Origin of the sequence: Pseudoalteromonas sp. NJ631, assembly GCF_000276645.1 — a bacterium.
In the GTDB taxonomy this organism is placed as follows: Bacteria; Pseudomonadota; Gammaproteobacteria; order Enterobacterales; family Alteromonadaceae; genus Pseudoalteromonas; species Pseudoalteromonas piscicida.
This window is the reverse complement of the sequence record NZ_AKXJ01000003.1, coordinates 1-57671: the sequence shown is the minus strand read 5'-3', so window position 1 is coordinate 57671 and position 57671 is coordinate 1. Positions and strand designations below refer to the sequence as shown.

Here is a 57671-nt window from a genome sequence, read left to right as displayed (position 1 = left end):
TTATGCCTGAATTATAGGTCGAGATTTATCTCGACTTATTGGGTTTATCTCGACAAATTGCTTTAAGCGTCACATAACAGGTGCTATTCGCCGTTACAAATCAAGCTACCTCCACGGTTCAACCCATTATTCTAAACTGACAGTTACTTCCTCACAAAACTGGCAGTTTTCGGTAAATTGCCTATGCTTTTGTAATTAAATTGGTTTATTGTAGATTTAAGCAACTAAATTTTACTAGGCAAGCGAGGCGATGAAGGTAACTGTAGAAAAGCAAACCATAGTGCTGTTATCGTTATTTACCATCGTGTTCTGGAGCTTGACTTTCTACGCGGTAAATCTTATTTCTCATTCAATTGTAGTTCAGGAGATCAGTGAAAGGACCGAGATAGTGAGGTCTAACGTATCGCTTGTTCGCGCAAAAATTGAAAATGCCATTTTTATGGATACCTATTTGGCTGAGAGCTTGGCTACTTTTGTTACAATCGATCCTGATTTTGCTATTGAGCATTGGTCGCATGTTGTATCAAAAGCGGTTGAAAAGTCGACGCTAATTCGTCATGTTGGTCTTGCTCCGAATAATATCATTAGTCATGTCTATCCTGTTGAAGAGAATCGAGCAGCTATCGGTTTCGATTTTCGTACTAACCCTGAACAATTTCGCACCGTTGAAATTGCCAGAACCTCTCAAAAGGTGTTTATCGCCGGTCCATTACAGCTAGTGCAAGGCGGTGAAGCCTTGATTGCGAGGTTTCCTGTGTTTTCAGATTATCCGAGGAATGAAAGCTACTGGGGCGCAATTAGTGTAGTTTTAGATTATCAAAAGCTGCTTGAATATAGTGGCATTAACGATTTGGACAGCGCCGTTTTAGCTATTCGAGGTCGAGATGGATTAGGTGAACAGGGGGATGTCTTTTATGGCTCTGCTACCTTGTTTGAAACACCAGATTTAGTCATCCCAATCAATTTACCATCTGGTGAATGGCAGCTTGTGGCTGATTATCAAATAGACGAGAGCACTTATGCAAAAGCAAGACAGCAAGCACAGATTTTGGTGACTGCTGTTGCCTCAATATTATTTCTCTCGTTATTAGTACTCTATCGAGCGTATCACTTAGCACATACTGCCTCGCTGCAAGACGACTTAACTAAGTTGCCCAACCGTCGCTATGCTATTAGGCAACTCAATACGTTACTTGGTCGTTCAGAGCAACCGTCATTTGTGCTGCTTAACCTCGATCTAAATAATTTTAAACAGGTAAACGATAAGTTTGGTCATGAAGTGGGAGATAAGCTGTTGCTTCATGTCTCGTCAATTTTGATGAACTCAGTGCGTGTGTACGATTTTATCGCACGCTTAGGGGGAGACGAGTTTGTTATTATTTTGCACAGAGTGTCAGAGGACGCTTTGGTTAACTCAATTATAAAAAATATTAAGGAGCAGGTTGAAAAAGAACCGCTGCAAGTTGATAGGCACACTATTCAAACGACGGTAAGCGTTGGCTATGCTTTCCCTACAGCAAACCAAGATAGTGTCTCAGAACTCATGGCTCGCGCCGACCACAACATGTATTACGATAAAAATCTGTCGCAACGACAGTGAAACAAAAGTGAGGTTTTGGAAACAAATCAGGAAACCCACTAGAACTATACTAAGCTTACAGAGTATCAATTAAGTGAGAATGTGCCGTGCAGCTAAAGCAGTCAGTTCTATTTTTCAAAATTGCCGCGTTGACTTCTGCGATTGTGATCATTTTCGTCAGCTGGTTCTTGTATTACGAAGTGAGTCGTAGTGCCCGTCTTACCGCACAACTTACTCAATTGCAAACCGCTCTACAACGAACCATGGATCAAGAAGAGCATATTCTTATTCGAGCACAAAAAGATGATGTTTCTGCCATCCCACAATTAAAGTACAGCTATCAGGATAGCTTTAGTAACTTACTTAATTCTATGGCCAATGAAGAGGCCTTGCTGCCGTTGCTATTACAACTCGATGAACTGTCAAAAGCCTACTTTGGTAAACTAGATGAACTTATCCGCTTACATGAGCAGCTCGGCTATGACGAAAATGCAGGCATTTATGGTGAGTTCAGACGTAGCGCTCATGCTTTACAGGATCGAATTTCTGGTAAGGCTATGCCTCAGTTGGAAATTGCCATATTGGAATTAAGGCGTCGAGAAAAAGACTTTTTGTTAAGAGCTGACTTAAGTTATTTGCAGCAGCATGAACAAATCGTCATGCATGCTGAGCAACTAATCAAAGACAATGCGCTCAGTGAAGAGATAAACAACTTGCTTAAACGTTATGACGCGGGTTTTGCAAGCTATGTTGCTATTTTGAGAAAGCTAGGTTTGCACGATGGTGAAGGTGTTCGTGCGGAGCTATTCACCGAGAAGCAAAAATTAAGAAGCCAGTTTGAAATAGTATCAATCCGTACCCAAGCTGTTACACAAGAACGTAAAGAAAGTATTATTCTATATGGTCTTATTCTAATTGTGCTGATGAATATTGCCGTGCTTATCTTACTTAATTATCAAAATAGCAAAGTCACACGGCATATACTGGCTATCAATAAAGTACTCGTAAAAGTAGCTAAGCTTGAAGACTTTAGCTTAAGGGTGAATATTGACGGTAACGATGAGATTGCACAAATAGCTCATCAACTTGATGACCTATTAGCATTTATTGAAACCTTGCTTGCGCGCCTGAGCGCAGCGCAGCAACGCTTGATCGAAGAAGCCAAAATGGCGAGCTTAGGAAATATGGTGAGTGGCTTTGCTCATGAGCTTAATACACCGCTTGGTGTTGCTATTACAAGCCAATCGCATTTAAAAGAGCAAGTCGCTACACTAAAGTCACAACTCGAACTTGGTAAGTTACAGCGGCAAACCTTGACCACACTAATTACTGAGGCAGAAGCTGCGCTATATTTATTAGAAAATAACCTCCACCGCACAGCTTCGCTGGTAGATGATTTTAAGCTCGTGGCGGTGAATCGAGAGTTTGAAGAAAAGAGTACGTTCAACCTTAAGCATTTAGTTAAAAATGTCTTTGATTGCTACCAATCAGAATTAAACCAAGAAGACTATGCCATTGAACTCGAAATCCCCGAAAACTTAACTTTAATCAGTTACCCATCGGTGTTTAGCCAAGTTGTTGGGTACAGTATTAACAACTGCATCAAGCACGCCAAGATTGACGGGCAAAAGCTCAATATTGTGGTATCTACCGTGTTAATTAATGATTATATCCATTTTTATTTTAAAGATGACGGCGCGGGAATAGATAAAGAATTATTGCCTGCTATCTTTGAGCCTTTCGTTACGTCAAAGCGTTTTTCGGGGGGGACAGGGCTTGGCTTGAGTATTGTGTATAACTTAGTAACGCAGAAGCTGAAGGGTGAAATCAAAATGCAAAGCCCAGCGCATGGTGGTGCCTGCTTGCACATTATTTTAACTGGAACAGAGTTTAATTTTACAGAAGAGTAAGTAATACCAATCAGTCTTAATACTTGCTCAATTTGAAGGAGCAAATCTGATGCTAACTGCGTTAAAAATTTATTATTTAGAACAACTAAATAGCAAAATATTTTCCTTGCCTACATGGATGTAGGTACCTTGGCGATAGCAGGATACGGTAGCGGTGTTATCGACAAGATTTTCTTGCCTCAAAATAGGCCGCTTAATTAAGATAATTGGTATAACCGGGGCGCGGAATAACAACTCGCTCTCTAGCGGCCATTATTTCTTATACCGATTTGCTTCTCTGAATACAGCTTATGTAAGTGAAGTAAAAAAGCCAGCATGACTGATCATGCTGGCTTTTATTTGGTTCATTGGCAGTAGGTATTAGCCTTTTTTGCTCGCTACCCACTCATCAACAAATGATTCAAGCACGTTTAGTGGAACTGGGCCATTTTTCAGTACGACGTCGTGGAACTCACGAATATCAAACTTATCGCCTAGTTCTTTCTTAGCGGCTTCACGAAGTTCTAAGATCTTCAACATCCCCACTTTATACGCTGTAGCTTGTGAAGGCATAACAATATGGCGCTCTACCATCTTCACTGCGTCTGACTTAGCATTAGGTGTATTATTTACGTAGTAATCAATACCTTCTTGACGTGTCCACTTCATTGCATGGATCCCCGTGTCTACTACTAAACGGCACGCACGCCATAATTCCATCGATAAGCGACCAAAATCTGAATAAGGGTCTTCGTATAAACCCATTTCTTTTGGTACAAGCTCAGAATATAAGCCCCAACCTTCGATGTATGCAGTGTAGCCACCAAACTTACGGAATTTAGGCATATCTTCTAGCTCTTGAGCAATCGCGATCTGCATGTGGTGACCCGGAATACCTTCGTGATAAGCCAAGGCTTCCATTTGGTAAGTTGGCATCGCTTCCATGTCGTAAAGGTTTGCATAGTAAACACCAGGACGTGAGCCGTCAGGCGCAGGTTGCTGGTAGAAAGCTTTACCAGCAGATTTTTCGCGGAATGCCTCGACGCGTTTTACTATCATGTCCGCTTTTGGCTTAACGATAAACAGCTCATCCAAGCGTGACTTCATATTATCGATCATCGCTTTGGCTTCGGCTAAATATTGTGCCTTACCAGCTTCTGTATTTGGAAGGTAAAACTGCTTGTCGGTTTTCATGAACTCCATAAAGGCTTTTAAATCGCCTTTGAAGCCCACTTTCTCTTTGATTGCTCGCATTTCGTCATGAATACGCGCCACTTCAGATAAACCGATTTCATGAATTTCTTCAGCGCTTAATGCTGTGGTTGTCGTACGTGCTAGGGCGTTATTATAAAACTTTTCGCCGTTAGGGAACTTCCATGCACCATCACGATTGTCTGCTTTTTTCTCAAGTTTATGTAGGTAGCCAATCAACTTGTTATAAGCAGGTTTTACTGCTGTTGTTAGCGCGTCTGTTGCTTCTTTTACCAGCGCTGATTTCTCATCTTCACTGATTTCAAGTGTTGCTACTTTGCGTTTGAAATCAGCCAGTAATGTTGAGTCGTCACCCGCAGCAAATGGTGCACCTTTGATGATATTTTCACTTGATTCAATGACGTGAGGGAAAACGAATTTCGGTGCAATAATGCCTTTGTCCGCACGCGCTTTTAAGTCAATGATGAGCTGTTCAAATACAGCCGGTACACCGTTTAAACGTGAGATATACGCTTTGGCATCTTTCACATCGGTAATTTGGTGCTGGTTGATTAAAAATGCAGGCACCATTGAGTGTGTACCATACATCTGATTTACCGGATATGAGTGGTAACGCCATTTAAAATCTGCAATGGTGTTTTCAAGACCTTGTTTGAATAAGTCGTAGCTCACTTGCGTATTGGCATCTAGCTTACTGCGGTCAATTGCATTAAGTGCAGCTAAGTCTTGTTTCGTCAGTTCAAGATCTTCAAGTTGGCGCGCTTCGCTGCCGTCATCCCACTTGTCGTAGTCTTGTTTGATACCCATATAAGTTTGGTAAACTGGGCTACGCATTACGCCACGGGTAAACGACGCTTCAAAAAGTGCGTTTGCCTTTTCTACTTCACTTTTTACGACTTGTTGTTCAGCTTTTGGAGCAGGTGCTGGAGAGTGTGTGGTTTGTTGACAGCCAGCAAAAAGCGCGACGCTTACCGCTGCTGCTAAAATGGTTAATTTACGCATTTTATACCCTTTTATTATATGTTGCCGAATGGCGGTTTTCATGCGGGTTGCAGTGAATATCACCCGCATAATTTCTATATCTTATTAAACAAATAACTCTAGCAGATCGTTGAGGTATCGGTGGCCTTTATTTGTAACTAGCCATGAATCGTTGGTTTCCTCAATCAAACCCTTATCTACGGCCTCAGCAATTTGCGTTGCAATAGCGCTAAGTTCAAGACCAGTGTAGTCAATAAACTGTTGTTTTGATGCGGCAGTTTTTAAACGGAACACATTCATAAAAAACTCAAATGGTCTGTCATCGCTTGCAACATGCCACTGCTCATACAAATAGGGTTTACTCAGATCCATATAGCCGCGAGGGTGCTTTACCTTTACGGTTCTTAAGATCTGTTGCTGCTCAGGCAAAGTGATTTTGCCATGCGCACCACAGCCGATCCCGAGATAATCGCCAAATTGCCAATAATTCAAGTTATGTCGACATTGAAATCCCGCTTTGGCATAGCCTGAGATCTCATATTGCTGGTAGCCGTGCTCTGCAAGTAGTGCCTGACCTTGTTCTTGGATGTCCCACAGTGTTTCATCCTCAGGTAAAACCGGAGGCTTAGAGGCAAACTGCGTATTTGGCTCAATGGTTAATTGATACCAAGAAAGGTGTGGCGGTGTCATTGCAATGGCTTTTTCTAAATCACTTAAGGCGTCGCTAACAGATTGATTGGGAAGACCATGCATCAAATCAAGATTAAAGCTGTTTAACCCTGCTTGATGGGCTTCTTGAGCGGCGTTTAGCGCTTCTTGCTCGCCATGAATACGACCAAGTTGAGTAAGCTTTTCCTGTTGCAAGCTTTGCACACCTATCGAAATACGATTGATGCCAGCCGCAACATAATGCTTAAAACGATCTGTCTCAACTGTGCCTGGATTTGCTTCTAAAGTGACTTCAATGTCATCCTCAAAACCAATTAGCGCCTCAATTTCACTGAGTAAATAGCGGTACGCTTCACCTGAAAGCAGGCTAGGGGTGCCACCGCCAATAAAGATACTACTGAGTTTACGGCCCTGAACATAGTGAAGATCGGCTTTGATATCGTGGAGCAAATGTTGAATATATTCCGTTTCAGGAATATCGCCCTTTTTACCATGGCTGTTGAAATCACAGTAAGGACACTTTTGCACGCACCAAGGTACGTGCACATAAAGACTTAATGGAGGTAGTTTCACGCGAGGCCTTGAAAGTGACTGACGAGTTGTTTAAGTGCCTGTCCTCTATGGCTGATTGCGTTTTTTTCTTCCTTGGTTAGCTCTGCTGATGTGCAGTCTAAACCTTGTACCTTAAAGATTGGGTCGTAACCGAACCCTTCTCGGCCTTGTTGCGTTGTGGTGATTTCACCTTCCCAACTGGCCTGACAAATAATCGGCGTTGGGTCGTCAGCGTGGCGCATATAAACTAAAACACACCAAAAACGGGCGCTGCGCTCAGTTTGTTCACCAAGCGCTGCGAGTAAGTGATCAATATTTTTTTGGTCGTCGGCGTTTGCGCCAGCATAACGCGCTGAATATACTCCAGGTGCGCCGTTTAATGCGTCTACCTCAAGGCCTGAGTCATCGGCAATGGCAGGCAAGCCAGAAATCTTAGCAGCATGACGAGCCTTGATAATGGCGTTTTCCACAAAGGTCGTGCCGGTTTCTGCAACCTCTGGCACGTTGAAATCACTTTGCGGTAATACCTCAATGTCATACTGATTTAGCATCACGCTAAGCTCTTTGACTTTACCTTGGTTGCCCGTGGCAAGTACCACTTTATTTGACATATTTTCTCTACTCTACATAAAACTTCTGTGAGAACGTGAGTTTGCGGCTTTGCTTACCTTCACTGATCTCAATGTCGAAACGAAAAATATCTTCATCGTCGTAATCTAATTGGGCAAGGTAGTATATCGCCTCACCTTCTACGACTTCTTTAAACTCTAACTGTACGGTTTTACCAAGTAAGTTTTTGGCGCTACCTGCAACGCGTGCCTTAACCGCTGGTTTTCCTGGCTTGTCGGCCAAGACCGAGATATTCACAATCGCTTTGTTACCACTGCGAATTAAGCCATACGCTTTTGCAATTGTGGGCTGAACAAAAGTAGACGGGAAGGCGATGTAATGCACTTCCCAAGGACCTAAGTCTTTAAATTGGCCGCCTTGTTCATCTTGAGCGAATGCGATTGGTGCAAGCAGCATCATTAACGCAATAATAAATGGTTTCATTGGGATGCTCCTATCTCAGTAAATCCATCATTAGGATCTGCAAAAATTGCATGCCGATAATTAAGACTAAAATAGATAAGTCCAGTCCACCTAGTGGTGGTATCACTTTCCGAATAGGTCTTAGCATCGGCTCTGTTAATTGCTCGAACACTGCGGCAACTGGATTGTAGCCTTGCGCTACCCAACTTAAGATGGCGCGAATAATAAGGATCCAGAACACCAAACTAAATGCTTCTTTAACTACGGTAATAGCGCCGCCAATCAAGGCGCCTAAGGCATCAAAGTAGCCACCGAATAACGCCATCAGCGTCGCCATTTTGGCAAAACCAATAATGAATGCCAGCACCAAAGAGGCAAGATCTAAACCGCCCACACCCGGAATGATTTTTCTCAGTGGGTTCACGGCAAAAGAGGTCGCTTTAACAACCGCTTGGCTTAGCGGGTTATAAAAGTCCGCTTTGACAAGCTGCAACCAGAATCGTAGTAATACGACCATTAAAAATAGATCAAATACGATCCCGACTAAAAATTGCATGGCATTCATTGGTCACCTTTAGATTTCTTTTTCCATTGCTTCAGCGCGCGCGATACATGCATCCATCGCGTCCGCTACGGTTTTTGGTAATTGCTGTGCTTTTAAATGCTCAACGGCTGCGTGGGTTGTGCCACCTTTAGAGGTGACGTTAGCGCGTAGCTGAGCGATGCTAATTTCTGGTTGTGATAATGCCATTTCAGCCGCGCCTAGCGCAGTTTGCTGCACAAGCTTTCTGGCTTCCTCAGTACTAAAACCTAGAGCTTTAGCTTTTTCTTCAATGGCTTCCATAAATAAGAAGAAATACGCTGGAGACGAACCTGTTACCGCAATAATGTCGTTGATTTTCGACTCTTCATCAAGCCACAGGGCAATACCCGTGGATGAAAATACTTGCTCAACATAGTTTTTTTCTTCATCGCTGATGTCGACGCCATACAAGCCAGATACACCGCGTCCAAGCAACGATGGCGTATTAGGCATACAGCGCACCATTTTTACCGGTTGGCCGAGCATTTCTCTCAGTCGTGCAACGGTAATTCCGGCGGCGACAGAGATAAACAGTTTATTGCTAATATCAATATCTGCATCTTGAAAGGTCTGACACAGCTCGGCCATCATCTGTGGTTTTACAGACAAGACAATGATGTCAGCCGCGGCGACTGCTTCTAGGTTATCTTGTGTTGTTCTTACCGATAATTGCTCTGCGACTTTGGCAAGTTTCTCTGCATTGCGGTTGGTGGCAATAATAGACTGCGCGTCAAAGCCACTTTTGATCATGCCACCGATAATGGCATAGCTCATATTTCCCGTTCCAATAAATGCAATTGTCTTGTTTGACATTGTGTTATTCACCTCACTGTCGTTTGCCAAAAATATCAGTACCAATGCGAACCATAGTGGAACCTGCTGCAATCGCAGTGTCTAAATCGCCACTCATTCCCATCGATAAGGTATCTAGCTGTTGATATTGGTCCTTTAGTCTATCAAAGCAAGCGCGCATTTGCTGGAAATATTGTAATTGCTTTTGTTTATCATCGGTTTGCTCAGTGATAGTCATTAAGCCACGAAGCTCTAATTGACTACAGTCATTAATAAACTGCGCGAGCGTATCCACCTCATCGGGATGACAACCTGATTTGTTATCATCACCGCTAATATTGACCTGCAACAGCACCTTGAGTGGCTTTAAGTTCGTTGGTCTTTGTTCATTTAGCCTGCGTGCGATTTTCTCTCTATCCACGCTTTGTACCCAATGGAAGTTTTCGGCGACTAATCTTGATTTATTGGACTGGATTGGACCAATAAAGTGCCATTCAAGCGCTTTGTTTTGTTTGAAGTAGGCAACTTTATCAACCGCTTCTTGTACGTAAGATTCACCGAATCGGGTTTGACCTGCCGCAATCGCAGCCTCAATATCGGCGATAGGTTTGGTTTTAGAAACCGCGAGTAATTGTACTGTTTCGCTGAATTGACAGTTTTGCTTGGCTTTTTCTATCCTGCCGTAGGCGTTATCTAAGCGTTCTGCTATTGTAACCATATAGTACTAGTGCTCATTGTGGAGTTATAAATGGATATTACAGAATTATTGGCTTTTAGTGTTCAACACAAAGCATCTGACTTACACCTTTCTTCAGGTGTTTCCCCTATGATCCGTGTTGACGGGGACGTACGTCGGGTGAATATCCCGCCGTTAGAAGCAAAAGACGTCAGCAGCCTCATCTACGATATTATGAATGATAATCAACGTCGTGACTATGAGCAAAACCTTGAGGTAGATTTCTCGTTCGAAGTGCCAAATCTGGCGCGTTTTCGTGTTAACGCCTTTAATTCAAATCGTGGTCCTGCAGCGGTGTTCCGTACCATTCCAAATCAAGTGCTGAGCTTAGATGATTTGGGGGCACCAGACATTTTTACCAAGATTTCCGACAACCCACGTGGCTTAGTATTGGTAACCGGCCCGACAGGTTCTGGTAAATCAACCACGCTAGCTGCGATGGTGGATTATATAAATAACAACAAACATCACCATATTCTAACCATCGAAGATCCGATTGAATTTGTTCATGACAACAAGCAAAGTCTTATCAACCAACGTGAAGTACATAGAGACACGCACAGCTTTAACGCGGCGCTGAGAAGCGCACTCCGTGAAGACCCAGACGTTATTTTGGTCGGTGAATTACGTGATCTTGAGACCATTCGTTTAGCGCTAACTGCCGCGGAAACAGGTCACCTAGTATTTGGTACTTTGCATACTACCTCTGCGCCTAAAACTATCGACCGTATTGTGGATGTGTTCCCTGGTGAAGAAAAAGATATGGTGCGCTCTATGCTGTCAGAGTCGCTACAAGCGGTGATTTCACAAACGCTGGTGAAAAAAGTTGGCGGCGGGCGAATTGCGGCACATGAAATCATGCTCGGGATCCCAGCTATTCGTAACCTTATTCGTGAAGACAAGATTGCACAGATGTATTCGGCAATTCAAACCGGTGCAATGCACGGCATGCAGACCATGGATCAATGCCTTACAAATCTATTAAACCGTGGTTTGATCACACAGCAGGATGCGCGTGCAAAAGCCCATGACAAAAATCAGTTTAATAGCGGCTATTAGGTAGTGGTGTAGCGATGAATATAGAACCGTTTTTGCAAACGATGGCTAATCAGCAAGCATCCGACTTATTCGTCTCGGCAGGGCTTGCGGTGAGCGCCAAAATTGATGGCGAACTGAGAGCGTTAAGTGAAGAAAGCTTAGATGCCGAGCAGTCACTGAATCTTGTTACCTCAATTATGAGCGACAAGCAAAAGCAAGAATTCTTTAATACTAAAGAGTGTAACTTTGCGATTGCTAACGATATTGGGCGTTTTCGTGTTTCAGCATTTTGGCAACGGGATTGTGCGGGCATGGTTATCCGCCGTATCGTTACTGCTATTCCAGATGTCAATGAGCTCGGTTTGCCGTCGGTCCTGACCGATGTGATTATGTCCAAACGTGGCTTGGTGTTATTTGTGGGTGGTACGGGCACGGGTAAGTCAACCTCGCTTGCGGCACTACTCGGCTATCGTAATCGTAATCAACGTGGCCATATTTTGACCATTGAAGATCCTATTGAGTTTGTGCATCAACACCAAAAAAGCATCATTACTCAGCGTGAAGTGGGCATTGATACTGACAGTTTCGAATCTGCCTTGAAAAGCTCATTACGCCAAGCGCCAGATGTTATTTTAATTGGTGAGATTCGCTCGCAAGAAACCATGGAATATGCACTGAGTTTTGCTGAAACGGGGCATTTATGCGTTGCAACTTTACATGCCAATAATGCCAATCAGGCCATCGACCGTATCATGCACTTAGTTCCTAAAGAAAAGCACGATAAACTGAAGTACGATTTGGCGCTGAACTTGCGCGCTATTGTGGCACAACAACTTGTGCCTTCTTCAAAAGGTGAAGGTCGAGAGGCGGCCATTGAAGTGTTACTTAACTCCCCACTCGTTGCCGAACTTATTAAAAAAGGCGATATTGGCTCAATTAAAGAGGCAATGGCAAAATCGAAAGACATGGGCATGCAAACCTTTGATCAAGCGTTGTTTGAGCTCTATAAACAACAGCGGATCAATTATGCCGATGCACTACATCATGCTGACTCGCCAAATGATCTGCGCCTCATGATCAAGCTTCAAAATAACGAACAAAAAGGTGCGGGCTTCCTACAAGGGGTTACGGTAGATGGGTTGGATTCGAAGAACTAAACGCAGCTATCTATTCTTCGCTTTTGTGCTGAGCTTTGCTGGTGTACTTAATGCCAGCGAAGCACTTAATGTCTTTATTAGAGATGATGTCCTCGCTGATTATCAACGTTTTGTTGGTGAACGCGACGTCACAAAAGTCACCGATTTTAGTGGCCAATATTTACGCCGTGATGTTGTCGATATGGTGATAGCACAGCAAGCTTTGCAAAAAGGTGGCTTCGACAAAGCATTTATTTTTACGCCTGGTTTTGTCAGTTTTCGTGAATCCAATTTGCTTGAAAAAGGGGAACAACTACTTCACTTTGATAGTTATTGGAAAGCAGATCTTGAAAATAAAGGTCGGCTGCTTTTTATCAGTGAGCCTGTTATTCAAAAAGGTCAGTATTTTGCTGGTATTTATCACGGGATAGATAATCAAAAAGTAAAGCAGCTAAAAGAGGAGCAAGGGCTCACCCAGCTAACTTCGGTATCCAACCCTAAGTGGCAGACCGATTGGCAAACCTTGGAGTCACTTCCGCTTAAACAGCTTTATGCTGAACCCGATTGGATGTCACAAGCGCGTATGGTGAGCAAAGGTTGGGTCGACTTTATGTTGATGCCGCTTATGCCTAAGCTAGATAATCGTTTTGTTTTGGAAGATGTTGAGCTCATTGCTAATGAGCATCTAGTTGTGCTGTTAAACGATAGCAGACATTTTGCGGTGTCTCGGCTTCACCCAGAAGGTGAGCGAGCGTTTGCTGCATTACAAAAAGGCCTAGCAATACTACGTGAGCAAGGCCGGATCACTAGCGCGTATCAGCAAGCAGGGTTAATACCTGATTTGAAGAAGTACCAAGTCGTAAACCCTACACAGGAGCTACGCTAGTCATTCATACAGCTATTCGCGGGGAGAACTACTTTGCAACTTCACCCACTTGACGATAGTTTCGATTGCATTGGGAGCAAAGTGGTTTTTTTTAATCGAGAAAATCGCATCAAGTGGCAGCTCTGGTTTCATTAAACTGTGTGCAGCATCGGTAATAGTGATTTGTTCTAGCTTGGCGTTTATTTGACTTGAGTTTGCAAAAGCGCGTGCAAACTCTAATTGGCTATGTTCTATGTCGACATGAAAATCGCTGTCGCCATAAATTGCTAGCATTGGTAAGTTTAGTCGAGTAAAACCTTCAAATACATCTGCCTCAATATTTTTTCTAACGAAATTATAGCGTGCTTCATCTTCAATAGGCTTTGGCATAAAAGGGTCTTGATGCAACGCCGCGGAAATATATTGGTCGTATCCTGCTTTGATAAGTTGCATCTCTTCAATGCTCAGCTGCTCGATACGTGCTATCGCCGCATCATCATCTGCACTGATCTTTTCTTCCTCTATCAATCGTACCCACATACTGTATTGACTCTGGGCCTGCCAGTTTGCAGCCCCTCCAACCAGTACCATAAACTTGATATTTTCCTCGTCGTACAAGTTCGAAAATACCCAACTTGCTTGACTAAATCCTAGCACGGCTATTTTATTTTGCCGATAACCGGTGTTACGCAGGTATCGAATTGCATCTTTTACTTCGGTAGCTCTATCATCCATAGATTGCGATAACCAGTTGCCTTGTGAGTTACCTACTCCTGGTTTGTCCCACGAGAAAGTAGCAATATTTGCACTTACTAAAGATTGTATTATGGGTAAATAATAGCCTTTTGCCGTAGTGTCCATTGCTCCATCACCATGAACAAAAATAACGATAGTATCTGTTTCTGTGAGGCTTTTAGGAGTATAGAGTCGTCCTTCAAGCTGGTGCTCGAAGGAATCGAAGGTATGCGTTGTATATTGAAGTTTGCCTTGTTCTGACTGATTGTTACAGGCAGATAATATACAAGCTAAAAAACAAGAGAATATTGTTACTAAGAGTTTGTGCTGTACTACCATGAGTTTTTCCTTAACCGGATGAGTCAGCAAACTATATGAGAATTTCATGTTAGAAACTGTGAGTAGTCGTCAAATTATTAGATTGATATTGTTTGAAGGGGTTAGAGTAAAGAAGCACTAATAGGTGCTCGATATGGCGAATTTTTACAGTTAGCTGCGCCTTTAATATCAATTATATAGTTGATATTAAAGGTCAACAGAATAAAGAGTTAGGCTAGCTATTCCCACATTGCTTCAAAGTAGCTTTCAAGAATGATACAAGCAGACATGCCGTCTACCTTACCTTTTGCAAGGTTCTTATAGCCACCTTGTTCGAATAAGCGTGCTCTGGCGTCTGCTGTCGTCAAACGCTCATCTTGTGTTTCTACCGGCAAGCGGAAGTGGTTATGCAGGCGGTTGGCAAACTTTTTTGCTCTGAATGTTAAATCTTGATTGGTACCATCCATATTCAGTGGTAGACCAACCACTAATAAATCAGGTTGCCATTCGTTAATAAATACGGCGATGTCATCCCAATTTGGAATGCCATCGTTTGCCTTAACAGCACCTAAACTTGATGCGGTTGCAGTGATTTCTTGGCCGATAGCCAAGCCGATACTTTTAGTGCCAAAGTCAAACCCGATGACGCTACGTTTACCTTTAGGCACTTTTTCTTTTTTGTTTTCCATGAATACTTCGTTTATTAACCTAAGCTCAAAATGACAGGCTAGTTACGCATGACCCGCTTGCGAGCTTAATTGTGCAACGTCGATACCAAGCATTTGCACTGCTTTTTCCCAACGCTTTTCGGGTGGCGTATTAAATATGATTTCGGGGTCTGCCTCAACGACTAACCAAGTGTTTTCTTTCAGTTCTTTCTCAAGTTGACCACTTACCCATCCGGCGTAGCCCAAGGTGATGATAAACCCTTCGGGAGAGTGTGCCGATGTTAAAGAAGCTAAGACATCTTTTGATGTGGTGATCATAATCTCAGAGCTAAGCTCTTGGCTTGAGGCGTAACCAAGTTTTGGCGTATGTAATACAAAACCTCTGTCGGTGTGAACAGGCCCACCGGCGTAGATATTTACCTTAGCCGCTTGGCTAGATTTGTCGTTATCGATATCAATTTGATCAAGCAATTCGCCCACGGTGATATCGATAGGGTGGTTTACCACCAATCCCATCGCGCCATCTTCGCTGTGTTCACAAAGATAGGTTACCGTATGATTGAAAAAAGGGTCGTCCATGCTGGGCATTGCCACTAAAAAGTGATTAGCGAGTGATTTCATAACCAGACCCCCTTAATGGTTAGTGTTTAGTATGGTCGAGTTTTCGCTCGATCGCATCATAAAACTTATCCATAATTGAAATGTCATATGCCGCTTCAATTTCTTTCACGCAAGTTGGTGCGGTCACATTGATTTCGGTAAGCTTATCGCCAATGATATCTAGGCCAACGAATATCAGGCCCTTAGCCTTCAACGTTGGGGCAATAGCTTCGGCAATGTTACGGTCCGATTCGCTAATAGGTCTTGCTTCACCACGGCCACCTGCCGCAAGATTACCACGAGTTTCACCGCCTTGTGGAATACGAGCCAAGCAGTACGGCATCACTTCACCATCTACCACTAACACGCGCTTATCACCGTCTTTAATGGCTGGTATATAGTTCTGCGCCATCGCATAGCGAGAACCATGCTCGGTAAGTGTTTCGCAGATGACACCAATATTTGCGTCATCTTGTTTCACTCTAAAAATAGACGCGCCACCCATTCCATCCAAAGGCTTGAGAATGATATCGCCATGTTTAGCTAAAAACTCGCGAATTTGTGATTGATTACGCGTGACCAAAGTATCTGGAGTATGTTCGCTAAACCACGCAGTAAAGAGCTTTTCATTGGCGTCGCGTAGGCTTTGTGGTTTATTTACCACAAGCGAACCCGCAAGTTCAGCGCGCTCAAGAATATAAGTGGCGTAAATATATTCAGTGTCAAAAGGCGGATCTTTACGCATTAAAATAACGTCAAGGTCGCCTAAATCGATTTCTTGTTTCTCAGCTAGTTCATACCAATGGGAAGTATCGTCAAATACCTGCGCTTTCGCTGCGGTCGCTTTGGCAACGCCTTGGTACAAGAAAAGGTCATTCATTTCCATGTAATACAATTCATAGCCGCGCTGCTGTGCCGCCAGCATCATGGCAAACCCGGTGTCTTTTTTAATGTTAAAGCCACTGATTGGATCGGAAATGATCCCTAATTTAATCGTCATAGACGCTCCCATTGCGCTTGCTGAGTTTACCCATGATATGGGGGTTGCTCTGTGTATTTAAAGTGCTAAATCGCCGAATTGCAGCTGTAGTGCGCTTAGTACTGTTAGAGCCGCGGTTTCAGTACGAAGTACACGTGGGCCTAAACGGACATCAACAAACCGCTGTTGAGCGGTGGCGTCTAGCTCCTCATCGGTAAAGCCGCCTTCAGGCCCCACTAAAAAGCGGATCCCAGACTGGGTATACGGCAGTGTTTTTATTGAATGTTCGGCGCGAGGGTGGAGTGTGATTTTTAACTCGTCGCTTTGCTGTGCAAGCCATTCAGACAACTCCATCGGCGGGTGAATAACAGTGATGGTATTACGTCCGGATTGCTCGGCTGCGGCAATTGCTATCTTTTGCCATTGCTGGTGTTTTTTTGCTAGACGCTCACCACTTAATTTAACGCCGCAGCGTGTGGTAAACAAAGGAGTAATTTCGCTCACACCCAGCTCTACTGACTTTTGAATAGTGAAGTCCATTTTATCACCGCGAGAAATCCCTTGCCCAAGGTGTATGGCAAGTGGAGATTCTACATTTTTGTCTTCAAATGATTCAGGTACAGCAACGACTTTCTTTTTCCCAACTTCACTTAATTGACATAGGTACTCGCCACCTTGTCCGTTGAACAGGCTGACTTTATCTTTGGTTGTCATTCTAAGCACTCGGCCTATGTGTCCTGCGGCGTCATCATCCAAAGTAACTGGAACACCAATGGTCAACGGCGAGTCTTGATAAATATGTGGAATACGCATAATTCGATTATTCAGTTGCTGTTTTGTGGCAATGGTAAGCGCTCGCGCACGGTTAGTCTATATCATCCTGCCACTTTAGCTTTACCGCATAGTAACCCGGTGAGCTTGGCAAGCATCAAGTCAGGGTCGGGGAGGCCAGCGGTATCCGGATGACAAGATAAGTGATTGATTAATGCTTGTGAGTGCAGTTTAGTGATCTGAAAACCTTGCGGGGATTGTTCGATTAAAAACCGGTGGGGGTGAAGAGAATCAAAAATAAAGCGCTGCTCCTCGGTGGCTAAATGATAGTCCAGAGAATAGAGCAGCACGGCATGAATGTTATGGTGACGATGCAAATAGCTGGCAAGTTCAGAGACGCTGATTTCATTGTCAAAGTCACAATAACAGTAGTCTTTTATTTGCTCTTTAAACATCATCTTAAGCATGTGTTTGGTATTGTCACCCGCGATAATAATGTTGCTGGCTTGGCTAGAGCGCACGTTTTGTAAATGCTCGACGAGTTCTTGGCTAAAATCCCAATTGCTATCTACCAGTAAAAATCCATCACTTAAAGCGTTCATGCAATATTGCGTTACACCGAAAACAAGTTAATAAGTAAATAGCCTATGGAGCAGAAAACCGCAAACTCCAAACATGCGATACCAACGTTATCTTGGTGGTCTACCTCTAAGCCAATATTGACCTTAGGTAAGGATAAATGCAGTAATACGTAGCTACCAATGTAAAGAAAAAGCCACATTACACCGCAATGCATGACAACCGAAAACAAGTTTTCTACCACTTTTGCACCATGGTAGGGAGCGCTGTGCAGCCCCGCATACATGGCTAAAGAGAGGCCGATGGATTTGCCCGCATAACGAATACCAATCGAAGTGTTTCTGAGATTAAAGTTTTGTTGTAAAGAAGCCCCTTGGTTAAACTTGGCAAAACGACTTTCTCTGATTTTACTATCTAGCGTATAAAGCAGCTGCAATAGCATAAAGCCAAGGGCTACGACTAAAAGATCGCTCCAGCCTTTCGGGTGCACCCAATGATATAAACCAAGCACCAATATGGTGTTACCGAGTAACATGCCAGAGTCCACCATCGCGGCGCAGATATTTTGCTTTAAAATCGCTTCTTCTTCGTCAAACTGATACAAAATCCATTTGCGATGGATCCATTGGCCGAAGTATACAAAGGCAATGATCAACCCAATATGTAAGGCCACTTGCAGAGGGTGTGCCTGCGCTCTTACCACGCCTAAATCATTGAATAAATATGCAACACAAATACACAGCATCGTCACTTGACTGGCATAGCTGATCCCAAGTGCAAAGTTGTCACGTTGTGCGAGCTCGTCATCCAGGAGATTGTTGGCGCTACGCTGGAGCATTAAGCGCAGCAAAATAGTCAAACCGCAGACAATGACAAAGCAAATCAAAATCGCTAAAAAGTTGATATTGTTTAAAGACAAATAACTCATACTCGGTGTAAGGTTGTGTTTTAGATAGAGTTACTATAACACTGCTCACAAAGAGAGCCAGCCTACCGTGGAGTTTTTTATGTCGGAATTGTTTGTTCAAGCAGCGCTGAATACGCTTGCTCAAGAGCGTTACCAAATGATTTATGGTGATGCGCCGATGGAGCCCAAACTGGCACGGTTACTGGTGCTGAGTGATTTTGCCGAGCGTACACTTGCACGATTTCCAGAGTGGGGAGCTTGGCTGCTCGATGATACGCAGATGCAAATGCGCGATTGTCCTGATGTGTTTGACTTCTCCGCGCCATTGGTTGAAGAAAAACAAGCTTGGCAGCAGCTGCGTCACTATCGATTAAAGTATTGGCTTAAAGTGATGTGGCTGGATTTGGTTGCAGGCAATGAGATTGATGACAGTATTCGCTATGTTTCCCAGCTGTCCGATACTTTGATTTCAAATGCTTACCAATGGGCGTACTTAAGCGTAGAAGCGCAATCAGGCTCACCAAAAGATGAGGCTGGTAACTCGATACCCATGACGGTATTAGGCATGGGAAAGCTTGGCGGTAAGGAGCTGAACTTTTCCTCTGATATCGATTTGATCTTTGCCTATCCAAGAAGTGTCGACACATCCGGTGGCCGGCGTAGCATTGAGGCGCAAGTTTTTTACACTCGAGTGGCACAAAAACTTATTTCAGCGCTTAATCAAGTTACCATTGATGGCCAAGTATTCAGAGTCGATATGCGTTTAAGACCGTTTGGGGATAGTGGTCCTTTGGTGATGAGCTATGCCGCGATGGAAGACTATTACCAAGACCAAGGTCGAGAGTGGGAGCGCTATGCGATGTTAAAGGCGCGGCCAATTGGTGAGCCGTCGCCGTATTGGCAAGAGTTTTACGACCTAATCCGGCCGTTCGTCTATCGCCGTTATATCGACTTTTCTGTGATAGATTCACTGCGAAAGATGAAAAACATGATTGCCCAAGAGGTGAGACGCAAAGGCTTAACGAATAACATAAAGCTGGGCGCTGGTGGCATTCGAGAAGTAGAGTTTATTGTGCAGGCTTTGCAACTGATACGCGGCGGTCGCGAAACGCCATTACAAACCCCTTCATTGTTACAGGCATTAGAAGAGCTTGAAGCGCTTGATATTGTCCCTGTCGAGGTCAAAAACTGTCTGCATGAGAACTATTTAGTGCTACGTAAAGTTGAGCAATATCTACAAGCATTTGACGACAAACAAACGCAAACTTTACCCGACAACAACTTAGATTGTCTGCGCCTGAGCCACTTATTGCAATGTAACGATTACGCCGAAGTCGAGCAAATGCTAAAGGTTGTGACGCAGCATATCCGGGCTGAGTTTAGCCAAGTCATTGGTGAACCGCCTGAAGAAGAATTAGATGAAGACGATAGCGCGGTTTACGCGTGGCAAACGGGAGAAATTGTTCAGCTAGGCCAGTGCCGAGCTACGCCGTGTTTTGAGACTTGGCAAACTGACTTGATGGAGTTTAAACAAGGGCTAAGTAAAAAGCAGGCGGGCACTCGTGGTCGCGATATTCTCGATAAGTTAATGCCAGCCTTGCTACGAGAGCTTAGTAAACAAAACATGGAGCCGGCGCTCGCTCGCGTGCTCAGTGTGATCAATAAAGTGGCGTCCCGTACTGCATATTTGGAGCTACTTTACGAAAATCACGGTGCGTTGACTCAACTTATCAAACTTTGTTGCCATAGCGCGTGGATTGCTGAGCATATTGCGAAATACCCGATCCTCCTTGATGAGCTTATCGACCCACAAACTCTCTACAAACCTTTGCCATTAACGGCCTATAAAAACGAGATCCAGCAAGCATTTTTACGTATAGATGAGCAAGATGTTGAGCTACAGATGGAAGCGCTGCGACAATTTAAACAAACGCATCAGCTAAAAGTCGCGGCAGCAGACGCCACTGGCGTGTTGGATATTATGAAGGTGAGCGATCATCTAACTGCGCTTGCTGAGGCGATTATCGCAAAAGCCGTCGATATTGCTTGGGGGCATATGGTGGCGCGTTTTGGTGCGCCTGAAGGTGCAACAATAGAAGAAAAAGGCTTTGCTGTAATAGCGTATGGCAAGGCTGGGGGATATGAGCTCGGTTACAACTCAGATCTAGACTTAGTGTTTGTGCATAATCGTGACGGCGAAAGTCAAACTCAGGGTGATAAACCTATCTCTTCAAGACAGTTTTATATGAAGCTAGCACAGCGCTTAATGCATTTGTTCAATACCAAAACACTCTCTGGCATGCTTTACGAATTAGATACTCGACTTCGCCCTGAAGGAAACTCGGGCTTACTCGCTATCAATCTAGAAAGCTTTTACCAATACCAGTTAGAGCAAGCTTGGACGTGGGAGCATCAGGCGCTGGTTAGAGCTCGTATGGTGCTCGGTGAGTCGAAAATGGCCGCGCGATTTGAGGAAATACGCCATGCAATATTAATGCAGCAGCGAGACGTACCAAAATTGGTGGAAGATGTTCGCAATATGCGTGAAAAAATGCGAGCCCACCTTAACCAAGATAGTGACAGTCACTTTGACTTAAAGCAGGGAATTGGCGGCATGACGGATATTGAATTTATCAGTCAGTACATTGTGTTGCGATATAGCAGTCAGTATCCAGCACTTTGTACTTATCCAGATAATATACGTATTTTGGAGCAAGCGGGTGAAGTTGAAGTGATTGATAGTGATGAAATGAAGCACTTAATCTCTGCATATTGTTTGTTTAGAGATCAATATCATTTTAATAGCTTAAACCAATTAGGTAGGGTTGTTGGGCGTGAAGCGTTTGATCAACACGCACAACAAGTCACTCAAGTTTGGCAGCGGGTACTTGCTTAACCCGCTAGCTTACGGCAGTTTTCACGTACATAGATTGGTGGGTTTTCGGTGATAACCGCAGCACGCTCGCGCGGGCAGAAAAATGTGTAGACTTGAAATTCAAAGTCGTCGTTTATCGCCGTTCCAACCTGATAGAGTGCAGAAACAAAGTCGGTATCAAGACGGAAGTTGTATTTCACCACATAATCACGCTCTAGATACCAGAACAGTTCCACACCTTCTTCTTTGGCTTGCTTTGTAAGCACATCTTTAAGTGTGTCTCCCGTATCGAAGCGTCTTGGTTGTTTTTCACCTGTCCATTTAGGGTTAGATGGCTTAACAGCAAGCGCTCTTTGTGCTAGTGCGTCATCAAGAGGATAGGTAGGCTTTCCGAGCGTGATAACGTACTTTTCACGATCAGTATCACGATTGCTCATGCTATTTCTAAAGCTTTCGTAAAATTGCGACAGGCCTTGCGCTGCGACATTGGTGGTTTCCCTAAAGTTCATGTCTTTAGAGGCACCAAAAAGAAAATAGTAGGCAGCCCAAATGAGTAACACACCTAGTGATAGGTGTTTAGTCCAAAACCAGATTGACGATAATTTATTTTTTTTCTTTTTAGCCATTTCAAACTACTCCAAGACTTTAGGCCCTAATAAAACGAAGGTGCCTTTTCATCAGGTCGCGTTTTAAAGCGACGATGCACCCACATATATTGATCTGGCGCACAATTGATTGCTTGTTCCATTCTCTCGTTGACGCGAGTAACATCTGCAAGATCATTGCCACTTGGGAATGATTCTAAAATAGGTTGTACGTCTAAATGATACATCCCTTTTGCATCTCTCGTACAGTGTAAGCTTAAAGTCTCAGCCTTTTTACTCGCAGAAAATAATAAAGTACCAGTTGTAGTTGCAGCATCAGGGACGGCGAAGAAAGGTGCGAACTCGCAGCGCTTGCGGCCATAATCTTGATCAGGCAGGTAATAGCAAACGCGTTTGCTCGAGAGCGTTTTCAATAACCCTTTGACGTCTCGCTTTGTGACTAAATACTCATTTGAGCGCAGTCGCCCACGGGTCATAAAAAACTCCATAAGTGGATTATTGTGTGGACGATAAAAGCCAACACCTTGCACTTTAGTGCCAAGCACTCGGCTTGCCATCTCAAGATGCAACATATGGGGAACCAGCATAAGTACCCCTTTTCCTTGCTTTTGCACGGCTTCAATATGCTCTAATCCCTTAATAGAGCCCACCACTTGATTGATGCGCCACTCTGGCCACCACCATGCCATCCCCGTTTCAAGAGTTGCTATGCCGGTATTTTCCATATTTTTTAGTAGCATAGCTTTGTGTTCTGCTTCACTTAGCTGTGGAAAGCAAAGTTTTAAATTGACATCAGCAATATGACGGCGGCGTTTCATATATTTATGAACTAGACGTCCAAGGCCTCTACCCAGTGTAAATTGAACACCTTGTGGGAGCCATGAGATTAAATACAGGGCGAAAACACCAAGCCAAGTCAGCCAAAATTTAGGTGCTAAGAATGACCATTTGAAAGGTGAGTGAGTAACCAAAGTAATATACCTAAGACTTAATTGAAGCGGCTAGTTTATCTATATTGCTGTAAAAATACAAAAAGCCAGCATAGCTGGCCTTTTCAGAGGTGATAATCGAAGTACTTAGCCTTCAATTAAACCTTGGTTGATTGCTTCAAGATCGGTACGAGATAGTGTACCTGCTGCTTGTTTTAAACGCAGCGACGAAAGTACATAGCGATAACGAATATCAGCTAAGTTACGTTTCGCATTATACAGGTTTTGCGTGCTGACTAGTACGTCCACGATGGTACGAGTACCTACATCAAAGCCCGCTTCAGTTGCTTGTAACGCACTTTCTGCTGAAACAACCGCTTGCTCTAGCGCACGGTAAGTTGCAACGTCTGAAACTACTTGGTTATAAGACGTGATCACCGAGCGCGTCATGTTGCGCATTGCCGCTTCCATATCTTCGCTGCTAGCAACAAAGTTTGCGCGAGCTTGATCGGTCGCCGCAACGGTTTGACCACCAGTATAAATTGGTACGTCTAACGTTAAGCCTACAGAAGTTCTGTCGCTACGTGGCGCATGTTGTCTACCTGCACTGTCAGCTAAAGAATCAGAATAAGTAGCGTTTAAGTTTAGTGTTGGGTAGTGTCCAGCTTTAGCTAAATCAATTTGATCTTTTGCGATGTCTACCGCGGATTTAGCGACTTGAAGGTCTAAGTTCTTCGCTTTTGCAATCTCGATAAAGTCATTCGTATTTTGCGTAGGCTTAACCGTTGAGAAGGTTTCAGTATTTAGCTTGTCTAGTTTAGCGTGATACTTACCCGTAATTGTACGTAATGTTTCACGTGCTGTTTCAACCGCATTACCTGCTATGATTTCGTCTGCAACTGCACGGTCAAATTGCGCTCTTGCTTCATGCACGTCTGTAATTGCAGTCAAACCTACTTCGTAGCGCTGTTTAGTCTGCTCTAGTTGACGTTCTATAGCGCGCTTCTCGGCTTGTACAAACTCTAGGCTATCTAACGCGCTTAGCACATTAAAGTAACCTTCAGCGATACGGACAATCAAAGTTTGCTTTTGCTGCTCATATTGCGTCGATGCTTGCATTGCACGTTTTTCAGCGATCGATAGCCCCTGCCAAGATGCCATATTAAAAATGGTTTGGTTTAGGGAGATTGAACGCTGAAAGGTGTCAGTGTCAGACTCAAACATGGTGTAGCCTGTCGAGTCATTTTGCTGGCTCGATGGACCTTCAGAGTTAACGTCTGTATAACTCATTTGAAAGCCAAGCTGAGGTAGCAATACGCCTAATGCTTGGTCTTGTGCATATTTTTGCGCATCAGCCTGCGCTTTAGCCTTTAATACGGTAGGATCGTTAGCCGTTGCAATGTCGTATACTTGCAGTAGGTCTTCCGCGTGGGACAGGCTGCTTGAAAGTGCGCACGACAACCCAACAACTAATGATAGTAGAGTTTTTTTCATTTTTCGCTCAGTCCTTAGACAATTTTTATACTGTCAGCATGTTACCCTGTTTTTGCGGCCCAATTAAAGACCAAATGCGTAAAACATCGCCAACAAGTGTAACAGAATATATTAATACCACTTGGGTATTGTAAAGTGGAAAAAGTTAAAGGTAAACGACTTCGTTTACTTATTCAGGTATGACCCTACTATAAGGGCGATTGGTTAGCTTTTAAACCGTTGCTATTAAAAAATACAGGATTATTTTATGAAACCTTTGAGTCAGTTCAACAAAGTCGACGTCAATGTTTCTTCAATAGAAACAATCTTCAATGGTTTTTTTACCATTCACAAGTACCAATTTACCCATGCCTTATTTAATGGCGGTGTATCAGAGCTGATAACTCGCGAGATATTAGAGCGTGGTCATGCGGTTGCAATATTGCCGTATGATCCTATTACAGACAGCGTGCTGCTTATTGAGCAAATTAGAATTGGGGCGCTGGCTTCAAAAAATTCCCCTTGGCTTTTGGAGTGCATTGCAGGAATGGCAGAAGGGAGCGAAGATTACGAGTCTGTTGCAAGAAAAGAAGCCAAAGAAGAAGCAGGACTTGAGCTGGATAAGCTCATTTATATGCGCTCTTATTTATCAAGCCCAGGAGGTACAACAGAGCGACTGTATTTGTATTTAGCGCTTGCTGATTTATCTGAAGCGGGTGGGGTTTATGGACTGGCTGAAGAAGGTGAAGATATCAAAGTGCATGTGATGCCACTTGATGAAGCCCTTGCACGTCTTGATAATGAGGAAATCGATAACGCTGCCACTGTTATTAGTCTACAATGGTTGGCATTAAATAAAGCGCGGATATAGAAGCAGTTTAGGAGTCGTATTTTTGTCACAAGTGCTGAGCTCAAAGCAGTATATTCAATCTCTGCCCCGTTACATCACGCTGTGCGAACGTAATTATTTACGGGCGCTAAAATTGCTACCTGAAGAAGTGGTCGGTGAGAGCCGAGTGATTGACTTAGCCTCTGCGCGCTACAGTTTGAGCGTAGCTGGGGTTAGTAAATACACAACGGACATTCATATCGAACAGATGGCGACGATAAGCGCCCATTTGCCACACTTTTCGTTGTCTGTGCGCCTCTACCATGATGCTAAAGTGGCTGAAGTAATTCACCGTGATTATCATCGTCGAATAAAGCCATCTTATGGTTACCCAAATCCTGATATGCACCAAAAAGATGAAAAATATCAAATAAATGCGTTTTTAGCTGATTGGCTTATGGTGTGTTTAGAAAAAGGCCGCGTACATTTAAACTGGGATGTAAACAATGGCTTGGTTTGATCTTGAGCTGCAATTCGATAAAGCGCAAATTCGTATTGGCCATTTTACGGATTGTCATTTGTTTGCCACGCCTTGTGGGGAATACTTTGCGGTAAATACCGCCGCTAACCTTGAACGCACTCTAGCAGCGATGGCAAAAGAGCATTTTGATTGTGTGGTGTTTGGCGGTGATTTAACACAAGATCACAGTGCAGCTTCTTATCATGAGTTTGCCCGTATAGTGAGAGAGAGTGAGTTGCAATGCCCGGTGCTTTGGGTGCCGGGTAACCATGACGAGCTAGCTTTACTCGAAGAAATAAGTGCTGGGCAAATCGTCCGTCATAAATGCATCTCAGGCCCATTTGGCCAGGTGTTACTGTTAAACTCAAAGAGTGAAACACCCGCCGGATGGTGTGCTAAGTCACATTTAGATGCGCTCAAAGACACGCTTAACAACAATATCAACAACAATACGATTGTTTTTGCTCACCACCATCCTAGACCGATTGATGGCTATTTAGATAAACATATGCTCGAAAATGGTCCTGCACTGTTAAACCTGTTGGTAGACTCAGAGCAAGTCTTAGGGCTATTTCATGGTCATGTGCATAATGAATATCAACAACAATTTCGCACTTTACCTATCTACGCTACGCCTGCAACATCAATCCAATTTGATAAGCACACAAAGGACTGGTATCAGTCTGATTTGGGTCCCGCTTATCGTGTCATCGTATTTAGTAAAAGCGCTATAACAACAGAGGTAAAATGGCTCGGAAAGTAGTTTATATTCACGGCTTTAATAGCTCTGAGCTATCCTATAAAGCGACGGCGTTTGGTGAATATATGATGGATAAACAAACGCCATATTTTGTCCCAAAACTACATTATGACCCGAGAGTCGCATTGGCACAGTTGGATAGCGTCATTGATTCTGATACTGTGTTATTAGGTAGCTCGTTAGGCGGCTATTACGCCACCTACTTTTCGCAACATCTTGGTTGTAAAGCGGTGGTGATAAACCCTGCAGTTAGGCCTTTTTCATTATTAAATGACTACCTTGGACCACAATACAATCCTTATCAGGACTGTCATTATGAGCTGCAGTATGAACATATTGATGCGTTAAAATCCATGTATGTCGAGCAGCTGAGTAATCCAGAAAACTTGCTATTATTGCAACAAACGGGCGACGAGGTGCTGCCTTTTGCAGAGGCGGTGCGTTATTATAGTCATTGTCGTCAAATTATTGAGTTTGGTGGGGATCATAGCTTTGTTGAATTTCCACGCTATTTTGACACCATCACCAAATTTTTAACTATCAAAAATTAGAATTTATGCACAAAGCTCTGCTCAAAACTGTATGTTGTGCATATACTAGCGGATAAAAAGATAACTAGAACTAGCCTATGAGTCAGCAAAACTATAATGCCGAAGCTATTGAGGTACTCAATGGCTTAGAGCCAGTTAAGCGCCGTCCTGGCATGTATACCGATACCACAAGACCTAATCATTTAGGCCAAGAGGTTATCGATAACAGTGTCGATGAAGCCTTAGCCGGACATGCCACCAAGATTGACGTGATCTTGCATGAAGACAACTCCTTTGAAGTCATCGATGACGGTCGAGGAATGCCTGTGGACATTCACCCAGAAGAGGGCGTGCCTGGGGTTGAATTGATCCTGACCAAACTCCATGCCGGGGGCAAGTTTTCCAATAAAAACTACCAGTTCTCCGGTGGTCTTCATGGGGTGGGTATATCGGTTGTTAATGCGTTGTCGACTCGGGTCGAAATTACCGTTAAACGCGATGCGCAAATCTATGAAATGGCATTTGAAAACGGCGATAAAGTCGAAGACTTAAGAGTGACCGGCAGCGTTGGTAAGCGTAATACCGGCACCTCAGTACACTTTTGGCCCGACGCGAGTTATTTTGACTCAGCTAACTTCTCAATTACTAAGTTAAACCACTTGCTCAAAGCTAAGGCTGTATTGTGTCCAGGGCTTAGAATTCGTTTTGTAAATAAACAGACGAAAGAAACGCAAGAATGGCACTACGAGGCAGGTCTTGAGGATTACCTAAAAGACAGCGCTGAAGGCTATGAAGTGCTGCCGAAATCTCCATTTACAGGCAGTTTCAGTGGCTCAACCGAAGGGGTCGATTGGGCGCTTCATTGGTTGCCAGAGGGCGGCGAATCTATCGCTGAAAGCTATGTAAACCTAATTCCAACGGCACAAGGTGGGACTCATGTAAATGGGTTACGCCAAGGCTTACTTGAAGCGATGCGAGAGTTTTGTGAATTCAGAAACCTGATCCCGCGTGGCGTTAAACTGACGCCTGATGATGTTTGGGACCGCTGTAGTTATGTCTTGTCGGTTAAAATGCAAGATCCACAATTTGCCGGGCAAACCAAAGAAAAGCTGTCATCACGTTCGTGCGCTACCTTTGTGTCTGGCATTGTCAAAGACGCCTTTAGTTTATGGTTAAACGAACACACCGAAACCGCAGAGTTACTTGCTGAGCTATGTATCAGCAATGCGCAAAAACGTTTGCGTGCTGCGAAAAAAGTGGTTCGTAAAAAAGTCACTTCTGGTCCTGCTTTACCGGGTAAATTAACCGATTGTTCTGGAAGTGAAACCGAACGCTCAGAAATATTTTTGGTGGAAGGGGACTCAGCAGGTGGCTCGGCAAAACAAGCACGAGACCGTGAGTTTCAAGCAATCATGCCACTGCGCGGTAAAATCCTAAATACCTGGGAAGTGGAATCTGGACAGATCTTAGCCTCGCAAGAAGTACATGATATTTCAGTTGCTTTAGGTATTGATCCAGACTCTGAAGATTTATCAGGCCTGCGCTATGGTAAAGTATGTATCCTCGCGGATGCGGATTCTGACGGACTTCACATTGCAACTTTGTTATGCGCACTTTTTGTGAAGCACTTCCCTGAGCTTGTTCGTAAGGGCCATGTTTTTGTTGCCATGCCGCCGCTATTTCGTATTGATGTTGGTAAAGAAGTTTACTACGCCCTTGATGAAGATGAGAAAAAGGGCATATTAGACCGTATCGAGGCTGAAAAGAAACGCGGAAAAGTCAACGTACAACGCTTTAAAGGGTTGGGTGAAATGAACCCGTTGCAATTGCGTGAAACCACCATGGATCCAAATACTAGACGTTTAGTTCAGCTGACATTAGATGAGCCTGAACAAACCCTCGAAATGATGGATATGCTGTTAGCTAAGAAGCGCTCTGGCGACCGTAAAATTTGGCTTGAGCAGCACGGAGATAAGGCAGAGGTTTAACATGAAAATACATAGCAAATTGACCACGGTAGCGACGACACTGGCAGTAGCGTTATTAAGTTCACCTGCACTGGCAAACGATATGCTTTCGCGCCTTTCAGTACCTAAAGGGTATGAGCTGAGCTATTTTGCGAAAGATGTTGAAAATGCGAGACAAATGGCGGTGGGCAAAGATGGCACTGTGTATGTTGGCTCTCGTAAAGCGGGTAAAGTTCACGCACTTATTGACAACAACCGTGATGGCGTAGCCGACAAGAAAATCTTGGTTGCAGAAGGGCTGAATATGCCCTCCGGTATCGCCCTAAAAGACGGTGACTTATATGTTGCTGAAGTTGAGCGTATTGTGCGTTTTAAGCAAATCGCAAAAAACCTCAAGGCACCGGTAAAAGAACTGGTGTTCGATGATTTGCCTGACAAACGCCACCACGGCTGGAAGTACCTAACAGTATCGCCTGAAGGCGAACTGATCATTCCTGTTGGCGTGCCTTGTAATATTTGTGCCGAAGACCCAAAGTTTGGCCGTATATTTTCACTAAATCTTGAGACCAAAAAGCTTTCGACGATTGCTAAAGGCGTGCGTAATTCAGTGGGTTTTGATTATCACCCAGTAACCGGAAAGTTATGGTTTAGCGATAACGGTCGTGACATGATGGGAGATGACATTCCACCATGTGAAATCAATCGTGTTGACGAAATTGGTCAGCATTTTGGCTTCCCGTATGTTCATGGTGGCAGTGTGCTAGACCCTGAATTTGGCGAGGGTAAATCGGTGACTGACTACGCCATGCCAGCACTTGCACTACAAGCGCACGTTGCACCGCTGGGCATTCACTTTTACCGTGGCGAGCAATTTCCAAAGGCAATGAAGCATCAGCTTTTTGTTGCTGAACATGGTTCTTGGAACCGCAGCAAAAAAGTGGGCTATCGAGTAATGCGAGCAAACGTGCAAGATGGCCAAATTAGAGGCTATGAGCCTTTCCTTACCGGCTTTATGGAAAACGAAACAACCTATGGTCGACCAGCCGCAATTGCAGAGCTCGACGACGGTAGCCTGCTCGTTTCCGATGATTACGCCAATGCGATATATCGCATCAGCTACAACAACAAGTAAGGTGTAACATGACAGATCCTCAAGCCTTGTCCTTGCAAGGCATTGAACAACTTCCGATGGGGCGTTTTACTGAAGACGCCTACCTGAACTACTCCATGTATGTGATCATGGATAGGGCGTTGCCGCATATTGGTGACGGCCTGAAGCCTGTACAACGTCGTATTGTATATGCGATGAGTGAGCTGGGCTTATCTGCTCAAGCAAAATACAAAAAATCTGCCCGTACCGTCGGTGACGTATTGGGTAAATATCACCCTCATGGCGACAGTGCTTGTTATGAGGCCATGGTACTCATGGCGCAGCCGTTCTCTTATCGCTATCCGCTGGTGGATGGCCAAGGTAACTGGGGTGCTGCGGATGATCCTAAATCATTTGCTGCGATGCGTTATACCGAGGCGCGTTTATCTAAGTTCTCAGAAGTACTGCTGAAAGAGCTTGGTCAAGGTACGGTTGATTGGACCGCTAACTTTGATGGCACCTTAGATGAGCCGCAAGTGTTACCTGCGCGTTTACCACATATCTTGTTGAATGGGGTGACGGGTATTGCGGTGGGGATGGCAACCGATATTCCGCCACATAACGTACGCGAAGTTGCTGAAGCTTGTTGTTTGTTATTGGATAAGCCTAAAACCGAACTAGAAGAAATTCTAGAATTGGTCAAAGCGCCAGACTATCCAACCGATGCGGAAATCATTACGCCGCAAGAAGAGATCAAAAAGCTTTACACCACAGGTCGTGGCTCAATCAAGATGCGTGCTGTATACACCGAAGAGCAAGGCGAAGTGGTGATCACCGCGTTGCCGCACCAATGTTCGGGTGCCAAGGTGCTAGAGCAGATAGCAGCACAAATGACAGCGAAGAAACTCCCTATGGTGGCGGATTTACGTGACGAATCGGACCATGAAAATCCGACGCGTATCGTCATTGTACCGCGTTCAAATCGAGTTAAGGTCGAGCCATTAATGGCGCACCTATTTGCCACGACGGATCTTGAAAAGAACTACCGTGTTAACATCAATATGATTGGTTTAGACGGGCGTCCACAAGTTAAAGACTTGCGTCAGATTTTATCTGAGTGGTTAGTATTCCGTCGTGAAACGGTGCGTAGACGTTTGCAGTATCGTTTAGACAAAGTACTTGCGCGTTTGCATATTCTTGAAGGTTTGATGATTGCGTTTTTGAATATCGATGAAGTCATCGAAATCATTCGCAACGAAGATAAGCCAAAAGAAGAGTTAATTGCGCGTTTTGGTCTTTCAGATAAGCAGGCCGAAGCGATTCTAGACCTGAAATTACGCCACCTTGCAAAGCTTGAAGAAATGAAGATCCGTGGTGAGCAGGATGAGCTTGAAAAAGAGCGTGATGGACTGGAGAAAACCTTAGGCTCTGAGCGTCGCATGTCGACATTGATGAAAAAAGAAATCCAAGAAGCTGCTGAATTGTATGGCGATGATAGACGCTCACCGGTAGTTGAGCGTGGTGAAGCCAAAGCGCTTAGCGAAAAGGATTTGATCCCATCAGAGTCTGTAACTGTTGTGCTATCTGAGAAAGGCTGGGCGCGTTTTGCGAAGGGCCACGATATCGATGCCGAAGGACTAAGCTACCGCTCAGGTGACAGTTATAAAGCCTCGGCCAAAGGTAAGAGTAATCAGCCTGCGGTGTTCTTAGATACCTCAGGGCGAGCCTTTGCAACCGATGCGCATAGCTTACCTTCAGCTCGGAGTCAGGGCGAGCCGATGACGGGACGCTTTAACTTGGCGTCAGGATGTAACTTTGAACATGTGGTCATGGGCGAAGAGAAATCGACTTATCTGATAGCGACTGATGGTGGTTACGGCTTTATCAGTGACTTTGCGGATATGGTGAGCAAGAACAAAAATGGTAAAGCGTTCGTTAGCGTGCCAAAAGGTGCGCATTTGATGGCACCTATCCAGGTATTTGATGTTGCCACTGATATGTGTATGGCGATTTCCAGCGAAGGCAGAATGCTGCTATTCCCGTTACGTGATCTACCTAAACTTGGTAAAGGTAAGGGAAATAAGATTATCTCTATCCCTAGCGCGAAGGTGCAAAGCCGTGAAGAGTTTGTCAAAGTATTAGCGGTAGTACCTGAAGGCGTTTCTGTTACCTTGCATGCAGGCAAGCGCAAGCTAACCTTGAAGCCAAGTGATTTAGAACACTATTACGGTGAGCGAGGTCGCAGAGGTAATAAGTTACCGCGCGGATTACAGCGTGTAGATAGCTATGATCTGGAGCACAATGGTGTCGAGACACCAGAAGATAATGACGCCAGCGCAGATACCGAAGAATAACCGATACAGGCCGCCCACCGCGGCCTTATTTTTATCTGCTGTAAACCATCGTGAGGTGAACTCGCTCCCACCAAATTAACCACTCCGTGTAGGTGTCTGTTCAACCGGCGATCTTGAACTTTAGAATATGGCGTCCCAAACCAAAAAATGAAAATAAAAAGACACTATTATTGCAGCATTTTATTGCGCTTTACGTTAAAATATTCGGTTATACCAATCACACAAGTGCCTATGGCTTGCAAACAATTGTAATTGGTATCAATTGGCAGCACTTGCTGCTTGTCACCATCACACGGGCTTCCTAACGGGGTATTTATGTCAGATAAGTGCTATATCACAGCGCAACAATTGCTAGAAGATTCATTTCGCTTAGCCGCTAAAGTTTATGAAGACGGGTTTAGACCTGACTTTATTATCGGTATTTGGCGTGGTGGTGCGCCTATTGGTATCGCAGTTCAAGAATACTACGATTACAAAGGTATAGAGACTGATCATATCGCAGTACGTACTTCTTCTTACTATGGCATTGGTAAGCAATCTAAAGAAATCAAAGTACACGGTCTGCATTACATCGTTGAAAATGCAAACGCTGACGATTCATTGCTAATCGTTGATGACGTGTTTGATTCTGGGCGCAGTATTTTTGCGTTGAAAGAAAAGCTTGCAGAACTAATGCGCTTGAACTTGCCTCGCGATATTCGTGTCGCTTGCCCATACTACAAGCCAGCAAACAAAAAAGTACCAATGACACCAGATTACTTTATTCATGAGTCTGACGAGTGGTTGGTATTCCCTCACGAGCTGTCAGGTTTAACGCCGGAAGAATTAGTGGAAGGAAAGTCTGACTTAGCAAATATTAAACACCTATTTGCAAAATAAGCTAATCAGTACTCAAGGGCGAGCAAGTACTCGCCCTAGTTATTCTAAACGCGAAAAATTAAGCTTGCGCGAAGCTATCAACAAAATCCTCAAGCGCGTCAACATCGACTGGCTTTAAGCCTTCACTACTGCGTACTATCAAGCCCTTTTCTACCAATTCACTGACCACCCGACGATATGCACGTTCAGTGGTCGCAAATCTTTCGGCTTCAGCACTTACCGTTGAATAGGCACGAAGTAATGTTGGATTCGAATTCTCGGCACGTAATAAGCAGTCTTTAGCAATGTTGTAGCTCAGCGGCAACAGCAACTTGTCTAAGTTTATCTTTTGGTTTTCAGTAAACTTAGCAGCGATGGTTTGCGCGGTATATAGGCTCAGCTCCGGCTGCTCAAGCAGTAATTTTCGCCAATATTTTAGCTCAATGAGGTGATAGGTTACATCGCTCAAGCAAGTCACGGTATAAATACAAGGCTGATGATTCAGCGCTTCGATTTCGCCAATTAGCGTGTTGTTACAGTCCAGTTGTCCGAGTAATAGACGACGACCGTTACCGACATCATAACTAAAAGACACAGTGCCACTGGTCACCAATATGAGTTTACTCAATGGTTCATCTTGGTGGATCAAGACTTCTTTTTTGCTGTGCTGAAAACTATTACCAGCAAAAGCGAGTAACTGTTCGACCAAATTGGTTGAAAAATGATATTGAAACATCTAGATGGCTCTTCGGACAAATGTCCTATTTATTAAACTATAATGACGTTAGCATGAATTTTTCAGTTTTACGCTAACTCACACCGTTTAAGTAGTATCGGTTTTATCTCAGCGCTGTGGCGAAGAATTTAATAAACGATATTACCATTAAACCCCCACTTCCCGTGTTAGAGCTAATTTATTGGTGCTAATTTCTAGGGGCTTGTGGGTTAGCCTTTTTATTCTGCTCGATACGTAAATTCGAGCATAAACTATATGCTAACGCAACTTAGGGGAGAGGACAAATGAGTTGGGAATATTTAGGCTATTTAGCCTCTGCTTTTTTGGTCGTTTCTTTGATGATGAGCGATGTTGCTAAGTTGCGTTGGTTCAATTTAATGGGCTGTATTTGTTTTACCGCCTATGGCGCACTTATCCAGGCTTGGCCGGTGGCGTTAACTAATGGTCTACTGGCACTAGTTAACACCTACCACTTGGTTAAATTACAAAAAGATCAACGCTGATATTTAAGTTCACCTGCAATCCACGTCTGCTCGAATTTAATATCATCAATTTTATCTTCGCTTACGGTAAAGTAATCTTGGTCGATTAAGATAAAATCGGCCCACTTTCCTTGTTCTAAACTTCCCAGTTTATATTCTTGAAATGCAGCATAAGCAGCATCAACTGTGAATGCTTGTAGTGCTTGTTCTCTGGTTAGCTTTTCTGTTGGGCGCCAGCCATCTTTGGGTAAATCTTGATGGTCTTGTCTGGTGATAGCGGCATGCAGACCATGGAAAGGATTTGCAAGCTCCACTGGAAAGTCAGAACCCGCCGCCACTCTACTTCCTTGCTTTAAGAATGTTTGCCATGCGTAAGCGCCGCTAAGCTGTTTGTCGTCTAGGCGCTTTTCGGCCATATGCATATCAGATGTGGCATGAACAGGCTGCATTGATGGAATAATATCTAATGTCTTAAAGCGAGGGATATCATCCGGGTGGACAACTTGTGCGTGCTCAATGCGATTTCTGAGCAGTCTTCCACCTGCTTTTTTAAAAACGTGTTGATATGAGTCTAGCACGATGCGATTCGCTCTATCGCCAATGGCGTGCGTGTGCGCACTGTAGCCGCTGCGTATGGCTTGGGTGATCAATGCTTCAAGCGTCGCTTGGTTTTCGAGCATTAATCCTTTGTGATCTTTGCGGTCATGATAGTCGCGAATAAGTGCTGCCCCTCGGCTGCCAAGTGCACCATCAGCATAGATTTTTACACTACGAATAGAGAGTTGATCTCGTGTATCTTTGATCACTCCGGCGTCTAACATCTCTGCGAGTTTGGGCGAGCTTGCACTGAGCATAGCGTAGACGCGCAGAGGCATTGAGTGTTCCTTGGCGCGTGTTTGGTAGACCTGCCACGTAGTGTGGTCAATCCCAGCATCATGAGCTGAGGTAATGCCTAAACTCAGCAAGTGTTCTCCGGCTTTATTCAGCGCTTTGTTTACCTGTGCATCTGACTGAGCTGGGACATGAGTATGAATAAGGTCTTCTGCCTTGTCGATAAAAATCCCGCTCGGCATACCGCTATTCAGTGTAATGATTTCACCGCCTTCAGGCGTCTTTGTTGATTTGGAAATGTTGGCAAGCGCCATCGCTTTTGAGTTTACCCAAATAGCGTGACCATCTACTCGAGTGAGCATGACGGGCTTATCTTTTACGTATTTGTCGAGATCGGCAGCGGTTGGGAATTGTCCGCCAGGCCATAAGGTTTGATCCCAGCCTCGACCTATTATCCATTCACCTTCATGGGCTTTGGCGTAGTGGCTAAGCCGTTTTCCTACTTCTGCAATGGTTTTGCTACCGCGCACGTCGAGTGTGAGTAAATTATTGCCAAGGCCAATGATGTGACCGTGCGCATCAATTAAACCGGGCAATAGGGTTTTTCCCTCACCATCAAACTTGGTTGCACTCGGATATTGAGTACTAAGATCTTTTGAACTTGTTTTTACGACTTTACCGTCTTTAATTATCAAAGAAGAAAAGCGCTCAATTTGCTGCGATTTAGTAGGCGTATAACCATTTACATTGTGAATTAAGGTTACTTGAGCTGTTGATGACAGGCTAAAGCTAGCCAAAAGCGCGAGGAATGTTTTTTTCATTATATTGTCCTTCACTGAGAGTGTTTATTCAGAATAATCATCTAACTCAATAAAGCCAAGTCTTTGAGTTGAGAGTATACTTGGGTTTTAAATGAGTGGAGTGTCAAAGTGAAGTTGTTTGTTGTATACCTAGGCGGCCGTATTCAAGGTTGCCATATTGAAATGCATGATGTGCGCTTTGTCGCGGCGAATACAATTGAAGAGGCTTATCCCAAATTAAAGCAGCAATGGGTTGGAGATAAAAGTTCGGTGCATATGGATAGCTACACAATTATTGAACATGCCGATGGTTATGCTATTGAACTTACCGAAGAGCGTGTTGAGCAAGCTGAGCATTTATACTTTGTGAACCTGGGAGGATATAAGCCAGATAGGTTAGCTGAGGCGCATGACTTTGGGCTGTTCGTTGCAACGAATGTAGATGAAGCAAAAGAGAAAGCAAAAGCGTTTTTGCTTAACGGCTTTAGCCATATTCATAAAGACGATTTACATGATGTAGATGACTGTTTTGCCATTGATTTATTTGATCAAAACTTAAATATCAAGCTCACCCACAGTGGCCAATCAACACCGCTTACCCCTTTGTGGTTTGGTTATCATCCTCTATAACCAATGTGAGGGATATTCTAGCCCTCACCCTCATTGTTTTCATCGTTATCTGCTTTTATGGCTATTTTGATAGCGACAATCACGACGGCAAACATTAAAAACGGCAGTGCAGCTAGAGAATACTCAACAATGTGGCTGTCTTTGTAGCTAGGTTGCAAAATAAAATGGCCGCCTACACACATTAAGATCACTACAAACAGCAAAGGTAGCATCATAATTTCTTTGTTCTTTTTGTGTTTTTTCATTTTGAACTCAGCTAATTATTCTTTCATTGAATGATGAACACTCTCTCACACGCGGTGCAAAAAAGCCTTGATCGAAATCAGTGCGGCGGATTATACCAATTCACTCTGAGTTAGAAATAAAATTCATGAGTTTATACCAATTGTATTAATTAAATGAGCTATTTGAAGCGGAGGAATAGCTTTAGTAGCTAGGCAAAAATTTTGCTATTTAGTTGTTCTAAATGAGAAATTTTTAACGACGCTAATATGGTATTTCACCCTTCAAATTGGTTGGAGAGTTAATGCAATTGGTATTATTACTTGGGAGGGGGGAAGGTCCGTGGTATAACGAAGCTCTATCGCTGTATAAATCAACAAATACTATGACCAAAAACAATAAACAAACCATTGTTATCAAGCTCGGCACGAGTGTCTTAACTGCAGGCAGCCAGACCTTAAACAAGCCCAGACTTGTTGAGCTGGTAAGGCAGTGTGTAACGTTACGTCAGGCTGGTCATCAGGTCATTGTTGTCTCCAGCGGTGCTGTTGCTGCTGGGCGCGGTGTCTTACAGCAACAAATTGGTCATTCGCTAGCTGAAAAACAGATGTTAGCTGCGATTGGGCAAGGTCAATTAATCCATTTATGGCAGTCATTGTTTAGTATTTACGACGTCACTGTGGCGCAAATGCTACTGACACGAGCCGATCTTGAGCACCGCGAACGTTATCTAACTGCAAGGGATATGCTCACTAAGCTTCTAGAGCATCATGTCGTGCCTATCATCAACGAAAACGATGCAGTGGCAACGTCTGAAATCAAAGTTGGCGATAACGACAACCTCTCAGCCTACGTCGCAATTTTAGCAAATGCCGATAAATTGGTATTACTCACCGATCAGCATGGTCTTTTTACCGCAGATCCCAGAGCCAATCCAGATGCGCAGTTGATAGAGCAAGTAACACATATAAACGACGAACTTAGAGCACTAGCTGGTGGCAGTGGCACACAACTTGGAACGGGTGGTATGGCGACTAAGTTGCAAGCCGCTGACATCGCACAACGAGCAGGTGTTGATGTTGTGATAGCAAAAGGCAGTGAATACGACATTTTACCGCAAGTACTCACCCAAACCGCACCAAGCACGACGTTTTTGAAGTTTGACGCTCCGGTTGGAGGGCGCAAGCGCTGGTTGCTGTCTGGCCCTAAATCAACTGGTAAAATAATTTGTGATAATGGCGCAATCAATGCGGTATGTAATCAAGGAGCAAGTTTACTAGCAAAAGGGATCGTATCGATTGAAGGGCAATTTAAACGTGGCGAGCTGGTTCAAGTGTTTTGCCAACACGGCACGCTTCAGGCACAAGGTTTAACTAGCTTAAGTAATCAAGAACTTGGTTTGGTAATTGGTCGTCATAGTAGTGAATTTGCGCAGTGTCTTGGCTTTGAAAGTGCTGAGGAAATCATCCATCGTGATAATTTGGTACTCTTAAATCAACATAGCCAACAAGAAGTATTAAATTAGCCTATAAATTACTGTAAATTCAGAGAGCTGTTCTACACTTATCAAGAGTCAATTTTATTGAGAGGCCTTGAATGTCGATTAGCTATTCACCCTGTGGTCACGAACTTACTTTAGAGCTCTTGGCGCAAAAGAGTGAACTGGTGCTAATGCAGGCCCTTGAGCGGGTTATCTCTGATGTTTGTGGGGAAAGCTATGCATTTTATTTCAGTAAAAGCTTATCGGAAAAAGAAGTCCCAAAGTCCATATTTGTGAGCCATCGCGACTTTTGTGTTGTGGTGGGGTCGGTAGATGCCGTGGTAGATAAATTACGTCAGCGCCAAGATGGCAAACACCTCATTCAATACCACGGCGATAGTGTTATCCCGTTTTATCACCAAGCTCAGCTAGTTGGTTTTTTATATATAGAAGGCCAAGTAAATCTCACCACGGCGACTTTAATGAAGCACTTACTCACTGTTTTTGCGCATCAAATGGCAACATTGCACTTTGCCCGTATCGATCCGCTCTCCGAATTACTCAATCGCCAAACGTTTGATGAAAAAGTCATGGAAATAACCAATGGAGATGGGTTTACGGTATGCCGTGATGACAGTGAAGACCGCAAGTGGTACTTAGCGATGGCAGATATTGATCACTTTAAACAGGTAAACGACAATTTTGGTCATGTGATTGGCGATGAAGTGATCCTGCTGGTGGCGCAAAAGATTAAAGCCAACTTTAGAGCGGAGGACTATGTATTTCGCTACGGCGGAGAGGAGTTTGCGGTGCTATTTCAAAGTCGCAATGATGACTCTGCTGCAGTAGCACTTGAGCGCTTGAGAAGTACCATTGCTTCCAGCCGATTTCCGCAAGTAGAGCATGTTTCTGTGAGCCTTGGTTTTACCGAAGTGGTCGATACACTACAAGTTTCTGAGCAAGTTCACAAAGCCGATCTTGCGCTTTATCACTCAAAAGAAAATGGCAGAAACCAAGTCACAAACTACCTCGCTTTGGGGTTAGCCGAATCAAAATACGCATGTGCAGAAATAGAGTTGTTTTAAGCTCCGCTTATATATAGCGCTTAAAGATTATGCTAAACTCCCCAACCTATTTTTTAGCGAATGTAGCAAAAGGTTTGGGAAACGTTATGCAATTTGTAAGATGGTTTTTAGGACGTCTGATTTTACTTTTTGATTTTATTTTTACCCCACGCAGTAAAAAACGTGCCGCAGAACAACAGCAAAAGCTAGATGCTATGACGGCAAACTTAAAGTTATACCAATTTAAGGCTTGTCCATTTTGCGTTAAAGTGCGCCGCGCTGCCAAGCGTGAAGGGCTTAAGCTCGAAACCCGTGATGCCAAAAATGATGAGCAATATCGCCAAGAGTTGCTAGAGCAGGGTGGTAAAGTGAAGGTGCCATGCTTGCGAATCGAAGAGCAAGGCGAAGTCACTTGGTTGTACGAATCCAATGACATTGTTGCTTATCTAGAAAAGCTGGAAAAAGCAGCTTAATTCACGCGCCTTACTATGCGCTAATCAGGCGCTATGCTAGCATAGCGCCATTAATCGACTAATCCATTTTTAAGAGAATTTTGATGACTATCCGTACTCGTGTCGCACCCTCTCCAACAGGTGATCCGCATTTAGGAACGGCTTATATTGCCTTATTCAACTATTGTTTTGCTAAGCAGCAAGGTGGTGAGTTTGTATTACGAATTGAAGATACCGATCAGGTACGTAGTACTATTGAATCTGAGCAAGCTATCATGGACAGCCTACGTTGGTTAGGTCTTGACTGGGATCACGGTCCGGATGTGGGTGGCGAGTTTGGTCCATACCGTCAATCAGAGCGTTCTGACTTATATAAAAAGTTTGCACAGCAGCTTGTAGATGATGGTAAAGCGTTTTACTGCTTTGCAACGGCTGAAGAGCTAGACCAAATGCGTGAAGAGCAGATGGCAGAGGGCTTACGTCCTAAATACGACGGCCGTGGCTTACGTCTATCTGAAGAAGAAGTGAAGGCAAACCTTGAAGCAGGCAAGCCTTACGTTATTCGCATGAAAATCCCAGAAGAAGGCACGTTTAAGTTTAACGATTACCTACGTGGTGAAATTGAGATCCCATGGGAAAACGTAGACATGCAAGTTTTGTTGAAAGCCGACGGCTTCCCAACTTACTTCCTTGCAAACGTAGTAGATGATCATCACATGGAGATTAGCCATATCTTCCGTGGTGAAGAGTGGATCAACTCAGCGCCTAAACTACTAAAATTGTACGAAGACTTCGGCTGGGAAGCGCCCGTGCTTGGTCACTTACCGCTACTTCGTAACCCTGATAAATCTAAGCTGTCAAAGCGTAAAAACCCAACTTCAATTAACTACTACAAAGAAATGGGTTTCTTACCAGAAGCACTACTTAACTATTTAGGTCGTATGGGTTGGTCAATGCCGGATGAGCGTGAAAAGTTCACTTTGGCTGAGATGATTGAACACTTTGATATGAAGCGCGTATCACTTGGTGGACCTATCTTTGATATTGACAAGCTTAACTGGTTAAATGGTCTGTGGATCCGCGAAAACCTAACTGATGCAGAACTTATCCAGCGCTTTGTCGACTGGAAGTTTAACGGTGATATGTTGGCTCGCGTACTTCCTGAAGCCAAGGCGCGTATCAACACGCTATCTGATTTGGTGGGGCTAGCAGGCCACTTTGTGGCGGGCTTACCTGAATACGATCCAGCGTTATTAACGGCTGGTAAAGCGGACGAAGAAGTGGTTCGTCAGGCACTGCAATTCTTTATTTGGGAATTAGAAAAGCTGCGTACGTGGAACAAGTCTGAGATCTTCTCTATTGCAAAGGCTGTGGCGACACACCATGAGTTAAAGATCAAAGAGTTCTTAGAGCCTATCTTCGTTGCTATTACAGGCAAAACCTCATCGACTTCAGTAGTGGATGCGATGGAAGTGTTAGGTTCAGACCTTTCTCGTGCGCGTTTAAGAGTGGCACTAGAGCATATTGGTGTATCTAAAAAGCAAGCGAAAAAGCTTGAAAAAGCATACCGTGAGTACCCGTCTATTGCATAATTGCGAGACCGTATTGCAAAAGCCGCTGATGTAGCGGCTTTTTTATTGTCTGAAATGTATCGTGTTTACCGCTTTCCTTACGCCATCAATACATCAAGAGATTGCTTTAACAGTTGAATTTGCTCCATACTTAAGCCCGCTTTTGCCATCATTTGTGCTGGGATACAAGCGCATGATTGCTCAAGAGCTTTACCAGCTTCAGTTAAGTGAATGAAGGTTTGCCGTTCATCATCAGGGTTTTTGCTACGGGTAACGAGGCCACGCTCTGCTAAGCGCTTAAGGAGCGGTGTTAGGGTGTTGCTATTGAGTTCAGCTCGCTCGCCTATTTCTTTCACAAGCTGTCCGTCTTGCTCCCATAAAATCAATAACACTATGTATTGCGGATACGTGAGCCCAACCTCTTTGAGTAACGGCTGATAAAGTCGTGTAACCTGTCTTGATGCACTATATAGCCGAAAACAGATCTGGTTATCGAGATTGAGCTGCGGATTAGATTGACTCATTTAGTAACTTTTCAATATCTTTGGCGATTTGTTCAGGCTTGGTGATTGGGGCATAGCGCTTAACGGGTTCACCCTGCTGGTTAAACAAAAACTTAGTAAAGTTCCATTTGATTTTATTACCAAATAGCCCGGGAAGCGCGGACTTCAGGTATTGATACAGTGGGTGGGCTTTATCGCCATTAACCTCAATCTTTTCCATCATCTGAAAATCAACACCATAATTGATTAAGCAGCCTTCTTTAATTTGTTTTGCATCGCCAGGTTCTTGCTTGCCAAACTGGTTACAGGGAAAGCCGATGATCACAAGCCCCTGATCTGCGTATTTTTGGTGTAGCTCTTGGAGTCCTTCATATTGTGGTGTTAATCCACACTCACTGGCCGTGTTAACAATAAGCACAGTTTTGCCTTGTAAGTCGGTAAAGTGATATGCCTGACCTTGTAATGTGTTTGCTTCAAACTGATAGAGTGTCGTCATTTTTAGTCTTTTATGATTTAATCGTGTACGATTTAATTTAGACTAAGTATGGCCCTTGTGCAACAGCAGTGGAAATTATTTTGCAGGAGTACGTTGATATTTGGCGCTTAACATCGCAAGTCGTCTGGTGATCAATGCGTGATCTTGCTTGGGGAGATATTTTAAGTGTGTGGTTAAGTAGGTACTTGTGGAATACAGCGCACGGATCATCTGATTGGCCTTTTCGATAAATGCTTGTGTTTCTTGGGTATGGCTACAAGCAATGTGGCCTTCGAGATGCGGCAGGTTATTTGCTATTGGTAAGGAGCCCACTAGATGTGCCCTGTCCTTTGGAAAGCTCTGCTGAAAAATAGCGGGGTAGGCCAATATAAAGTCTACCTTACCTGCACTAAACTGCTCCATAATGGTTTGTGCTGAGGTTTTATACGGTCTAATAGCAACATTTTTGGGTTCAAGTAGCGCTAATGCGGAGTCAATGGTATTGCCATAAGATTTGCCGACCTCTTTGATGATGGTGGCCTGTGGATAATAAGCCATTAAACTTGCAAGCGACTTCAGTTTACCGGTGGCGTTCACAAGGCTGGCATCCATCGGAGTGTGTTGTTTGAAGTAATATAATCTATGGCTTGGATATAGGTGGATGGGGATGGTAAACAAAAAGGCTTGCTGGCGACTTGGGGTTTTTAGGCGAGACACCGCGCACACGGGCTCTTCACTTGCGAGCAATTGATTAAGTTTGGTTGGGGTGACAATGGTAAAGTCAAAGTAATCTCGGCCAAACTGGTTTAACAGCAAGTTGTTGGTATCTGACTCTAAACTATGGGCTTTTTTGGTAAAAAGTCTTTGCTCATCGGCTGGTTCATTCGAGATCAGCAATATTTTTGCGTTGCAGCACGCACCAAACAACAGCAGCATTAGCAGTAAATATTTCATTATCGCTCCAATCCAGCAAAGCAAACACCAGTTTACTATAGAACATTGTGCTTAATTAGCATTTAAAACTCGGTGCCAAATCAAGATAAGCGGTTATTTAACCTTAACTCTTTGTGCTGAGTTTCATAACCTGTCATCATTGCAATGATTTTTACCTATGGGGCAAATAAACGATGACCAAAGTGTGGGATGGATTTATCCGCGGGTTTCACTGGCTGCTCGTAGCAGGACTAGTAACCTTATATATTACCGGTGAAGAAGGCATGATGGATCTTCACTTTGTTACTGGCTATTTATTGTTGGCACTGATGGCTGCGCGATTAATTTGGGGTGTCATTGGTAGCCAAACCGCTAAATTAAGTGCGTTATTTCATTCACCTAAAGCGATTTTATCGGCCATTAAATCAAAACAAAGCCATGTAGGACATAACCCTGCGGGAAGTTTGATGGTGCTGCTATTTTTTGTACTGATCATTGTCCAGCTCGTTTCTGGCTTGATGACAACCGATGATATTTTGGTGGAAGGGCCGCTTGCACAATATGTATCTTACGACTTAGTTGAATTAGCTGGCGATATACATCACACCAATATTGAGCTGTTAATTGCGGCCATTGCACTACATATATTTGCGATTGTAGTGTATCGCTTAAAAGGTCAAAACCTAGTAAAGACGTTAGTAACTGGTAAGCAAGAAAATGCGGTGAGCACGCCTGTCATGAAATCGGGGGTTGTTGCATACCTTATCTTTATTGCGCTTTCTGCTTTGTTACTCTTTACGTGGGGCGCTGAGCCATTACAAGGGTTAATGTAACTTAACTCTAAACAGAGGTTAGCGAGGTATTGTTTTCAATAACCTCGCTAACCATCAGCATCAAATCCGGCCAATGTAATATTTGTTAACAGATTATCGTAACAGATATGACCTCTATTTCAGAAATTTCTGGTAACATGGCGCAGTTTTATCTTAGAGGTTAGAGAAAAGTAGCGATGTTAGAGCCGTATTATCAACAACAAGCAAATGAGATCACCATTACCAGAGAACAGGGGAGTTTATTTGCAAAAGGAGTCGCGGACGACTACAACCCATTGCACGACATCGATGCAAAGAAGTTTTGTGTACCGGGTGATCTACTTTTCTCCTTAGTGTTAAAGCACTACGGCTTAAGCGAGAATATGGAGTTTAGCTTTGTGGGCATGGTTGATGAAACAACAACGCTCACATTGCCAGAAGGTGCTGCACAATTTGATATTACCGCAAATGATAAAGTGATGTTGTCTGTATCGCGCACTGGCGAAACCAGCACTTGCCCGACGCTCATCAATAGTTTGACGAGAAATTACGTTGAATTTTCAGGCACCACCTTTCCTCATGTGATCATCCCATTGATGGGTGAGCAAGAGGTAATGATAAACCCAGCAAGGCCAATGGTGATATACGAATCTATGTCTATTCATATGGATGATATCTCGGTAACGGAAGTAACATTGGAAGCGGCTAAACCTGAGTTTAGCTATGAAGGCAAACGTGGCAAAATCAACCTGCGTTTTAACTTGCTGTCGAACGGCACTAAAGTCGGTTATGGTGAAAAGCACATGTTAGTTTCTGGGATCCGTGGGTATTGTCAGCAAACTGTTGATGATTTGATTGCCTATTACAACGATAGAAAAGTAGCATTAAAGCCGTAACCTCCCAATGCACGCTGACGCACCAGTCAGCGTGTTGCCCACACCGTTTTCCTTTGAAACAATAATTCATCCACTCTTCAGCTGTCCGCTATACTGTTTAGATAAAATGTAATTGAATTAAATGGTATTACCGTGCCGTATGCAGACTTGCTCAAACCAGAAGCCTCACAACAAACATTATTAAAGTGGCAAAAAACAGTTGATTTGATGGCGAAGATTTTTTCGGCGCCTGCTGCGTTTGTGGTGCAAAAGAAAGAAGATGGCTTTGCAGTGATGATTGCAAGTGACCAAGAAGAAAACCCGTATCCTGCTGGTGGTTTTATACCGCAAGAAACCAATATTTTTTGTAAGCATGTTCTCGCTAATAACCGTAACCTATATGAGCAGCACGCCAGTGTAAATTATCAATGGGACGATAACCCTGAGGTTGCCAATGACGGCTTTGAGTCTTATTTGGGTGTACCTATCCATTGGCCCAATGGAAAGTCGTTTGGTACTTTGTGTGTGATGGACTTTAAACCCACGAATTACGGCGCTCCGTTGGTCGAATTTATAGAGCATTTACGCGATATGCTAGAAGACGATTTGGTGATGATTGAGCGCTATAGCAAAATCAAAGCGATTGCGATGCAAGACCCATTGACTGAAGTATTAAATCGTCGCGCAACTGAAATACTCGGTGAACATAAGCGCGATATTGCCTTAAAGCTGGGTGGTGCGCTTTACTGTATTTTTCTTGATCTAGATGGTTTTAAACCAATAAATGACAGCTATGGTCATGAAGTTGGTGATCAGGTGTTACAAAGTTTGGCTGAAGCCTTGAAGGCTGCAAGCGGCGAAGATGATATTATTGGGCGCTATGGTGGCGATGAGTTTCTGGCTATTGTACAGCGACATGATGAGAAAGCCGTCAACGACTTTATTTTTCAAAGTGAGGCTAATTTCTATCAAGCGTTAAAACAGAAAAAGCTCCCCAAGTGTGGTTTTTCAGCGGGATTTGCCAAGTGTGAAAATAAGTTTGAAAGCATGGCTAGTTTATTTTCTCGGGCAGATAAACACATGTATCAGCAAAAACTGAGCTGAATGCTCGATGTGACCTAAAGCATATAGGCGACACAGTTCCTGACAAGGCATGCTCTTTGGTGAACAATGGCGATTTTACGTAAAAAGCTGGACTAATAAACTAGCCATCACAGCCCACCTTTCATCAACTACCGCAATGGCTAAATAACATCTGCTATTTAGCTGCGAAAATTACCGTCATCAAGTTGTTAAAATGGCCAAGATCGGAGAGAATATAGCAATCTTTGTTCGAATTTAGCGTGGCCGAGTTTTGGTTCGGTTGCCAATGCCATAAGTAGAATTTCAATGTCAAATATGAGTATTCCGCAGGAAGTGTCGCGCAGACGTACTTTCGCGATCATTTCACACCCGGATGCGGGTAAAACCACCATCACCGAAAAAGTACTTTTATTCGGAAAGGCGTTACAAAAAGCCGGTACGGTTAAAGGCCGTGGCTCAAACCAACACGCCAAATCTGACTGGATGGAAATGGAAAAAGAACGTGGTATCTCGGTAACCACTTCTGTGATGCAGTTTCCATACAATGATGCCTTGGTAAACCTACTAGATACTCCGGGACACGAAGACTTCTCTGAAGATACTTATCGAACGCTTACCGCTGTTGACTCGTGCTTGATGGTAATCGATGCGGCAAAAGGTGTAGAAGACCGTACCCGCAAACTGATGGAAGTAACGCGTTTACGCGACACGCCAATCGTTACCTTTATGAACAAATTGGACCGTGATATTCGTGACCCAATGGAGCTACTTGATGAAGTAGAAACCGAACTGAATATCATGTGTGCGCCGGTTACTTGGCCAATTGGCTGTGGTAAAGAATTTAAAGGTGTTTATCACATTCACCGTGATGAAACGATTTTGTACCAAACAGGTCAAGGTCATACGATCCAAGACAAACGCGTGATCAAAGGGCTAGATAACAGCGAGCTTGACGCCGCTGTGGGCGAAAGTCTTGCGGAACAACTTCGTGAAGAGCTTGAGTTAGTAATGGGTGCCTCTCACGAGTTTGACCGTGAATTATTTTTAACTGGCGAATTAACGCCTGTGTTTTTTGGTACGGCACTTGGTAACTTCGGTGTTGACCACATGCTTGACGGGTTAACCGAGTGGGCACCAACGCCACTGCCGCGTCAAACTGATGAGCGCGAAGTAAAAGCCGACGAAGAAAAGTTCTCAGGTTTCGTGTTTAAAATCCAAGCAAACATGGATCCAAAACACCGCGACCGTATCGCCTTTATGCGTATTGTATCTGGTAAATATAGCCAAGGCATGAAGATGAACCACGTGCGTCTTGGTAAACAAGTCAGCATTGCGGATGCGGTAACCTTTATGGCGGGTGACCGTGAGCGTGCTCAAGAGGCCTTCGCGGGTGATATTATCGGTCTACATAACCACGGTACGATTCAAATAGGTGATACCTTCACACAAGGAGAAACGCTTAAATTTAGCGGTATTCCAAACTTTGCACCTGAGCTATTCCGTCGCATTCGTCTAAGAGATCCACTTAAGCAAAAGCAGCTCCTAAAAGGTTTGGTACAGCTTTCTGAAGAAGGTGCGGTACAGGTATTTAGACCACTTATCAATAACGACCTGATTGTAGGTGCGGTTGGGGTGCTGCAGTTTGATGTGGTTGTGGCACGTTTAAAGTCTGAATACAACGTAGATGCGATTTACGAGAGCGTAACGGTTCAAACTGCGCGCTGGGTAAGCTGTGATGACGATAAGAAAATGGCAGAGTTCCGCCGCAAGTGTGAGCAAAACTTGGCGTTGGATGGTGGTGATAACCTAACTTACATCGCACCAAGCCGCGTAAACCTAAATCTATCAATGGAGCGTTACCCTGACGTGAAGTTCCATGAAACTCGTGAACACTAATCGCTGCGCATTAAAGGAAAACAGATGAACATCAAAAGTATTTTAATTGAAAAAGCCAATGCAGCGATGCAAGCGGCTGGTATCCCTGAAGGTACAAACCCAGCGGTAACACAAAGCACGCGTCCTCAGTTTGGTGATTACCAAATTAACGGTGCGATGGGGGCTGCCAAAGCACTAAAAACCAATCCAAGAGAGCTGGCGCAGAAGATCATCGACAACCTAGACGTTGCTGATCTTGCAGAAAAAACAGAAATCGCAGGCCCAGGTTTTATTAATATTCACCTCAAGCCTGAGTTTTTAGCCACAAGCCTAGAAGCGGCAAATACGGATGCCAAGCTAGGTGTTGCTGAACATGCTACGCCTCACAAAGTTGTGGTCGACTTTTCTTCGCCAAACCTTGCTAAAGAGATGCACGTAGGTCACCTGCGCTCAACTATCATTGGTGATGCCGTTGTGCGTGCCCTTGAGTTCCGTGGTGACACTGTTATTCGCCAAAACCACATGGGCGACTGGGGTACCCAGTTTGGTATGTTGATAGCACACCTAGAAGATTTGCTGAACCAAGGTGTTGACCTTGAAAACGTCGCACTTGCGGATCTGGAAAGCTTTTATCGCGATGCCAAAAAGCGCTTTGATGACGAAGCCGGTTTTGCCGATAAAGCCCGTGATTACGTCGTAAAACTACAAGGTGGTGATGCGCATTGTCAGAAGCTATGGCAAATGTTTATCGATACCTCAGTTAAACACTCTGAAGAAGTATACGGCAAGCTAAACGTGACGCTTACGCGTGACGATATCATGGCAGAAAGTGCTTACAACGACCGTCTTGCCGGTGTAATTGAGCTGCTAAAAGAGCAAGGCATTGCGGTTGAAGATCAGGGCGCTCAAGTTGTATTCCTTGACGAATTGGCAAACAAAGACGGTGAACCTTCCGTATTTATCGTGCAAAAATCAGGTGGTGGTTTCTTATATTCGACGACTGATTTAGCAGCCTGTGATTACCGCTCAAATGAGCTAGATGTTGACCGTATCCTAATTTTTGTTGATGCGCGTCAGGGCTTACACTTCAACCAAGTTGAGATCACAGCACGTAAAGCGGGTCTTTTAAAAGACAAAACCAGCTACGAGCCGAGCCTGTTTGGTACTATGATGGGTAACGACGGCAAACCGTTTAAAACTCGTACTGGCGGCACGGTGAAGCTATCAGACTTACTTGACGAAGCAGTGAGCCGTGCGACAGAAAAGCTCGCTGACAGAGCCTCTGATCTATCTGATGAAGCTCGCCAAGAAATCGCGCGTAAAGTGGGTATTGGTGCGGTGAAGTACGCCGATCTGTCAAAGCACAGAACCAGCGATTATATCTTTAACTGGGATACGATGCTGAGCTTTGAAGGAGCGACAGCGCCATATTTGCAGTACGCCTATACCCGTGTTCGTAGTATTTTCCGCAAGGCAAACATGGATAGCGCTAGCCTAACTGGTCGCATTCAAATTCAAGCACCACAGGAAAAGGCACTTGCGCTTAAACTGCTGCAACTGGAAGAAGTGCTTGATCTGATGATCAGCGAAGCAACGCCACACGTATTATGTAGTTATTTATATGAGCTTGCGAGCTTGTATATGACATTCTATGAAGCGTGCCCAATTTTGAAAGATGATGTAGCTGCAGACGTCCGTGAAAGTCGTCTAGTGCTATGTAATCTAGTTGCTAACTCACTGAAAACCGGCCTAGATTTGCTTGGTATCGAAGTGATGGAGCAAATGTGAGTTAGTTTTAACTTGCATTAAGGTATACTAGAAGCCGCTTTATAGCGGCTTTTTTTGTTAAGGATATTGTGATGAAACTTGAAGACATTCGCAGAGAATATACCAAAGACGGTTTACGTCGTGAAATGCTAAAAGACACACCCGTTGAGCAGTTTGAAACCTGGCTCCAGCAGGCGATTGATGCCAAGTTTACCGACCCAACAGCGATGGTCGTCGCTACGGTTGACGAGCACGGTCAGCCGTCTCAACGCATTGTTTTACTCAAGCATGTAGACGAGCACGGTTTTGTCTTCTTTACCAATACCGGTTCACGCAAAGCGCAAGAATTAAAGCAAAACAACAAGATATGCTTACACTTCCCGTGGCATGAAATTGAGCGTCAGGTTATCGTGTACGGTGAAGCTGTTCCATTACCAACTAGTCGCGTTGCCAAGTACTTCTTATCAAGACCAAAAGAAAGTCAGCTTGCAGCGTGGGCATCTCAGCAATCGCGCCCAGTGTCATCTCGTCAAGCCTTGATGCAAACCTTTAGTAGCATGAAAGACAAGTTCGCTAAAGGCGAAATCCCACTACCTGATTTTTGGGGCGGTTATTGTGTTGAGCCCACTAAAGTTGAGTTTTGGCAAGGTGGAGAGCACCGCCTTCATGATCGCTTTATGTATGTGAAGCAAGCCGATGGCAGTTGGGAAATTGAGCGGCTCAACCCATAAATTCGCCTTTATAGATAGTCACTGTCATCTCGATTTTGACGAGTTGGCAGATGACTTAGCTATGCATATCAAAGCTGCTCATTGCGCTGGTGTTGAGCGTTTTGTGGTGCCTGGCGTAACCCTTAAGCAGTCTCAACAGCTTGTTGAGTTTCAAGCACATCATCCACAATGTGAAATCGCCGCGGGGTTACACCCTTATTTTATTGGCGAACACCGCGGTGACGATATGACCGTGTTGGTCGAGCATGTAATACACAATCGTACCCAACTGTGTGCGATAGGAGAGTGCGGCATCGATACAACCTGCGATGCGCTGGAGCGACAAATTGCACTGTTTGAAGCGCATATCGCACTGAGTAATCAGGTAAAGCTCCCGCTAATCGTCCATCACCGTAAAAGTCATCACCTAATTGCCGCCGCGTTTAAACGTGTTAAGCCACAGTATGGCGGGGTGATCCACGCCTTTTCAGGTTCAAAACAGCAGGCTGAATATTATATTGCTCAGGGTTTTACACTCGGAGTAGGTGGCACAATCACCTATCCAAGAGGCGAAAAAACAGCGCAGGTAATATCACAGCTGCCGCTTGAAAGCCTAGTGTTGGAAACTGATGCGCCGTCGATGCCGTTACATGGTTATCAGGGGAAGCCGAATTCCCCTAAGCGAGTCGTCCAAGTATTTGACAGACTTTGTGAATATCGAAGCGAAACACCGAGCGAGCTTGCCGCAGCGCTTTATCGAAATACCACGCAGTTGTTTGGCTTAGGTTAAATTGATGATGTCGAGATAAATCTCGACCTACGCGTCAATATTACAAATGGGATATAAAACCATACTTACCAGAAATAAATAACCCGTGTAGGAGTCGGTTCACCCGGCGATCTTTATGCTTTTACCGCGATATAAAACCATACCTACCAGCAATAGAAAAGTAGGTGTAGGAGCCAGTTCACCCAGCTATCTTGATGCTTTTACCACGATATAAAACCATACCTACCAGCAATAGAAAAGCAGGTGTAGGAGCCGGTTCACCCGGCGATCTTTATGCTTTTACCGCGATATAAAACCATACCTACCAGCAATAGAAAAGCAGGTGTAGGAGCCGGTTCACCCGGCGATCTTTAAGCATTAAACGCGATATAGACCAGTAATCTCATTCCTCGCTCTAGGGCATTGTTCACTTCTGGTTAATGCTTGTACACTTCATTTCACACCTCAAATGTTTAGGACAAAAAAGCTCAATCATACTATTAAGAGGTTTTCATTTGTACGGGGTTAATTTCGGACTGAACTAAAGAAATCACTAACAGTTACAGAGCAAAACAAAACTAGAATTAATCACAACAGGGATTGAGTTGTTATGTTTAAAATAATTTTACTTGCCGCGTTAGTATTCACATCGAACTTGGTAATTGCGTCACAAAAAGTGAACCCTTTTCCAAGCTTATCTTGTAGTAATAAGATTCATATCAGAGTTGTTGATCTTGTTTATTGTGTAGATAGCACGACACTATCAAAAATTAACTTTTTAGGGCTAAGTAACCAAACTGCGGTTGTAACTAGCCAAGATCAAAATGAGTTGGCAATTGCGTTAAATCCACCGGAAATCTCACTTGGTGATATGCATAAAAAGTTGAATATGAGCGTAAACGAATTTTTTCATGCCCTGTATCATTCAGATCCTAAAGTAAAAAACATAGCAAAGCTTCGCTCGGCTTTTGACATAGACGAAAACAATCCGATGAGTGTGTACCAAAACGGCGATATTTTTGCTTTTGTCGTTATGGGAGAAAATCAAGACTACGATAGGGTTTACATTAATAGAAAGGGAAGCGATGTTATCTATCAGATAAGTGGTGAGTTTAACCAACCTCAGTTAAATCGTATTCTCTCCTCGCTTATTTTGGATGTGTAGCATTGCTGTTCACCTTATAAAGTAGATGCCGGCTTACCCAGCGATCTTGATGCTTTTTGCCGCGATATAAAATATACCTACCAGCAATAGAAAAGCAGGTGTAGGAGCCGGTTCACCCGGCGATCTTTACGCTTTTACCACGATATAAAACCATACTTACCAACAATAGAAAAGCAGGTGTAGGAGCCGGTTCACCCGGTGAGCTTTACACTTTCCCGGCATAGCTCCAAAGCTACTTAAGCCAATTGCTGATTAATAATGGAGATCATCTCATCAGCGTATTGGTGAATAAAAAAGTGCCCACCAGCAAATTCGGTAAGCTGATATGGCTGTGCCGTTAGCTCTTGCCACGCAATAACATGTTCATTCAAGATCTCATCATCAACGCCATGGAAAACATGGATGGGGATGGGTAATGCACACTGTTCTGCTACATAGGTATCAGCTATTTTAAAATCAGCTCGGAGCAACGGGAGTAATAGCTCCATAAGCTCTTTATTTTCGAGGATTTCTTTTGGCGTACCATTTAAGTCACGAAGCTCAGCAATAAATTCATCGTGCGGTAAGCCATGTAAATGAGACTTAGTTGATATGCAGTGTGGCGCTCGACTTGCTGAAGCAAATATTTTTTGCGGTGTTGGTAAGCCTGCGTCCAGTAATTGAAAAGCAAGCTCATATGAAATGCGGCTACCTAAACTGTGCCCAAAAAAAGCAAAAGGTTTACTCGTAATGTAGTCACTATGGCACATAAGCTCTGCAATAACATCTGGCATATTATCAATTGCAGGCTCAATAAGTCTTGCACCTCTTCCAGGTAGCTGAACAAAAACAAGTTCAACATATTCACTTGCTTTATCGCTCCACGGTGTAAATATAGCTGGTGAGCCGCCAGCATAAGGGAAGCAAAATAGCCGCACCTTAGCGTTTGGGTTCGGTTTTGGGATTATAAAAAGTTTACTAGTCATGTCCTTTATCATTTATCGTTCTTATATAAACTAATAATTATATTATCAAAATATTTACAATAGAGACAGTGGGAACTTGGTTTCATCTAATGAGTAACATTTTCAGGCGCTGGTAGCATTTTTACTTTCTTGCGAATTTTACGTTTTACTTCCCAGCGTTTTAATGCCCGTCCTATTTGCCATGTGAATACCATAGTGATCACCAGCATCAGCAAAACGACTCGCCCAAGTTCATGGAAATGAGAGTGGCTTTGCGACATGGCAGCTTCTGTCAAATAGACCATATTGACGAACCCAAGAGGCTGTCCCATCGGCGTATAAACGGGTTCAGAAATAATGCTCTTGGTCTTACTAAGTCCTGGTAAGGTTTGAGGTAGCTGCTGGTAATCCGTGGGTGAGGAATTTCCGTCGTTACCAACAACAAATCGCCCTTGATAATCATAAATCGCAACTTGAAGTACAAAGTCATCGCTAGCGAGGTGATTTGCCAGAGCGCTGAGCCTTGGCGTATCAGTACGAGAAAGGGGCAATGCCACATTTTTTGCGAGCTGCTTGGTGAGGCTCCTTGCGGTAAGGTCTGCGCCATTATGGAGCAAGCGATGAGATTCAAAACTGGTATTAAACGCAAGCCAAGTCACCATGATCAGGCAAGCTGCAGCAATACATAAGCGAAATAATCTACGCCCTCTGGTCGAGTTTAACACTTCTAATACATGTAAATTTTTCATATTTATCGCATATTGCCCGCTTTTGCTAAGGTCCAGTGCTGACAGCTTAGCGCAATCATGTTAAAAATCGGCTTAACGCTATCAAGGAGCAACTTATGTCGTCAATCATTCAATTCGCTAATCGTGAACTAAACACACCAATTCAGGAACATATGGCGCTGGATCATTGGTATAGTTGCCAAGGTAACACAAGCCTCACACAAGTAAATCAATTACCTGAGCTGACGACCCAATCAATATGCTTTTTTGGCCCAAATATACAATTGCAACACCTTCTGGAAGTTGAGAAATTTCTTCGAACATTTGCTATCGAGCAAACTTATTTTACGGCATATCAACCTCATGAACAGCTCCCAGTTGCATTGGGTATGCGTTTTAACGCATCGCAACTGCCGAGCAAGGCTGAAGTAAGAGATTTTGCAAAAAGCATTAATGCGCAAGGTGCGATGATAACGCAAGCACCTACTTTAGAAGAACCGGGGCTACTTGTGATGGATATGGACTCCACCGCAATTCAAATTGAATGTATTGACGAAATTGCTCGATTGGCCGACCGGTATGATGAAGTGGCTTCTGTCACCGCACAGGCGATGGCGGGGGCACTTTCTTTTTCTGAAAGCCTACATCGCCGCGTTGCGTCACTGACTGGCGTACCATTATCACAAATTCAATCATTAAAAGACAACTTACCGCTAATGCCCGGCATAGAACTGTTGTGTCAGGCGCTCAAGCAGCATCACTGGCACCTTGCCATCGCCTCGGGTGGCTTTACATGGTTTGCAGAATCATTGATAGAGCCACTCCAACTAGACGCTGTATTTGCCAACACCCTTGAGGTCGAAAACGCGCAGCTCACAGGCAAAGTGCTAGGAGATATCGTAGATGCTGACAAAAAGGCAGAAGTGCTAGGTCAACTCGCAAACCAGTATGCTATCCCAATGACTCAAACCGTTGCCATTGGTGATGGCGCAAATGATTTAGTGATGATGGCAAAAGCCCAGCTAGGTGTGGCAATCCATGGTAAGCCAAAAGTGGTAGAAAATGCCGACGCTGCTATTTGTGAAGGATCTTTGTTACAACTGTTATATTTGCTAGGTGTGCCGAAATAATATGTGCTATGAGACGTACCATGGAGGGTGATTTCTCCAATCACTCGAGACTATGAGTTAAGTCAGTCCGTCGTCCTGACAGTTTTCGACGCCCATCCGTGGGCTACGACTTACTTTTCTTTGATGCCCAAAGAACCGCTGCGCAAAAGAAAGTGCACTCCCAACATCACACTGACTCCTCAAGTAAACTGCCAATATGAACGTCGCCGCGGTGTAAGGGCTATCCTTTGCCCTGTCACCGTTTTTCACGCATCCATGCGTTGAAATGACTCATTAGCAATTTACTTTCGGGTGTGATGAGGGAGACACAAGGCGCTGATAAATTCTTGTGGTGCTTGCAAGCAACTATGTTTCTGATGGCTTTGTGGACAGCTAACAGACAACTTATTTCCCCCTCCATCACACCCGAAAAGCATAAGTCGATATGCAATGTGCCGACAGGATGTCGGCCAAGTCTTGTCTGGCATCATGGACGTGCCTTACAAGACGGTTGCACTATGTCGGCTTAGGGTTTGAGGATTAAGTGTGATGCTGGGGCGACGTTTTCTTGGTTCGCTCGATTGCGTCGCTTCAAAAGAATGAACGAGAAGCGCATGGATGCGCTTTGATATCTGCCGAGGAGGGCAAGCTGACACCGTTTCATTTGGCTTGAGATTTAAAAGCAGTCTGGCATGCCAAAAGATAAACATTCGAATGCTGAATAAAAAAATGGGTTAAAAATGCTTGTCTTTTATGTAACAATAGCGCGCAAATAAAAACCAATCGCAGCACACTAGGAAGTAGTACCGCGTATTGGTGGAACAGCTTTAACCAACAACAGTGGACATAAAAAATGCAAACAAGGATTGTGGTGTATGGTACTAACCATCCTGTACATGTCGTCGATTTTGAACTCACGACCTGTATCAATAGCGGCTTTTTACTCAAAGCGAACCTAGAATCCCAATTTGACCTTGCTGATGAATTACTTGTTGGCAATATGCTCACGTTTGAAATTGAGTCACCAGATGCAATATCGACGTATTTCACTGGGACTTTGTTTGATATCCAATCTGGTTTTGTGTCTGAGCACACCTGTGGTGCAGAGGTGGTCTTAAAGCCTCGCTTTGAGTTACTTAAGCAAACAGAAAAAAGCCAAATCTTTGTACAAGCCAATGTCCAGTCTGTCCTTAATAAGTTGATACAAAAAGCCGGCTATTCACAAGACCGGATAAAATGGCGAGTCACTAAAGATTTACCCACGCTACCGCAGTGCGTACAAGCGCTAGAAAACGACTACACCTTTTTCACGCGACTCTTAGCAAAGTACGGCTTAATTTATTGGTTTGAATGCCATGATTTTATTGAGTCGATAGTGATTGCCGAGGGGAATCTTGCAAGCCCCTATATTGAACGAGGCTTGCTGTCGGTAACGGATAAAGATGGCCTAGTTCACGAACATGAAACCGGCTTTGTTGGGTTTACGCAGTGCCAAAGCCGCCATCGTTTTAAAATGGGTGGCTCACAAGTGCATATGAATGCCCATCCACCAACCTCAGTCAGCTCGGCGCAGCGCAGCTATTTTGAGCCTGCCGCACAAAATCCTGCTGAGCAATTTGAGCGCACCGGCAATCTTGAGCTTGCCTATCAACAAGGTAAAAATGAAGTCACGCTGGTAGGAAACGTAGCCGAAGCCAATGCCGGTTATTCGTTTTCGTTAAATGGTAAATTGGGCACAGCGAAAGGTGGCGATTATACTTGTATCCGCAGTAAACAGGTGTATAAGCAAGGCAGCGCCAATGACCCTAAGCAAGTTGCATATCATAGCGAGTCGGTGTGTGTGCCACGGGGTGAGCCAATACGTATCGCGCCCCCAGAGCATAGCCCTAAACCGATGGTGTTTACCGCTACAGTGCGCTCGCTGTCGGGGTCAAAGGCCAATCCTCATCTAGATACCCAAGGGCAATATGCCACGCAAGTACATTTTGATAGTCAGGTGACTGAATCAGTAAAGCGCCTCACACAATATGCCTGTCGCGGTCAAAAGCAACCGACAGGGTTACACTTTCCACTGCTGCCAGACAGTAATGTGCTCATCGGTTGCATGAACAACGACCCTGACCAAAGTTACCTGCTAGGGTTTGCCCTTAACGACACGCAACCATCGGTTGTTACTAGCGCCAATAACGCCCAAAACGTGCTCTGCTCTCGCGGCCAAAACCTATTGATGTTTGATGACACCCC

At 44.0% G+C, this 57671-nt stretch carries 55 protein-coding genes; 30 read left to right on the top strand and 25 right to left on the bottom strand.

Annotation, left to right across the window (positions count from 1 at the left end):
• The first annotated feature begins 250 nt into the window (after positions 1-250).
• Complete coding sequence (locus tag A587_RS0107110) at positions 251-1600, top strand: diguanylate cyclase domain-containing protein (protein WP_017217015.1); 1350 nt, start codon at positions 251-253, stop codon at positions 1598-1600.
• 86 nt (positions 1601-1686) lie between these two features.
• Positions 1687-3489, top strand: coding sequence for a sensor histidine kinase (locus A587_RS0107105; RefSeq protein WP_017217014.1), 1803 nt, complete (start codon positions 1687-1689; stop codon positions 3487-3489).
• Between the two features lie 360 nt (positions 3490-3849).
• On the opposite strand, the gene A587_RS0107100 is transcribed toward A587_RS0107105, so the two are convergent.
• The 7 genes from A587_RS0107100 to A587_RS0107070 form a co-directional block, all read right to left on the bottom strand.
• A complete protein-coding gene (locus A587_RS0107100) occupies positions 3850-5682 on the bottom strand; it encodes a DUF885 domain-containing protein (protein WP_017217013.1) in 1833 nt (610 codons plus the stop codon).
• A gap of 84 nt (positions 5683-5766) precedes the next feature.
• A complete protein-coding gene (hemW, locus tag A587_RS0107095; protein ID WP_017217012.1) occupies positions 5767-6903 on the bottom strand; it encodes a radical SAM family heme chaperone HemW in 1137 nt (378 codons plus the stop codon).
• Complete coding sequence (locus tag A587_RS0107090) at positions 6900-7493, bottom strand: XTP/dITP diphosphatase (RefSeq protein WP_017217011.1); 594 nt, start codon at positions 7491-7493, stop codon at positions 6900-6902. The genes hemW and A587_RS0107090 overlap by 4 nt, the downstream gene beginning before the upstream one ends.
• A gap of 7 nt (positions 7494-7500) precedes the next feature.
• Positions 7501-7935 carry a DUF4426 domain-containing protein gene (locus A587_RS0107085; RefSeq protein WP_010379019.1) on the bottom strand — a complete coding sequence of 145 codons (435 nt, stop codon included), beginning with the start codon at positions 7933-7935 and terminating at the stop codon, positions 7501-7503.
• Positions 7936-7945: 10 nt separating this feature from the next.
• Positions 7946-8479: a YggT family protein gene (locus A587_RS0107080; RefSeq protein ID WP_010379021.1), complete on the bottom strand. Its 534-nt coding sequence runs from the start codon at positions 8477-8479 to the stop codon at positions 7946-7948.
• Between the two features lie 9 nt (positions 8480-8488).
• On the bottom strand, positions 8489-9310 hold the full coding sequence (gene proC / locus A587_RS0107075) for a pyrroline-5-carboxylate reductase (protein WP_017217010.1): 822 nt from the start codon (positions 9308-9310) through the stop codon (positions 8489-8491).
• Between the two features lie 13 nt (positions 9311-9323).
• A complete protein-coding gene (locus tag A587_RS0107070) occupies positions 9324-10007 on the bottom strand; it encodes a YggS family pyridoxal phosphate-dependent enzyme (RefSeq protein WP_017217009.1) in 684 nt (227 codons plus the stop codon).
• A gap of 30 nt (positions 10008-10037) precedes the next feature.
• Here A587_RS0107070 and A587_RS0107065 point away from each other — a divergent pair, with 30 nt between their 5' ends.
• The 3 genes from A587_RS0107065 to A587_RS0107055 are packed head-to-tail and all read left to right on the top strand — an operon-like array spanning position 10038 to position 13085.
• On the top strand, positions 10038-11084 hold the full coding sequence (locus A587_RS0107065; protein WP_010379026.1) for a type IV pilus twitching motility protein PilT: 1047 nt from the start codon (positions 10038-10040) through the stop codon (positions 11082-11084).
• 14 nt (positions 11085-11098) lie between these two features.
• Positions 11099-12220 (top strand): PilT/PilU family type 4a pilus ATPase, encoded by a 1122-nt coding sequence (locus A587_RS0107060; protein ID WP_010607713.1) that lies wholly within the window; start codon positions 11099-11101, stop codon positions 12218-12220.
• Complete coding sequence (locus tag A587_RS0107055; protein WP_017217008.1) at positions 12198-13085, top strand: hypothetical protein; 888 nt, start codon at positions 12198-12200, stop codon at positions 13083-13085. The genes A587_RS0107060 and A587_RS0107055 overlap by 23 nt, the downstream gene beginning before the upstream one ends.
• Before the next feature lie 12 nt (positions 13086-13097).
• On the opposite strand, the gene A587_RS0107050 is transcribed toward A587_RS0107055, so the two are convergent.
• The 7 genes from A587_RS0107050 to A587_RS0107020 form a co-directional block, all read right to left on the bottom strand.
• The gene (locus tag A587_RS0107050; RefSeq protein ID WP_017217007.1) at positions 13098-14138 is read right to left on the bottom strand and encodes an alpha/beta hydrolase; all 1041 of its coding nucleotides are present in this window, start codon (positions 14136-14138) and stop codon (positions 13098-13100) included.
• A gap of 218 nt (positions 14139-14356) precedes the next feature.
• On the bottom strand, positions 14357-14806 hold the full coding sequence (gene ruvX, locus A587_RS0107045) for a Holliday junction resolvase RuvX (RefSeq protein WP_017217006.1): 450 nt from the start codon (positions 14804-14806) through the stop codon (positions 14357-14359).
• Positions 14807-14848: 42 nt separating this feature from the next.
• Positions 14849-15406, bottom strand: coding sequence for a YqgE/AlgH family protein (locus tag A587_RS0107040; protein ID WP_017217005.1), 558 nt, complete (start codon positions 15404-15406; stop codon positions 14849-14851).
• A gap of 19 nt (positions 15407-15425) precedes the next feature.
• Entirely contained in the window at positions 15426-16385 is a 960-nt protein-coding gene (gshB, locus tag A587_RS0107035; RefSeq protein WP_017217004.1) for a glutathione synthase, read from the bottom strand.
• A gap of 57 nt (positions 16386-16442) precedes the next feature.
• Positions 16443-17177: a 16S rRNA (uracil(1498)-N(3))-methyltransferase gene (rsmE, locus tag A587_RS0107030; RefSeq protein ID WP_017217003.1), complete on the bottom strand. Its 735-nt coding sequence runs from the start codon at positions 17175-17177 to the stop codon at positions 16443-16445.
• 62 nt (positions 17178-17239) lie between these two features.
• Positions 17240-17737, bottom strand: coding sequence for a hypothetical protein (locus A587_RS0107025; RefSeq protein WP_010379041.1), 498 nt, complete (start codon positions 17735-17737; stop codon positions 17240-17242).
• A gap of 11 nt (positions 17738-17748) precedes the next feature.
• Complete coding sequence (locus A587_RS0107020; protein WP_017217002.1) at positions 17749-18642, bottom strand: DUF350 domain-containing protein; 894 nt, start codon at positions 18640-18642, stop codon at positions 17749-17751.
• A 79-nt stretch (positions 18643-18721) separates the two neighbouring features.
• Here A587_RS0107020 and glnE point away from each other — a divergent pair, with 79 nt between their 5' ends.
• Complete coding sequence (gene glnE, locus A587_RS0107015) at positions 18722-21517, top strand: bifunctional [glutamate--ammonia ligase]-adenylyl-L-tyrosine phosphorylase/[glutamate--ammonia-ligase] adenylyltransferase (protein ID WP_017217001.1); 2796 nt, start codon at positions 18722-18724, stop codon at positions 21515-21517.
• Here the strand turns inward: glnE and A587_RS0107010 are convergent.
• The 3 genes from A587_RS0107010 to tolC form a co-directional block, all read right to left on the bottom strand.
• Positions 21514-22122 (bottom strand): TcpQ domain-containing protein, encoded by a 609-nt coding sequence (locus A587_RS0107010; protein ID WP_017217000.1) that lies wholly within the window; start codon positions 22120-22122, stop codon positions 21514-21516. The two genes, glnE and A587_RS0107010, sit on opposite strands and share 4 nt — an antisense overlap.
• Before the next feature lie 26 nt (positions 22123-22148).
• Positions 22149-23072 (bottom strand): LpxL/LpxP family Kdo(2)-lipid IV(A) lauroyl/palmitoleoyl acyltransferase, encoded by a 924-nt coding sequence (gene lpxL / locus A587_RS0107005; RefSeq protein WP_017216999.1) that lies wholly within the window; start codon positions 23070-23072, stop codon positions 22149-22151.
• A 105-nt stretch (positions 23073-23177) separates the two neighbouring features.
• On the bottom strand, positions 23178-24524 hold the full coding sequence (tolC, locus tag A587_RS0107000; protein WP_017216998.1) for an outer membrane channel protein TolC: 1347 nt from the start codon (positions 24522-24524) through the stop codon (positions 23178-23180).
• Between the two features lie 247 nt (positions 24525-24771).
• Between tolC and A587_RS0106995 the strand changes: the two genes are divergently transcribed.
• From A587_RS0106995 to A587_RS0106955, 8 genes are all read left to right on the top strand, one after another.
• Positions 24772-25374 (top strand): NUDIX domain-containing protein, encoded by a 603-nt coding sequence (locus A587_RS0106995; RefSeq protein WP_017216997.1) that lies wholly within the window; start codon positions 24772-24774, stop codon positions 25372-25374.
• A gap of 22 nt (positions 25375-25396) precedes the next feature.
• On the top strand, positions 25397-25852 hold the full coding sequence (locus tag A587_RS0106990) for a DUF1249 domain-containing protein (protein ID WP_017216996.1): 456 nt from the start codon (positions 25397-25399) through the stop codon (positions 25850-25852).
• A complete protein-coding gene (locus A587_RS0106985; RefSeq protein ID WP_017216995.1) occupies positions 25839-26615 on the top strand; it encodes a metallophosphoesterase in 777 nt (258 codons plus the stop codon). The genes A587_RS0106990 and A587_RS0106985 overlap by 14 nt, the downstream gene beginning before the upstream one ends.
• A complete protein-coding gene (locus tag A587_RS0106980; RefSeq protein ID WP_017216994.1) occupies positions 26600-27163 on the top strand; it encodes a YqiA/YcfP family alpha/beta fold hydrolase in 564 nt (187 codons plus the stop codon). The genes A587_RS0106985 and A587_RS0106980 overlap by 16 nt, the downstream gene beginning before the upstream one ends.
• A 77-nt stretch (positions 27164-27240) precedes the next feature.
• On the top strand, positions 27241-29130 hold the full coding sequence (gene parE, locus A587_RS0106975) for a DNA topoisomerase IV subunit B (protein ID WP_017216993.1): 1890 nt from the start codon (positions 27241-27243) through the stop codon (positions 29128-29130).
• Position 29131: 1 nt separating this feature from the next.
• Positions 29132-30241 carry a PQQ-dependent sugar dehydrogenase gene (locus A587_RS0106970; protein WP_017216992.1) on the top strand — a complete coding sequence of 370 codons (1110 nt, stop codon included), beginning with the start codon at positions 29132-29134 and terminating at the stop codon, positions 30239-30241.
• 8 nt (positions 30242-30249) lie between these two features.
• Positions 30250-32553 carry a DNA topoisomerase IV subunit A gene (parC, locus tag A587_RS0106965; RefSeq protein ID WP_017216991.1) on the top strand — a complete coding sequence of 768 codons (2304 nt, stop codon included), beginning with the start codon at positions 30250-30252 and terminating at the stop codon, positions 32551-32553.
• Positions 32554-32868: 315 nt separating this feature from the next.
• The gene (locus A587_RS0106955; protein WP_010607696.1) at positions 32869-33432 is read left to right on the top strand and encodes a phosphoribosyltransferase; all 564 of its coding nucleotides are present in this window, start codon (positions 32869-32871) and stop codon (positions 33430-33432) included.
• Positions 33433-33490: 58 nt separating this feature from the next.
• On the opposite strand, the gene A587_RS0106950 is transcribed toward A587_RS0106955, so the two are convergent.
• Complete coding sequence (locus A587_RS0106950; protein WP_010607695.1) at positions 33491-34147, bottom strand: Crp/Fnr family transcriptional regulator; 657 nt, start codon at positions 34145-34147, stop codon at positions 33491-33493.
• A 284-nt stretch (positions 34148-34431) separates the two neighbouring features.
• On the opposite strand from A587_RS0106950, the gene A587_RS0106945 reads away from it, so the two are divergent.
• Positions 34432-34650, top strand: coding sequence for a YgjV family protein (locus tag A587_RS0106945; RefSeq protein WP_010379202.1), 219 nt, complete (start codon positions 34432-34434; stop codon positions 34648-34650).
• Here A587_RS0106945 and A587_RS0106940 read toward each other — a convergent pair.
• On the bottom strand, positions 34641-36281 hold the full coding sequence (locus A587_RS0106940) for an amidohydrolase (RefSeq protein WP_017216989.1): 1641 nt from the start codon (positions 36279-36281) through the stop codon (positions 34641-34643). The genes A587_RS0106945 and A587_RS0106940 overlap by 10 nt on opposite strands.
• Positions 36282-36389: 108 nt before the next feature.
• On the opposite strand from A587_RS0106940, the gene A587_RS0106935 reads away from it, so the two are divergent.
• On the top strand, positions 36390-36890 hold the full coding sequence (locus A587_RS0106935; protein ID WP_017216988.1) for a DUF1543 domain-containing protein: 501 nt from the start codon (positions 36390-36392) through the stop codon (positions 36888-36890).
• Between the two features lie 17 nt (positions 36891-36907).
• Here A587_RS0106935 and A587_RS0106930 read toward each other — a convergent pair whose 3' ends face one another.
• Positions 36908-37135, bottom strand: a complete 228-nt coding sequence (locus A587_RS0106930; RefSeq protein ID WP_010379194.1) for a hypothetical protein — start codon at positions 37133-37135, stop codon at positions 36908-36910.
• Between the two features lie 362 nt (positions 37136-37497).
• On the opposite strand from A587_RS0106930, the gene proB reads away from it, so the two are divergent.
• The 4 genes from proB to gltX all read left to right on the top strand — a co-directional run bounded on the left by proB (position 37498) and on the right by gltX (position 41700).
• Positions 37498-38637: a glutamate 5-kinase gene (proB, locus tag A587_RS0106925; protein WP_026000902.1), complete on the top strand. Its 1140-nt coding sequence runs from the start codon at positions 37498-37500 to the stop codon at positions 38635-38637.
• A 71-nt stretch (positions 38638-38708) separates the two neighbouring features.
• On the top strand, positions 38709-39677 hold the full coding sequence (locus A587_RS0106920; protein WP_017216986.1) for a GGDEF domain-containing protein: 969 nt from the start codon (positions 38709-38711) through the stop codon (positions 39675-39677).
• Positions 39678-39763: 86 nt separating this feature from the next.
• Positions 39764-40129 (top strand): glutaredoxin family protein, encoded by a 366-nt coding sequence (locus tag A587_RS0106915; protein ID WP_026000901.1) that lies wholly within the window; start codon positions 39764-39766, stop codon positions 40127-40129.
• Between the two features lie 83 nt (positions 40130-40212).
• Complete coding sequence (gltX, locus tag A587_RS0106910; protein ID WP_017216985.1) at positions 40213-41700, top strand: glutamate--tRNA ligase; 1488 nt, start codon at positions 40213-40215, stop codon at positions 41698-41700.
• Between the two features lie 77 nt (positions 41701-41777).
• On the opposite strand, the gene A587_RS0106905 is transcribed toward gltX, so the two are convergent.
• The 3 genes from A587_RS0106905 to A587_RS0106895 form a co-directional block, all read right to left on the bottom strand.
• Complete coding sequence (locus tag A587_RS0106905) at positions 41778-42203, bottom strand: MarR family winged helix-turn-helix transcriptional regulator (RefSeq protein ID WP_017216984.1); 426 nt, start codon at positions 42201-42203, stop codon at positions 41778-41780.
• Positions 42190-42678 carry a glutathione peroxidase gene (locus A587_RS0106900; RefSeq protein WP_017216983.1) on the bottom strand — a complete coding sequence of 163 codons (489 nt, stop codon included), beginning with the start codon at positions 42676-42678 and terminating at the stop codon, positions 42190-42192. The genes A587_RS0106905 and A587_RS0106900 overlap by 14 nt, the downstream gene beginning before the upstream one ends.
• Positions 42679-42753: 75 nt before the next feature.
• On the bottom strand, positions 42754-43611 hold the full coding sequence (locus A587_RS0106895; RefSeq protein WP_017216982.1) for a transporter substrate-binding domain-containing protein: 858 nt from the start codon (positions 43609-43611) through the stop codon (positions 42754-42756).
• A gap of 173 nt (positions 43612-43784) precedes the next feature.
• Between A587_RS0106895 and A587_RS0106890 the strand changes: the two genes are divergently transcribed.
• The 8 genes from A587_RS0106890 to A587_RS0106855 all read left to right on the top strand — a co-directional run bounded on the left by A587_RS0106890 (position 43785) and on the right by A587_RS0106855 (position 52646).
• Entirely contained in the window at positions 43785-44423 is a 639-nt protein-coding gene (locus A587_RS0106890; RefSeq protein ID WP_017216981.1) for a cytochrome b/b6 domain-containing protein, read from the top strand.
• Positions 44424-44599: 176 nt separating this feature from the next.
• Entirely contained in the window at positions 44600-45298 is a 699-nt protein-coding gene (locus tag A587_RS0106885; RefSeq protein ID WP_017216980.1) for a DUF3581 family protein, read from the top strand.
• Between the two features lie 132 nt (positions 45299-45430).
• On the top strand, positions 45431-46381 hold the full coding sequence (locus A587_RS0106880) for a sensor domain-containing diguanylate cyclase (RefSeq protein WP_017216979.1): 951 nt from the start codon (positions 45431-45433) through the stop codon (positions 46379-46381).
• Positions 46382-46666: 285 nt separating this feature from the next.
• The gene (prfC, locus tag A587_RS0106875; RefSeq protein WP_017216978.1) at positions 46667-48256 is read left to right on the top strand and encodes a peptide chain release factor 3; all 1590 of its coding nucleotides are present in this window, start codon (positions 46667-46669) and stop codon (positions 48254-48256) included.
• Between the two features lie 24 nt (positions 48257-48280).
• Positions 48281-50023: an arginine--tRNA ligase gene (argS, locus tag A587_RS0106870; RefSeq protein ID WP_017216977.1), complete on the top strand. Its 1743-nt coding sequence runs from the start codon at positions 48281-48283 to the stop codon at positions 50021-50023.
• 68 nt (positions 50024-50091) lie between these two features.
• Positions 50092-50733: a pyridoxamine 5'-phosphate oxidase gene (gene pdxH, locus A587_RS0106865; RefSeq protein ID WP_198285544.1), complete on the top strand. Its 642-nt coding sequence runs from the start codon at positions 50092-50094 to the stop codon at positions 50731-50733.
• Complete coding sequence (locus A587_RS0106860; protein WP_017216975.1) at positions 50699-51502, top strand: TatD family hydrolase; 804 nt, start codon at positions 50699-50701, stop codon at positions 51500-51502. The genes pdxH and A587_RS0106860 overlap by 35 nt, the downstream gene beginning before the upstream one ends.
• A gap of 589 nt (positions 51503-52091) precedes the next feature.
• On the top strand, positions 52092-52646 hold the full coding sequence (locus A587_RS0106855; RefSeq protein ID WP_017216974.1) for a hypothetical protein: 555 nt from the start codon (positions 52092-52094) through the stop codon (positions 52644-52646).
• Between the two features lie 236 nt (positions 52647-52882).
• On the opposite strand, the gene A587_RS0106850 is transcribed toward A587_RS0106855, so the two are convergent.
• Together A587_RS0106850 and A587_RS0106845 are read right to left on the bottom strand one after the other, a co-directional pair.
• Positions 52883-53611 (bottom strand): thioesterase II family protein, encoded by a 729-nt coding sequence (locus A587_RS0106850; protein WP_026000899.1) that lies wholly within the window; start codon positions 53609-53611, stop codon positions 52883-52885.
• Positions 53612-53697: 86 nt separating this feature from the next.
• Positions 53698-54339 carry an AhpA/YtjB family protein gene (locus A587_RS0106845; RefSeq protein ID WP_017216972.1) on the bottom strand — a complete coding sequence of 214 codons (642 nt, stop codon included), beginning with the start codon at positions 54337-54339 and terminating at the stop codon, positions 53698-53700.
• Positions 54340-54434: 95 nt separating this feature from the next.
• Here A587_RS0106845 and serB point away from each other — a divergent pair, with 95 nt between their 5' ends.
• Both serB and A587_RS24970 read left to right on the top strand, forming a co-directional pair.
• Entirely contained in the window at positions 54435-55448 is a 1014-nt protein-coding gene (gene serB / locus A587_RS0106840) for a phosphoserine phosphatase SerB (protein ID WP_017216971.1), read from the top strand.
• Between the two features lie 832 nt (positions 55449-56280).
• The coding region (locus A587_RS24970) for a contractile injection system protein, VgrG/Pvc8 family (protein ID WP_269744816.1) at positions 56281-57671 on the top strand (1391 nt) is incomplete at its 3' end.

Coding starts and splice junctions, on each gene's coding strand:
- A587_RS0106895 (WP_017216982.1), bottom strand. CDS start 43,611: ATGAAATATTTACTGCTAATGCTGCTGTTGTTTGGTGCGTGCTGCAAC.
- A587_RS0106985 (WP_017216995.1), top strand. CDS start 25,839: ATGGCTTGGTTTGATCTTGAGCTGCAATTCGATAAAGCGCAAATTCGT.
- A587_RS0107110 (WP_017217015.1), top strand. CDS start 251: ATGAAGGTAACTGTAGAAAAGCAAACCATAGTGCTGTTATCGTTATTT.
- A587_RS0106955 (WP_010607696.1), top strand. CDS start 32,869: ATGTCAGATAAGTGCTATATCACAGCGCAACAATTGCTAGAAGATTCA.
- A587_RS0107060 (WP_010607713.1), top strand. CDS start 11,099: ATGAATATAGAACCGTTTTTGCAAACGATGGCTAATCAGCAAGCATCC.
- A587_RS0106845 (WP_017216972.1), bottom strand. CDS start 54,339: ATGAAAAATTTACATGTATTAGAAGTGTTAAACTCGACCAGAGGGCGT.
- glnE (WP_017217001.1), top strand. CDS start 18,722: ATGTCGGAATTGTTTGTTCAAGCAGCGCTGAATACGCTTGCTCAAGAG.
- A587_RS0107070 (WP_017217009.1), bottom strand. CDS start 10,007: ATGGTTACAATAGCAGAACGCTTAGATAACGCCTACGGCAGGATAGAA.
- A587_RS0106995 (WP_017216997.1), top strand. CDS start 24,772: ATGAAACCTTTGAGTCAGTTCAACAAAGTCGACGTCAATGTTTCTTCA.
- A587_RS0106980 (WP_017216994.1), top strand. CDS start 26,600: ATGGCTCGGAAAGTAGTTTATATTCACGGCTTTAATAGCTCTGAGCTA.
- A587_RS0107065 (WP_010379026.1), top strand. CDS start 10,038: ATGGATATTACAGAATTATTGGCTTTTAGTGTTCAACACAAAGCATCT.
- A587_RS0107020 (WP_017217002.1), bottom strand. CDS start 18,642: ATGAGTTATTTGTCTTTAAACAATATCAACTTTTTAGCGATTTTGATT.
- A587_RS0106885 (WP_017216980.1), top strand. CDS start 44,600: ATGTTAGAGCCGTATTATCAACAACAAGCAAATGAGATCACCATTACC.
- A587_RS0106850 (WP_026000899.1), bottom strand. CDS start 53,611: ATGACTAGTAAACTTTTTATAATCCCAAAACCGAACCCAAACGCTAAG.
- parC (WP_017216991.1), top strand. CDS start 30,250: ATGACAGATCCTCAAGCCTTGTCCTTGCAAGGCATTGAACAACTTCCG.
- proC (WP_017217010.1), bottom strand. CDS start 9,310: ATGTCAAACAAGACAATTGCATTTATTGGAACGGGAAATATGAGCTAT.
- A587_RS0106930 (WP_010379194.1), bottom strand. CDS start 37,135: ATGAAAAAACACAAAAAGAACAAAGAAATTATGATGCTACCTTTGCTG.
- A587_RS0106860 (WP_017216975.1), top strand. CDS start 50,699: ATGGCAGTTGGGAAATTGAGCGGCTCAACCCATAAATTCGCCTTTATA.
- A587_RS0107050 (WP_017217007.1), bottom strand. CDS start 14,138: ATGGTAGTACAGCACAAACTCTTAGTAACAATATTCTCTTGTTTTTTA.
- A587_RS0106855 (WP_017216974.1), top strand. CDS start 52,092: ATGTTTAAAATAATTTTACTTGCCGCGTTAGTATTCACATCGAACTTG.
- gltX (WP_017216985.1), top strand. CDS start 40,213: ATGACTATCCGTACTCGTGTCGCACCCTCTCCAACAGGTGATCCGCAT.
- ruvX (WP_017217006.1), bottom strand. CDS start 14,806: ATGGAAAACAAAAAAGAAAAAGTGCCTAAAGGTAAACGTAGCGTCATC.
- gshB (WP_017217004.1), bottom strand. CDS start 16,385: ATGACGATTAAATTAGGGATCATTTCCGATCCAATCAGTGGCTTTAAC.
- A587_RS0107055 (WP_017217008.1), top strand. CDS start 12,198: ATGGGTTGGATTCGAAGAACTAAACGCAGCTATCTATTCTTCGCTTTT.
- argS (WP_017216977.1), top strand. CDS start 48,281: ATGAACATCAAAAGTATTTTAATTGAAAAAGCCAATGCAGCGATGCAA.
- A587_RS0107080 (WP_010379021.1), bottom strand. CDS start 8,479: ATGAATGCCATGCAATTTTTAGTCGGGATCGTATTTGATCTATTTTTA.
- A587_RS0106905 (WP_017216984.1), bottom strand. CDS start 42,203: ATGAGTCAATCTAATCCGCAGCTCAATCTCGATAACCAGATCTGTTTT.
- A587_RS0106945 (WP_010379202.1), top strand. CDS start 34,432: ATGAGTTGGGAATATTTAGGCTATTTAGCCTCTGCTTTTTTGGTCGTT.
- rsmE (WP_017217003.1), bottom strand. CDS start 17,177: ATGCGTATTCCACATATTTATCAAGACTCGCCGTTGACCATTGGTGTT.
- parE (WP_017216993.1), top strand. CDS start 27,241: ATGAGTCAGCAAAACTATAATGCCGAAGCTATTGAGGTACTCAATGGC.
- A587_RS0106950 (WP_010607695.1), bottom strand. CDS start 34,147: ATGTTTCAATATCATTTTTCAACCAATTTGGTCGAACAGTTACTCGCT.
- A587_RS0106915 (WP_026000901.1), top strand. CDS start 39,764: ATGCAATTTGTAAGATGGTTTTTAGGACGTCTGATTTTACTTTTTGAT.
- A587_RS0106890 (WP_017216981.1), top strand. CDS start 43,785: ATGACCAAAGTGTGGGATGGATTTATCCGCGGGTTTCACTGGCTGCTC.
- A587_RS0106940 (WP_017216989.1), bottom strand. CDS start 36,281: ATGAAAAAAACATTCCTCGCGCTTTTGGCTAGCTTTAGCCTGTCATCA.
- prfC (WP_017216978.1), top strand. CDS start 46,667: ATGTCAAATATGAGTATTCCGCAGGAAGTGTCGCGCAGACGTACTTTC.
- A587_RS0107100 (WP_017217013.1), bottom strand. CDS start 5,682: ATGCGTAAATTAACCATTTTAGCAGCAGCGGTAAGCGTCGCGCTTTTT.
- A587_RS0106920 (WP_017216986.1), top strand. CDS start 38,709: ATGTCGATTAGCTATTCACCCTGTGGTCACGAACTTACTTTAGAGCTC.
- A587_RS0107085 (WP_010379019.1), bottom strand. CDS start 7,935: ATGAAACCATTTATTATTGCGTTAATGATGCTGCTTGCACCAATCGCA.
- A587_RS0106900 (WP_017216983.1), bottom strand. CDS start 42,678: ATGACGACACTCTATCAGTTTGAAGCAAACACATTACAAGGTCAGGCA.
- proB (WP_026000902.1), top strand. CDS start 37,498: ATGACCAAAAACAATAAACAAACCATTGTTATCAAGCTCGGCACGAGT.
- serB (WP_017216971.1), top strand. CDS start 54,435: ATGTCGTCAATCATTCAATTCGCTAATCGTGAACTAAACACACCAATT.
- tolC (WP_017216998.1), bottom strand. CDS start 24,524: ATGAAAAAAACTCTACTATCATTAGTTGTTGGGTTGTCGTGCGCACTT.
- A587_RS0107010 (WP_017217000.1), bottom strand. CDS start 22,122: ATGGCTAAAAAGAAAAAAAATAAATTATCGTCAATCTGGTTTTGGACT.
- A587_RS0106970 (WP_017216992.1), top strand. CDS start 29,132: ATGAAAATACATAGCAAATTGACCACGGTAGCGACGACACTGGCAGTA.
- A587_RS0107025 (WP_010379041.1), bottom strand. CDS start 17,737: ATGAACGCTTTAAGTGATGGATTTTTACTGGTAGATAGCAATTGGGAT.
- A587_RS0107090 (WP_017217011.1), bottom strand. CDS start 7,493: ATGTCAAATAAAGTGGTACTTGCCACGGGCAACCAAGGTAAAGTCAAA.
- A587_RS0107040 (WP_017217005.1), bottom strand. CDS start 15,406: ATGAAATCACTCGCTAATCACTTTTTAGTGGCAATGCCCAGCATGGAC.